The 50696-nt window shown below is 34.5% G+C and carries 47 protein-coding genes; 32 read left to right on the plus strand and 15 right to left on the minus strand.

Translation table 11 applies throughout. From position 1 onward, the window contains the following. The 12 genes from BT156_RS19745 to BT156_RS19800 form a co-directional block, all read left to right on the plus strand. On the plus strand, window positions 1–334 hold a 334-nt coding region (locus tag BT156_RS19745), incomplete at its 5' end, for a transposase (RefSeq protein ID WP_139255531.1). Window positions 335–592: 258 nt separating this feature from the next. Then, window positions 593–1408: a hypothetical protein gene (locus tag BT156_RS19750; protein ID WP_072412653.1), complete on the plus strand. Its 816-nt coding sequence runs from the start codon at window positions 593–595 to the stop codon at window positions 1406–1408. An 18-nt stretch (window positions 1409–1426) separates the two neighbouring features. Next, window positions 1427–2332, plus strand: a complete 906-nt coding sequence (locus tag BT156_RS19755; RefSeq protein ID WP_072412654.1) for a hypothetical protein — start codon at window positions 1427–1429, stop codon at window positions 2330–2332. 19 nt (window positions 2333–2351) lie between these two features. Next, entirely contained in the window at window positions 2352–3152 is an 801-nt protein-coding gene (locus BT156_RS19760) for a hypothetical protein (protein ID WP_139255532.1), read from the plus strand. Window positions 3153–3216: 64 nt separating this feature from the next. Beyond that, window positions 3217–3435 (plus strand): hypothetical protein, encoded by a 219-nt coding sequence (locus tag BT156_RS19765; protein WP_072412656.1) that lies wholly within the window; start codon window positions 3217–3219, stop codon window positions 3433–3435. A gap of 28 nt (window positions 3436–3463) precedes the next feature. After that, on the plus strand, window positions 3464–3910 hold the full coding sequence (locus BT156_RS19770; protein WP_072412657.1) for a transposase: 447 nt from the start codon (window positions 3464–3466) through the stop codon (window positions 3908–3910). Between the two features lie 2 nt (window positions 3911–3912). After that, window positions 3913–4242 carry a transposase gene (locus tag BT156_RS19775; RefSeq protein WP_072412658.1) on the plus strand — a complete coding sequence of 110 codons (330 nt, stop codon included), beginning with the start codon at window positions 3913–3915 and terminating at the stop codon, window positions 4240–4242. A 71-nt stretch (window positions 4243–4313) separates the two neighbouring features. Then, window positions 4314–4493: a hypothetical protein gene (locus BT156_RS19780; RefSeq protein ID WP_139255533.1), complete on the plus strand. Its 180-nt coding sequence runs from the start codon at window positions 4314–4316 to the stop codon at window positions 4491–4493. Window positions 4494–4503: 10 nt separating this feature from the next. After that, window positions 4504–5406, plus strand: coding sequence for a hypothetical protein (locus BT156_RS19785; protein WP_228430208.1), 903 nt, complete (start codon window positions 4504–4506; stop codon window positions 5404–5406). Window positions 5407–5415: 9 nt separating this feature from the next. Continuing rightward, window positions 5416–6249 carry a hypothetical protein gene (locus BT156_RS19790; protein ID WP_072412660.1) on the plus strand — a complete coding sequence of 278 codons (834 nt, stop codon included), beginning with the start codon at window positions 5416–5418 and terminating at the stop codon, window positions 6247–6249. Window positions 6250–6260: 11 nt separating this feature from the next. Then, window positions 6261–7172 (plus strand): hypothetical protein, encoded by a 912-nt coding sequence (locus tag BT156_RS19795; protein ID WP_072412661.1) that lies wholly within the window; start codon window positions 6261–6263, stop codon window positions 7170–7172. Window positions 7173–7319: 147 nt separating this feature from the next. Beyond that, entirely contained in the window at window positions 7320–8450 is a 1131-nt protein-coding gene (locus BT156_RS19800) for an alpha/beta hydrolase-fold protein (RefSeq protein WP_083582413.1), read from the plus strand. Window positions 8451–8529: 79 nt separating this feature from the next. Here BT156_RS19800 and mug read toward each other — a convergent pair whose 3' ends face one another. Beyond that, window positions 8530–9036, minus strand: a complete 507-nt coding sequence (gene mug / locus BT156_RS19805; protein WP_072412663.1) for a G/U mismatch-specific DNA glycosylase — start codon at window positions 9034–9036, stop codon at window positions 8530–8532. Between the two features lie 428 nt (window positions 9037–9464). Here mug and gndA point away from each other — a divergent pair, with 428 nt between their 5' ends. From gndA to pgl, 3 genes are read left to right on the plus strand one after another with little or no spacing between them, the layout of a single operon-like run. Then, window positions 9465–10883 (plus strand): NADP-dependent phosphogluconate dehydrogenase, encoded by a 1419-nt coding sequence (gndA, locus tag BT156_RS19810; protein WP_072412664.1) that lies wholly within the window; start codon window positions 9465–9467, stop codon window positions 10881–10883. A 12-nt stretch (window positions 10884–10895) separates the two neighbouring features. Further along, on the plus strand, window positions 10896–12374 hold the full coding sequence (gene zwf / locus BT156_RS19815; RefSeq protein ID WP_072412665.1) for a glucose-6-phosphate dehydrogenase: 1479 nt from the start codon (window positions 10896–10898) through the stop codon (window positions 12372–12374). A 25-nt stretch (window positions 12375–12399) separates the two neighbouring features. Beyond that, on the plus strand, window positions 12400–13110 hold the full coding sequence (gene pgl, locus BT156_RS19820; protein ID WP_072412666.1) for a 6-phosphogluconolactonase: 711 nt from the start codon (window positions 12400–12402) through the stop codon (window positions 13108–13110). 87 nt (window positions 13111–13197) lie between these two features. Here the strand turns inward: pgl and BT156_RS19825 are convergent, their stop codons facing one another. The 3 genes from BT156_RS19825 to BT156_RS19835 form a co-directional block, all read right to left on the minus strand. Next, window positions 13198–13605 carry a VOC family protein gene (locus tag BT156_RS19825; protein ID WP_072412667.1) on the minus strand — a complete coding sequence of 136 codons (408 nt, stop codon included), beginning with the start codon at window positions 13603–13605 and terminating at the stop codon, window positions 13198–13200. Window positions 13606–13671: 66 nt separating this feature from the next. Beyond that, entirely contained in the window at window positions 13672–14520 is an 849-nt protein-coding gene (locus BT156_RS19830; protein WP_072412668.1) for an adenine nucleotide alpha hydrolase family protein, read from the minus strand. A gap of 22 nt (window positions 14521–14542) precedes the next feature. Next, window positions 14543–14992 carry a MarR family winged helix-turn-helix transcriptional regulator gene (locus tag BT156_RS19835; protein WP_072412669.1) on the minus strand — a complete coding sequence of 150 codons (450 nt, stop codon included), beginning with the start codon at window positions 14990–14992 and terminating at the stop codon, window positions 14543–14545. A 283-nt stretch (window positions 14993–15275) separates the two neighbouring features. Between BT156_RS19835 and BT156_RS19840 the strand changes: the two genes are divergently transcribed. Then, window positions 15276–17120: a chloride channel protein gene (locus BT156_RS19840; RefSeq protein WP_072412670.1), complete on the plus strand. Its 1845-nt coding sequence runs from the start codon at window positions 15276–15278 to the stop codon at window positions 17118–17120. 512 nt (window positions 17121–17632) lie between these two features. Here the strand turns inward: BT156_RS19840 and BT156_RS19845 are convergent. From BT156_RS19845 to BT156_RS19855, 3 genes are all read right to left on the minus strand, one after another. Next, the gene (locus tag BT156_RS19845) at window positions 17633–18838 is read right to left on the minus strand and encodes an MFS transporter (protein WP_072412696.1); all 1206 of its coding nucleotides are present in this window, start codon (window positions 18836–18838) and stop codon (window positions 17633–17635) included. 93 nt (window positions 18839–18931) lie between these two features. Beyond that, window positions 18932–19846: a helix-turn-helix domain-containing protein gene (locus BT156_RS19850; RefSeq protein ID WP_072412671.1), complete on the minus strand. Its 915-nt coding sequence runs from the start codon at window positions 19844–19846 to the stop codon at window positions 18932–18934. 307 nt (window positions 19847–20153) lie between these two features. After that, the gene (locus tag BT156_RS19855; RefSeq protein ID WP_072412672.1) at window positions 20154–23495 is read right to left on the minus strand and encodes a DEAD/DEAH box helicase; all 3342 of its coding nucleotides are present in this window, start codon (window positions 23493–23495) and stop codon (window positions 20154–20156) included. Between the two features lie 266 nt (window positions 23496–23761). Between BT156_RS19855 and BT156_RS19860 the strand changes: the two genes are divergently transcribed. From BT156_RS19860 to BT156_RS19870, 3 genes are all read left to right on the plus strand, one after another. Next, a complete protein-coding gene (locus BT156_RS19860) occupies window positions 23762–23938 on the plus strand; it encodes a histone H1 (RefSeq protein WP_054509314.1) in 177 nt (58 codons plus the stop codon). Between the two features lie 416 nt (window positions 23939–24354). Then, entirely contained in the window at window positions 24355–25926 is a 1572-nt protein-coding gene (locus tag BT156_RS19865; protein WP_072412673.1) for a M20/M25/M40 family metallo-hydrolase, read from the plus strand. Between the two features lie 25 nt (window positions 25927–25951). Beyond that, on the plus strand, window positions 25952–26659 hold the full coding sequence (locus BT156_RS19870) for a hypothetical protein (RefSeq protein WP_072412674.1): 708 nt from the start codon (window positions 25952–25954) through the stop codon (window positions 26657–26659). Window positions 26660–26698: 39 nt separating this feature from the next. Here the strand turns inward: BT156_RS19870 and BT156_RS19875 are convergent, their stop codons facing one another. Both BT156_RS19875 and BT156_RS19880 read right to left on the minus strand, forming a co-directional pair. Next, window positions 26699–27274: an RDD family protein gene (locus BT156_RS19875; protein WP_072412675.1), complete on the minus strand. Its 576-nt coding sequence runs from the start codon at window positions 27272–27274 to the stop codon at window positions 26699–26701. A gap of 11 nt (window positions 27275–27285) precedes the next feature. Beyond that, entirely contained in the window at window positions 27286–29409 is a 2124-nt protein-coding gene (locus BT156_RS19880) for a Tex family protein (RefSeq protein WP_072412676.1), read from the minus strand. Window positions 29410–29646: 237 nt separating this feature from the next. On the opposite strand from BT156_RS19880, the gene BT156_RS19885 reads away from it, so the two are divergent. The 7 genes from BT156_RS19885 to BT156_RS19915 all read left to right on the plus strand — a co-directional run bounded on the left by BT156_RS19885 (window position 29647) and on the right by BT156_RS19915 (window position 37670). After that, entirely contained in the window at window positions 29647–30324 is a 678-nt protein-coding gene (locus BT156_RS19885; protein ID WP_072412677.1) for a YceI family protein, read from the plus strand. 67 nt (window positions 30325–30391) lie between these two features. Then, window positions 30392–30658 (plus strand): DUF1294 domain-containing protein, encoded by a 267-nt coding sequence (locus BT156_RS19890; RefSeq protein WP_083582414.1) that lies wholly within the window; start codon window positions 30392–30394, stop codon window positions 30656–30658. 174 nt (window positions 30659–30832) lie between these two features. Beyond that, on the plus strand, window positions 30833–32641 hold the full coding sequence (gene typA, locus BT156_RS19895; protein WP_072412679.1) for a translational GTPase TypA: 1809 nt from the start codon (window positions 30833–30835) through the stop codon (window positions 32639–32641). A 220-nt stretch (window positions 32642–32861) separates the two neighbouring features. Then, window positions 32862–34472 carry a glycoside hydrolase family 10-like protein gene (locus BT156_RS19900; protein ID WP_072412680.1) on the plus strand — a complete coding sequence of 537 codons (1611 nt, stop codon included), beginning with the start codon at window positions 32862–32864 and terminating at the stop codon, window positions 34470–34472. 247 nt (window positions 34473–34719) lie between these two features. Continuing rightward, entirely contained in the window at window positions 34720–35271 is a 552-nt protein-coding gene (locus BT156_RS19905; RefSeq protein WP_072412681.1) for a ferritin, read from the plus strand. Window positions 35272–35417: 146 nt separating this feature from the next. Beyond that, entirely contained in the window at window positions 35418–36509 is a 1092-nt protein-coding gene (ychF, locus tag BT156_RS19910; protein WP_072412682.1) for a redox-regulated ATPase YchF, read from the plus strand. A 90-nt stretch (window positions 36510–36599) separates the two neighbouring features. Further along, window positions 36600–37670 (plus strand): ASCH domain-containing protein, encoded by a 1071-nt coding sequence (locus BT156_RS19915; RefSeq protein WP_072412683.1) that lies wholly within the window; start codon window positions 36600–36602, stop codon window positions 37668–37670. 57 nt (window positions 37671–37727) lie between these two features. On the opposite strand, the gene BT156_RS22225 is transcribed toward BT156_RS19915, so the two are convergent. Then, the gene (locus BT156_RS22225) at window positions 37728–37886 is read right to left on the minus strand and encodes a hypothetical protein (protein WP_170857348.1); all 159 of its coding nucleotides are present in this window, start codon (window positions 37884–37886) and stop codon (window positions 37728–37730) included. A gap of 169 nt (window positions 37887–38055) precedes the next feature. On the opposite strand from BT156_RS22225, the gene BT156_RS19920 reads away from it, so the two are divergent. Beyond that, window positions 38056–38994: a helix-turn-helix domain-containing protein gene (locus BT156_RS19920; protein ID WP_072412684.1), complete on the plus strand. Its 939-nt coding sequence runs from the start codon at window positions 38056–38058 to the stop codon at window positions 38992–38994. Window positions 38995–39081: 87 nt separating this feature from the next. Further along, window positions 39082–39846, plus strand: a complete 765-nt coding sequence (locus BT156_RS19925) for an SDR family NAD(P)-dependent oxidoreductase (protein WP_072412685.1) — start codon at window positions 39082–39084, stop codon at window positions 39844–39846. 116 nt (window positions 39847–39962) lie between these two features. Here BT156_RS19925 and BT156_RS19930 read toward each other — a convergent pair whose 3' ends face one another. Further along, window positions 39963–41111: a methionine aminotransferase gene (locus tag BT156_RS19930; protein WP_072412686.1), complete on the minus strand. Its 1149-nt coding sequence runs from the start codon at window positions 41109–41111 to the stop codon at window positions 39963–39965. A 331-nt stretch (window positions 41112–41442) separates the two neighbouring features. On the opposite strand from BT156_RS19930, the gene BT156_RS19935 reads away from it, so the two are divergent. The 4 genes from BT156_RS19935 (at window position 41443) to BT156_RS19950 (ending at window position 47135) form a co-directional block, all read left to right on the plus strand. Then, window positions 41443–43326 (plus strand): DNA topoisomerase IV subunit B, encoded by a 1884-nt coding sequence (locus BT156_RS19935; protein ID WP_072412687.1) that lies wholly within the window; start codon window positions 41443–41445, stop codon window positions 43324–43326. 92 nt (window positions 43327–43418) lie between these two features. Then, the gene (locus tag BT156_RS19940) at window positions 43419–43928 is read left to right on the plus strand and encodes a hypothetical protein (RefSeq protein ID WP_072412688.1); all 510 of its coding nucleotides are present in this window, start codon (window positions 43419–43421) and stop codon (window positions 43926–43928) included. Then, window positions 43906–46488 carry a DNA gyrase/topoisomerase IV subunit A gene (locus BT156_RS19945; RefSeq protein ID WP_072412689.1) on the plus strand — a complete coding sequence of 861 codons (2583 nt, stop codon included), beginning with the start codon at window positions 43906–43908 and terminating at the stop codon, window positions 46486–46488. Before BT156_RS19940 ends, BT156_RS19945 begins: the two co-directional genes overlap by 23 nt. Window positions 46489–46493: 5 nt before the next feature. Next, entirely contained in the window at window positions 46494–47135 is a 642-nt protein-coding gene (locus BT156_RS19950) for a rhomboid family intramembrane serine protease (protein WP_072412690.1), read from the plus strand. 518 nt (window positions 47136–47653) lie between these two features. Here BT156_RS19950 and prmC read toward each other — a convergent pair. From prmC to BT156_RS19975, 4 genes are read right to left on the minus strand one after another with little or no spacing between them, the layout of a single operon-like run. Further along, window positions 47654–48505, minus strand: a complete 852-nt coding sequence (prmC, locus tag BT156_RS19960) for a peptide chain release factor N(5)-glutamine methyltransferase (protein ID WP_072412691.1) — start codon at window positions 48503–48505, stop codon at window positions 47654–47656. Continuing rightward, window positions 48505–49263, minus strand: a complete 759-nt coding sequence (yaaA, locus tag BT156_RS19965) for a peroxide stress protein YaaA (RefSeq protein ID WP_072412692.1) — start codon at window positions 49261–49263, stop codon at window positions 48505–48507. The genes prmC and yaaA overlap by 1 nt, the downstream gene beginning before the upstream one ends. A 5-nt stretch (window positions 49264–49268) precedes the next feature. Then, window positions 49269–49970: a CPBP family intramembrane glutamic endopeptidase gene (locus BT156_RS19970; RefSeq protein WP_072412693.1), complete on the minus strand. Its 702-nt coding sequence runs from the start codon at window positions 49968–49970 to the stop codon at window positions 49269–49271. A 21-nt stretch (window positions 49971–49991) separates the two neighbouring features. Then, a complete protein-coding gene (locus BT156_RS19975) occupies window positions 49992–50603 on the minus strand; it encodes an L-threonylcarbamoyladenylate synthase (protein ID WP_072412694.1) in 612 nt (203 codons plus the stop codon). Window positions 50604–50696 lie beyond the last annotated feature (93 nt).

Genomic DNA, 50696 nt, shown 5'->3' on the forward strand with positions numbered 1-50696 from the left:
AAAACTTTTCGCCGACAAAGGATATCTCTCAAAAGTTTTGTGGGAGATGCTTTTTTCGGATGGAATTCAGCTTTTTACTAAACTTCGCAAGAATATGAAGAACCATATTATGAAGATGGAAGACAAAATTTTACTTCGCAAAAGAGCGATCATTGAGACGATAAACGATGAATTGAAAAATCATTGTCAAGTGGAGCACACTCGTCATAGAAGTGTAAACAACTTTATGATAAATATTTTGGGAAGCCTTACTGCGTATTGTTTCTTTCCAAAAAAACCATCATTAAATTTAAAAAAAGTAAATGATGGTCAATTATTCTTAAACTTCGCTTAACCCGAACTCAGGTTAAATAAGTTAATTATTGATTTATTTTTTAAGTTAAAATTTCGGAATTTACAACCCCTATCATTTTGAAGCGAACTTTAAAAGTTTCTAACATTGCACTGTAATCTAATTAAACAATTGAATTATTTCTGAGTCTTCGTTATACACATTCTAAAAACACATATTGAAGAATGATTAAAAAATATGTTGCTTTTGAAAATTGCGTTTGATCCAATTTACATTTAGTATCATTTAAAAAAGGTGATGATGAAAAAACACTATTTTATTTCGCTCTTTGTTTTGGGAACTTTGTGCCATGCTCAAATAGCTATTGCTCCCAATCCCGCCGACCACGAACCGCATAAGAATTCTATTCTGGATGTGAAATCTCCGACACCATCAAAAGCGGTGTTGATCCCCGTGGTTTCACAAATTACCAATGCGGCAGACCCCGATAATGACAACAATTTCAGAGGGGCAGTAGCTTACAGTAAAGACAATGGTACAATTTACGAGCATGATGGAACCAATTGGTCTAGTATCTACAATTATGTTGTGGAAGTCAGACCACAGTATTTTGCACATTTTTCGCGTTCAGCTAATCTTAATCTTTCCTGTAACGGAGGTTTTCTTCCACCGTATGGTTGTACGGCTTCAGGAACAGTACAGCTTATCAATAACGGAAGTGTAGATTTTCAGGGAAGTTCTATCAACCTTTCTTTAGCTTCAAATGTTGTAACGGTAAACGAAACAGCTTTGTACAGAATTACTTACAGAGGTTATGCAACTTTTAACGGACTGAATACGGATGAGATTCAGTTAAGGCTCCAAAAAGCAGCAGCTGCAACGCCTACAGCATTCTCAACAATTGATTACAAATCTTTTACAAGTGATAACGACAATTTGGGATATTCACCTGTCTTCAACGGATCGATCGTTTTGCAGGTAAATGCCGGAGAAAAAATTCGCTTGCAGGGTTTTATGCAATCCGGATTTTCACCTTTGGTGAACTCATCGACCAGCTTTCAGAACAACAATACGTATGGAACAGGTGAGCTGATTTTCGAAAAAATTGTTTTATAAATCATTAATTCTAAAATTATGTATCCTAAACTATATTTATCGGCTGCAGCTTTACTTGCCGCAACGTTTTTCAATGCGCAGGTGATGATTTCCAAAACGACTGGTTCTGCTCATCAAAATGCTTTACTGGACGTAAAAGATGCCAATAAAGGTGTGATTTTTAGCCGTGCTGAAAATATTACAACTTTTCCGTTATTTAATAATACCCAGGAAGATTATTTTAACGATGAAGCTCCTCTGGAAGGTGCAATTCTGTACAATAAAGAAGACAAACAATATTATAAATATGACGGAACAACATGGATTCCAGCACTTCAGCTTGGAGGATGGTACAATCCTTTTTTAACGAGAAGGAAGGCAGATAATTCAAAAACATGGAATTGTGTAGGTGTACAGGTTCCCAATCCTTTTCCGCCATTTACACCAATAACCGTAAGTACATGTAGTATTTTAGCGCTTTTTGGAAGCAACAGTAAACAGACTATTTCACTTTCTCCGATCACAAACAGATCTCAATTGTTAGTTAATAATCTGAATACCACGACACCGACAAGCGGAGCCGATAATGTGATCCAAATACCGCAAGCCGGTTTGTATCATATTTCCGGAGTTACAGGATTTGGAGGTTTTTCTCTAGGTTCTTTGGGGAAAGATGCTACGTTTTGGGTAAGCATTGATGTAAGTTACGACGGAGGAACGACTTGGTCTACACTGGCATTTGAAGAAACCAAACTCTACGGCGGAATCTTCATTGATCTTGGACAGGGCGGAAATAAAAGTGCAAGTGTTTCTGCTTCGGTTACACTACCTGCAAACTCTAGAATAAGGCTTCAGGCTGCTGTAAATACGAATTCTGTGATCTCTACTTTTTCAAATTCTTTAGATCATAGAGAAACCTTTGTGAATATTCAGAAATTAAGATAATCCCATAAAAATAAAACACATGAAAAAATATTTAGCATTTATAGGTATGTTGGGATTTATGTTGGCAAATTCCCAGGTTGTGATCGGAGGTTCAACGCTTTCAAGTACTAATACTCAGCTGGAGCTTCAAAATTCAGGACAAAAAGTATTGATTCTTCCTGTTGCAGAAAACGAAACGGTCTTACCAAAATACAACATTGCTCAACCCGATAAATACGATGACGATGCCACAATGGAAGCTATGCTGATGTACAATAAAGGTGAAAGTCTTACCAAAGTTTATGACGGAACAAAGTGGAAACAGGCTTTTAACGCTAAAAACAAGTCAACAACATGGACGCGGGCGAGTATCAACAGTACAAATATGACCTGCCTTTCCACGTCTGATCTTTTCGGACAGCTTTTACAGCTTTGCAGTTCTGATAATCTGAAATTTTCCGTTCCCTCAAACAGTTCACAGTTTTCTGATTATCTGTCTGTTGTAAGAGATTCCGAAACCTTCAGGATAAGACAGAAAGGATTATACAGAATTAATTTTAATGTACTATTCAGTGGCTTTACAGCAGGTTTTGATTTTAACGGAGCCCGAATTACTATTGTGGTAGTGGTGAATGGGGAAGAAAAGGCTTACATGTCAGGAATTGCGTCTCCTTTTATCAATGTCGGAAATTATCTTGTTTCTACGGACAGTGTTCTATTTCTGGATGTTAATAATGATGTTAGATTCCGTCTTGTGCTGGATGGTTCTTCTTGGTCTATAAGTAGTTACGGTTTTGGGGGTTCAGCAGAAAGCAGTGTAAGTATTGAAAGGATGTTATAATTCAGGCTTAATTATTCTGAAAGCACAAATGAGAATTTTCTTTATTAAATACTATTGAAAAATAATGCAACAAGATAACTATGAGGTACTTGTAGGGAAAACAATCTTAGAAGCTCAGATTTTGTTAAAGCTGAAAGGTTATAAAATCGAAAAGGTACAGGCTGTAGGATATGAATGTACGCTGAAAAGATATTTTTTCGGGTTAATCAAAAAAAGGCTGTTTTTATATTGTACAGAGAATTCGGATAACAAAATAAGAGATATTTATGTTACCACCTATTAAAAAACACAAACTTTAAATATTTTCATTCATGATACTTGATCTGAAAAATATCCACATAGGAAACTTAATACGTGAGCGCGTTGCGGAAAAAGGAATGGATTCATTTCGTATCTGCAAATTTTTAAAATGCACAGATTCAGAGTGGGAAAAAATACAATCTCAAAAATCTTTGGATATTGAAATTGTTTTGAGAATGAGCACGTTGCTGGAATATGATTTTTTCAGGCTCTATTCTCAACACCTGATTTTGTATGCTCCTCCGGCCAATGCTCATTATAATAATTCTATCAATAAAAAATCTTCATTTACACAGTACAGAAAAAATATTTACACAAAAGAAATGGTAGATTTTGTGTTGGAGCAGCTTGAAAATGGCAATAAAACGAAATCACAGATCATAGCAGAATATAGAATTCCGAAAACGACTCTGTATAAATGGATAAGCAAGTATAATCACTTAAAAAAAGATAAATAAAGATGAACCTACAAAACACACCTGATTATAAAAGAATATACAGCGATATGATTACTATAAAATATCCTGAAAAAAGAGAAATATGCGATCAATTATTATCTAAAGCTAATTTATCAACTCTGGATGTTATAGAGATCAGCCAAATTCTTTTCAATAAAAGTTCTAAAGAAAATTCTGAATTTAATCAAAAGCATCGGTCTTACAGTAAATCAACTATTGTTAAAATATTAGAATATCAGAAAAAGAATAAGCTCAATAACTCCCAGCTTGCCAAGCATTTTAAGCTAAGCAGAAACACCGTGACAAAATGGAAAAATAAGTTTTTACTGTAAGAAATTTCAATTTTTCTGATACCCATTATACAATCTAAACATAATTAAATACATACAAAATGAAAAAAAAAATGCCATCATTGGCTTCTTTAGCATCTTCATTAGTTTCTGCTCAAGCGGGAATTAGTAGAGTAGATGCTAAAGTAAACTATGATGTAATGAAAAGGGATTCTTCAGTAATCCCAGAAGAGTTCTTATCTCAGACATTGAACAATACTCATCTTCTAAACGACCAATACTACAATATTTAAAATGAAAATGATGAATAAAGAAATACATAGAATATTGCTATTGTCAATGTTCTATGGATATGGAGGGCTGGTTTCTGCTCAAACAGGTATAGGGACTTCAAATCCGCAAGGAGCTTTTCACGTAGATGGTTCTAAGGATAATGCAGCTGTTGGTACACCAACTGCAACACAAGTAGCTAATGATTTTATTATTAACAAAACTACAGGTTTTATTGGAGTAGGAGTTCTTAATCCACAGGTAAAATTAGATATGAGATCGGTTGCAACCGAAAATGCTTTAGGTCTAGGTGTTACCACGATGACAGCTGCAGGCGCAGGCGCAGGCGCTGTACGATATGATGTGATTCATGCACCGGCAGGAGCGAAAATAGAAGTTTCAGATGGTTCTGTATGGAATAAGGCTTATGTTGCCCCTCAAAAAGCGGTGGTAGTTGTGCGTAAAGTTTCAGCTCAATCAATAACACAAGGTTCAGCCACTACCATTACCAATTGGAATGTGATTCGTGATATGAGTAGCAGTTTTAATGTCTCCAATGGTGAATTTACAGCTCCTCGTGATGGTACTTATACATTTTTATTAACCTTTAATTTCAACAGTACCGTTATTAATGACGCTTCAAGAGTTGAGTCACAATTTTATAACCCTGTGTCGAATACTGTTTTGGCGAGTGTTTATAAAACATTTGGACAATCAATGACAGGAACTTCTGACGATGCGGGTTTTACCCGCTCTACACAAGCAGGAGGATCGAGTACAGTTACACTTACCCTGACCGCAGGTACAAGAGTAGTAGCAAGATTACTCCATAACCTTGTAACGACTGGTTCTGTGCCACTTAGAGTAACAACGGATTCTTCAGATCCGGCAAATCCAGATGATGGGTTTAATAATTTAACCATTATAGAACATTAAAGATAGATCATGAAAAAGAAAATTGATTTCATATATAAATTATTGACTTGTATTTTAATTGTTTCGGCAAGTAAAATGACTGCGCAGGTGGGACTTTTTACTCCAAATCCGTCGCATCCCCTCCAAATAGATGCTGCAAAGGATAACGGTGCCACATCAGATGCAACAAAGCTATCCAATGATGTGGTAGTAACTTCGGACGGTAAACTGGGAGTAGGACTTTTAAATCCTGTGACTAAAGTAGATTTCCGTTCACCAGATAATGAAGGGATTATTGGTGTTGGTACCAATACACAAACTCCTGCTGCGGCTGGTGCCGGTGCTATTCGCTATAACTCAGGTGGTTTTCTTGACTATTCTGATGGGGAACAATGGATTTCCCTGCCACTTGCACCACCAACTAAAGCACTTGTCAATGCCAGTAAAAGCTCTGTTGAAAGTATACCTAATAATACTGTTACTTATATCGATGGCTGGACTGAAACCGTTGACTTAGGTGGTGATTTTAACAATGATGATACTTTTACCGCTCCACGTGATGGGTTTTACCTCGTTTCTTTCAGTATTACTTTAGCTAATGGTAATATTCCTAAAAATACCTTTATAGAAACGGCAATTGAAAGTAGTAGACTGACGAATAATATTCCAATATATAAAACGGTGAATTCCTATCCTGCATTTCAGTCCGGTGCAGTAAGTAATTATATAAGCGGGAATTGCAATGCTATTTTTAACCTTAAAAAAGATGATACTATCAAATTTAGTGTTAAACATAATATAGGAAGTGCAAGAAATACTTTGAATGACGGTAAATTAAATAATTTAAGCATTAGCGAATTATAAAAGGTATAAAAATGATACGAAAAAATAAAATAAAAAGTTTAGCAAGTGCTTTTATACCAATGTTATTCTTAACAACAGAGGTTAATGCCCAAATAGGATTGGGGGTACCCAATCCTACAAATCCTGTCGAAATTAAAACCGATGCAGGTAATGTAGTTGTTGACAATGCAGGGAAAATAGGTGTTGGGGTTCCTGCTCCAAAGGTTGCGATAGATTTGCGTAGTGGTACCAATGGTTCGGTTGCTATAGGTAATACAGATAAAACAGCCGTGCAGGCCGGATCGGGCGCTTTACGCTATGTTGCAAGTCCGGCAATTGGTGTTAAAGGTTATCTTGAATTTTCTGATGGTACCAATTGGGTCAGTTTTTATCCTAAAGGAAAACCCAGAATCGTAGTAATGGCCAGTAAAACAACACAGGATACTTATGTATTTGAAAGCGGAACTCCTTCGGAAATAGGAACAAAATCCGGTATTGTTCAGCGAAGATCATCTTATCTGACGAATTGGACGGAAATATTAGACTCAGATTCAGGAGTACCGAATACTAATTTCAATCCTGCGACGGGCGAATTTGTAGCACCACGAGCTGGGGTATATTTTGCCACTTTTACGTTTGCATTGCTAAGCAGCCAGGTAAATACGGGGTCAAATAACCAGACAGAGGCTATTTGGGAGGTCAGAAATCCTGCGGGGACGATCACTCAAAGAGTAAAAACCAATAATGGTTATTCTTCGGATACCGGATCAGCTCCTAATAAAATACCTGTAGGTTCTGCCTGTACGGTGAGTGTTTATCTGAACAAAGGTGATAAATTAAGACCTTTTACATGGATTACAGTAGCATTTTTAGACAGCACGGTCAGTCAGTTTGATACTTCAGGTTCAGGAGTTTATAATGCACTTACGATCGTGGAACAATAGAATTATATATAGTTTTTCATTAAATACTTTGTTACTAATTAAATTTTAGATACATCATAAAAAAGCTGGACTTCATATCGAAGTTCAGCTTTTTTTAAGTTAAAATCCATAAATTACACAACTTTCTATTATTCTAAAACGAAATAAATGCAAAATTTAAAGACAATAACCTCTATTCTGGGTTTGTGTTCAGCTATGATGTTTTCCCAGGATTATACAACTTCCTCAACAGCATTGGAGGGAAAGGTGTTTCCGAAAATTAATACAGAAAGACAAGCTCAGTTTAAAGTTTATTTTCCGGATGCCAAATCTGTTGTTTTAGATGGGGGAGACGGGATGCAGGATTTAAAATCTGTTATTGCTAAAGATAGAAATGGTTTTTGGAATATCTCCACTTCGTCCATGGAAATTGGGTTTCATTATTATTGGTTCAATGTGGATGGTAAACGTACAAATGATCCCGATACAGAACTTTATTTCGGTTATGGTCAGCCAACAAGCGGAATTGAAATTCCTTCCGGTGAAGATTTTTTCTTTGAGAAAAATGTAAAGCACGGAAAAATTGTTGATGACGGTTTAATTTCGAAAATTACCGTGGGAAAACGAAATTTCAAAGTGTATCTTCCTCCTAATTACGGGACTAAAAAATTTCCGGTTTTATACCTTTACCACGGAACCGGTGAAGATATTACGGGCTGGGAAAAGCAAGGTTACATCAGAAATATCCTCGACAATCTTTTTGCTGAAAAAAAGGCGAAAGAAATGATTGTAGTAATGGATTACGGCGTTGCACTGACTCCTGAACAGGAAAAAATACCTGACAATTATCCAAGAACGGTTCTTTCAACTAAAAATCTAGATAAGATCATTGTTCAGGAATTGATTCCGTACATTGAAAAAAAATATAAAACTGACGGTAGAAAAGCCATTGCAGGTCTTTCTCGCGGGAGTTACCAGGCGATGCTGATCGGAGCAAATCATCCCGGGTTATTTTCAGCAATTGGTTCTTTCAGCCCTGTTATTTATGAAGGGACAGAGGATCAACCTTTTAAAGAACTCCCTATCAGTAATTTATTAAAATCAAAACAAAAACCCTTCTTCTTTATCGGAATTGGAGAAAAAGAAAATATAAGGTTTTTTGAATATAATCAAATCATAATTAATTATTTAAATCAAAATAAATATCCCTATTTTCAATACAAATCTCCTCAAACATACCACGAATGGCTGACTTGGAGAAGATGCCTTTATCAGTTTGCGCAGAAAATTTTCAGATAGTTTGAATGTTTTTTTTGATTAATTTGAATTAAAATTCAATACGATAAAATTATATTTAGGAAAATATGAAAAAGCTTAATTATATTTTCTCATTACTTGCGTTATAAAGTTCAGAATAATGAATAATTAAATCTTCAAGCGAAAATCCCCGATTCAAACCGCTTGGATTAGGCAAAATCCAGACTTTCGATCCTAGAAAATCTTCAGATTGCAGCCCCCAATCAATCTGCTTTTTCCCTGAAAAGGTTTTGTAAGCAACTTTCCCTAAAAACGCAATATATTTTGGCTGAAATTTCTTCATTTTAACCTTGAAAAACTCAAGAGATTTATCAAAATCTTCTTTTGAAAGTTCGTCTGCTCTTGAAGTTGCTCTGGCTACCGCAGTTGTCAAACCATATCCAAAATTTAAAATCTCGATATCATTTTCTGCTTCGATTTTATAAGGTGTAAAACCTGATAAATGAAGAACTTTCCAAAAACGGTTGTTTTTTCCTGAGAAATGATGTCCGTCTTCGGCAGATTTTAAACCGGGATTGATCCCAACGAAAATAACTTCAAGATTTTTACTGATAATATCTGTTAACATAGGTAGAAATTAATTTATAATATTAATGAATGTTTTTAAATGCATTCAAACGAATTTTAAATATTCTTTGAGTTTTAAAAGCCGTCATGGCTTTCCTGGTATCGTTTAAACTTACATTCGCTATTTTGACGAATAGACAAGCCATTTTATCTAATTTCTAATGGTTATTTAACTGGAAATTTGTAAATTTTTTTTAATCTAAAAAAAAATAAAACATTATTATTCAACATTATTCTTTGATTATATTTTAATGATTTTAAAGTGTTGATTTTTTGTGTTTTGTGTTTCTTTGAAAGATGCTTTTAATACATTCGGCAGCCTTTGCATTATTGTTCTAAAATATTTTTCCATCCATTTATTTTTTTACTAATTAGCATTTTCGTAATTTTATACTCCGTAAAATAGAATTCATATAAATATCAATAAAAATGGATAAATATAATTACGGGATGATCGGTCTCGGAGTGATGGGGAGGAATCTTCTTTATAATATTGCCGATAATGGCTTTTCGATCGCAGGATTTGATCTTGATACCGAAAAAGTAAAAGAATTACAGGATGGTGCGACTTCGGAAATGAAGGTGAAAGGCACTGCTACTTTAGAAGATTTTGTATCTGCATTAGAATCGCCAAGGAAAATCATTCTGATGGTTCCTGCCGGAAAACCCGTAGATGCAGTTCTGGATAGTATTACGCCACTTTTAAGCAAAGGAGATATTGTTATTGATGCGGGTAATTCTTATTTCAAAGACACAAACAGACGTGTTGCCGATTTAGCTTCAAAAAACCTGCATTTTATGGGAATGGGAGTTTCCGGAGGTGAAAAAGGTGCCAGAACAGGCCCGAGTATCATGCCTGGCGGAGATTTGGAAGCTTTCCATCTTCTTCAGCCCATGTTGGAAGCAATTTCTGCAAAGGTTGATAACGAAGCATGTACAGCTTACATGGGGAAAGGTTCTGCCGGAAACTATGTAAAAATGGTACACAACGGAATTGAATATGCTATCATGCAGCTCATTAGCGAAGCTTACGATTTACTAAAAAAAGGAGCGAAACTAAATAACGATCAGCTTTACAACGTTTTCAAAGAATGGAATAATGGTGAAATGAACTCATTCCTGATCGAGATCACAAGAGATATTTTCCAACAGAAAGATTCATTGACGGATGGTTATCTTGTTGATCAGATCTTAGATAAAGCCGGAGCAAAAGGAACCGGAAAATGGACTTCCGAGCAGGCCATGGAAATCGGGGTTTCTATCCCAACTATTGATATTGCGGTGACTTCAAGAATTTTATCGGCATATAAAGATGAGAGAGTTCAGGCTTCTCAATTATATGTTAAAAATGAAATTTCGACTCCGGAAAATACAGAATTATTCATCAAAGAAGTAGGAGATGCTTTGTATTTGGCCACATTAATCAGCTATGCACAAGGTCTGGCTTTATTGGTAAAAGCTTCTGAAGAATATCAGTTTGAAATTCCCTTAAAAGATGTTGTGAAAATCTGGAGAGGGGGTTGTATCATCCGTTCGGTCTTACTTGAAAAGTTTTATGTAGCATATACTAAAGATTCTAATTTATCTAATATTTTATTGGATCAGGATATTTCTGTTATCGTTAAAGATAAAATCAGTTCATTAAGAAAAACGGCTGCTTTTGCTGCTTCAAACGGAGTTTCAAGCTTAGGAATTCAGACTGCTTTAGGATATTTTGATGCTTATACAACGGAATCTCTTCCTGTTAATTTAATTCAGGCTCAGCGTGATTATTTTGGAGCTCATACGTATCAGCGTACAGACAGAGAAGGTATCTTCCACACTTTATGGCAAACTGCAACTCATTAAAAATTCGGGAAAATGACTGAAAATAAGGCCTTGCACCCAACTACAATTATCATTTTTGGGGCTACAGGAGATTTGGCAAAAAGAAAACTTTTTCCGGCGTTTTATAATTTATATATCGATGGCAGAATGCCTAAAGGTTTTAATATTGTAGCACTCGGACGAGCGGATAATACCAATGAATATTTTAAAAATTACATTAAAGAAAATCTTGAAAATTTCTCAAGAAAAAAGATAACTTCAGAAGATTGGGCAGGTTTTCAGGCTCATATTACCTATTTTCAGCATCAATTGGATGAGGAAAGCTCTTATAAGAATCTTCATCAGAAATTAAAGGAATTGGATACGGTTTACGGAACAAGAGGGAACAGGTTGTTTTATTTATCTATCGGACCCAATTTTGTTTCCACCATTTCCAATCATATCAAAAATACTTCATTAGCTTCTGATCCTAAAAGGGACAGAATTATTATCGAAAAACCTTTTGGTCATGATAAACAATCGGCGATAGAACTGAATGGTTTATTGGCTGAGACGTTTGAAGAAGAACAGATCTACCGTATCGACCATTATTTAGGAAAAGAAACGGTACAGAATATATTGGCGTTCAGATTTGGAAATTCTATTTTTGAGCCTTTATGGGATCATAAATACATAGAATCGGTACAAATTACGGTAGCCGAAGAGGTTGGCGTTGAAACGAGAGGAAGTTTCTACGAGCAGACAGGAGCATTGAGAGATATGATTCAAAATCACCTGTTACAGATATTGTGTATGGTTGCGATGGAACCGCCTGCTTCACTGGAATCGGGCGAGATCAGAGACCGTAAAGTAGATGTCTTGAAATCGATTCGCAGAATTTCAGAAGATCAGGTTGATCATTACGCAGTGAGGGGTCAGTATGGAAAAGGAGTTGTAAATGGAGTACAGGCTAAAGCATATCGTCAGGAAGAAGGAATTGCCGAAGACTCTAATACAGAAACTTTTGCAGCGGTAAAATTCTATCTGGACAACGAAAGATGGCAGGATGTTCCTTTTTACGTTCGTACCGGAAAGAAAATGAAAGAGAAGCATTCTTATATTACGATTCAGTTTAAACCGCTTCCGCATTCAACTTTTTCAGAAAGTTCACAGCAATTATCGGCTAACAGACTGATTATTAATATTCAGCCGTTAATGGATATCAGACTGCAGTTTATGGCAAAAAAACCGGGACTTTCATTGGTTTTAAAACCTGTTGAAATGATCTTTGATAATTTTGCCTGTCAGGAAGATACTCCGGAAGCTTACGAAACGTTGTTGTTGGATGCACTTTTGGGTGATCTTACTTTATTTATGCGTTCGGATCAGGTGGAAGAAGCCTGGGATGTTGTAAAAACAATTCAGGAAGCCTGGCAGGATGGTAAAGCATCTTTTCCAAACTATGAAGCTGGAGGTTGGGGGCCGCAAGAAAGTATTGCATTGGTTGAAAGACAAGGGCATAGTTGGGTTTAAGATATATTAATTTAAAAAGACGAAAATGAATATTATTGTATTTGATGATTTAGATAAATTATATAAAAAGGCAGCGGATACTTTTGTTGATCTTTCAAAAAAATCTATCCTGAAAAATAACCGTTTTGTGGTTGCGTTAAGCGGAGGTTCTTCTCCAAAAGCGATTTTTAATTTGCTGGCGACCCAAGAGTATGCAGAAAAAATAGAATGGAATAAAGTATACTTTTTCTGGGTTGATGAAAGATGGGTTTCTTTAAATGATGAAAAAAGCAACGCAAAAATGACGTTTGAAGCACTTTTCGATAAAGTTCCTGTGAATAAAGAGCAAATTTTCCCAATGTATAAGGATGGAATAGAACCTGAAGATTATGCTAAGGAATATGAGAAGCAGATTAAAAATGTTCTTGGAAATGAAGGCGTTTTTGATTTTATTCTTTTAGGAATGGGGGATGACGGGCACACTGCTTCTTTATTTCCGGGTGAAGCAGTTTTAGATGAAAAAGAAAAATGGGTGGCTGCTTATTATTTGAAGCCTCAGGAAATGTTCAGGATCACTTTGACGGAACCATTGATCAATAAAGCTGAAAATATATTGGTTGTTACATTCGGTGAATCAAAAAAACATGCTTTGAATGAAGTGTTAAACGGAGAATACAATCCTAAGTTATATCCGCTGCAGCTCATTAATAAAAAAGAAGGTTTGCAGTTTTTTACGGATGAGAAGGCGAGAGGTTAAAACCTGCTTATCATTTGAATTTAAATGGAATCAATTTCAATAAAAAAACAGCGTCGTTAATTTTTAATGACGCTGTTTTTATTATGTCTATTTTGGATTGAATTTTTCAACAGCTTCCTTTGAAACTGGCGTAAAAAAATTAACCAGATTTCCATCAGGATCTCGGAATAATAAAGATTTATTTCCCCAAGGCATAACGGTTGGTTCCTGTACAATTTGATAAGATTGGAAATCTCTTAATCGGTCAAATTCTCTGTCTACATCTTCGACTAAAAATTCTATAATGGCAGAACGGTTTTCGGCAGGTTGTGCTATATTTTCGCCACCAAAAAATTGCAGAGTTTTCGTGCTTCCAATAGCAATTGTGGCTGTAGAGGTTTTCAGTTCGGCAAAATCGGGGGTGTATTGTATGGCTGTAATTCCCGTTATTTGCTCATAAAATTTCACTAAACTTTCAACATCAGCGGTAATAATACGTATTGATACTACATTCATTTTTGAAGATTTTAAATTATTCTACAAAAATAGATCAGGCTTGTGACAAGAGTCTGTCAGTAGATGTTACTTTAATATCAAAACAGGTTGATTAACATTCTGATAAATCCCTTCTGAAATACTTGTACTTGTTAAAAAATACAGAAAACTATGTTTGCCGGGCAGGGCAATAATAAGATCTGTCTTATTTGAGGATGCAAAAGTTAAAATTCCGTTGACAATATTTTTATCGTAAGAATAATAGATTGTGCTTGGGATTTCTGTTAAATGCTGATGAATATATTCCTGAATTTCAACCTTTTTTTCTTCTATAATTGTTTGATCTTCTTTTGTAAGAATATTTAAAAACATCAACTTTACATCCTGTTTACGAATGATATATTTATGGTTAAACAGCCTTTCTAGTTTTGTAATACCGTTGATGTCGCAGGGAATGAGAATATTTTTAATCTCGCTGTAGCTGTAACCATTGGGAACAATTAAAGTTTTAACAGGGCTTGTTCTGGCAATGCTTATGATATTTTCCGAAACTACACTGTCGCTGGAAACTGCCTGATCATCACTGCCTAAAACGATCAATTCTATCGACGGCTGCTCTTTTACAATATCATTAATGCTTCTGGTTAAAGTCCAGTTGCTTATTGCTTTTGAAACTTTAAGATCAGGAAATTTTTCAAGAATGATAGTGGATAAATTTTTCAATAATAATTCCGTTTTTTCCAAAAGACTGTTGATACTTTCTTCATTTACAAATGAATGGCCTTCCGCAATATGCAGATAATCGAATTCGGATTCATCAGAAGTTTTCAACAGTATAATATGCTCGTATTCATATTGTTTTGCCCATTGTGAAGCAACTTTCACTGCATTTTCTGTGGTTGAGGTAAAATCAATCGGTACCAGTATTGTTCTCATGTTAGATTAATTTAAGAATTATTTATTCGAGATTTGTTGTCATTTTTTTGACTAAAAGAAGAGCGTTTTTTATTTCATTTTCATTAAAATCGCCGGCAGCTTTTTTGTAAAGCTCCAATGCCCATGGATAAACCGTTTCTACGATTTGTTTTCCTTTATCAGTAAGATAAATCTGCTTGTTTCTTCTGTCATTTTTATTTTCGATCCGTTGAACGAATTCACGTTTCACAAGGCTGTTAATGAGATAAGTGATGCTTGATTTGTCTTTACTCACTTTATTTCCGATTTCCTGTTGATTGATGCCTTCATTACGAGAGAGAAGTCCCATTATTTCTATAAGTTCAAAAGAAAGATCAGGATCATATTCATTAATCTTTGCCTGAATTTTCTGTCGCAGACGGTTTTTCATTTCGCCCATTGCGAGCCCCAGTTCTAAGGCTAATTCTGATATGTTGTTTTCTTCTGCAGGCATATTTTTAATGATTAGGAAGCATTAATTCAATTAAACAAGAAAATTACAGAAAATCTATCTGTCGTTTACTTACTCTAACAAATATAGCTAAAATTAGTTTTAATTAAAACTAATTACTGGAAAAATCTTTCTGATATTTATTAAACCGTTTTCATAAAGCGGATTTTTGTTTTAAAATGAAACTGCAAATTAAAATCAATCTTACTCCATTCAAAAAAACAAAATTTAATTCCCTAAATTTACATCCCGCTTACTTAATGGTGGAATTAAAATATTCAAAGAAGTGAAAATTGATAATAAAAGAAAATACCTAAGTTTTCTAAAATTCAAAAGAGATTTTCAAAAATACGGGCTTGAAAAAGTAAGAAGTTATGAGCTGATTCTTCATTGGTTAAATAACAGGTTAAGCCGTAGTCAGTTTCTTGTTCTTTCGGGTATTATTGTAGGATGCAGTGCCGGTTTGGCGGGGGTTATACTGAAAACTCTTGTTCATCATATTCATAATTTTATCACGACTAAAGTTCATTTTGAATATCAGATTTTATTCTACATCATTTTTCCTTTTTTAGGAATTGTTCTTACGACAAGCATTGTTCTTACGTTGTTTAAAGGTCAGGACAGAAAAGGAATTGGTGCCATTTTATACGAAATTGCTCAGAATTCAAGTATCGTTTCTTCTGTTAAAATGTATTCTCAAATCGTTCAGAGCGCCATTACAGTCGGGCTTGGAGGTTCTGCAGGGTTGGAAAGTCCAATTGCAGTTACCGGAGCTGCAATCGGGTCTAATTTTGCTCAAACCTATCGTTTAAGCTATAAAGAGCGAACTTTATTGTTGGCTGCGGGAGCAACAGCAGGTATTGCATCGGCTTTCAATGCTCCGATTGCGGGAATCATGTTTGCATTTGAAATTTTATTGACGGGAGTTGTCTTCACAGATTTTATTCCTTTGGTCGTTGCAGCGGTTTGCGGAAGTCTTTTATCAAGAATTTTACTTCAGGAAGATATTCTTTTCAGATTTTATACCAGAGAACCTTTTAATTATAAAAACGTTCCTTATTACCTTATTTTAGGGATTGCAACGGGATTGTACGCGCGATATTTTGTAATTGTATCTCAAAAAGTTGAACATTTCATAAAAGGTCTAAACATGTCTCGTTTGCGAAAAGCTATGTTTGGCGGGGCAGTTTTGTCATTGCTCTGCGTACTTTTTCCGCCTTTATTTGGGGAAGGATATGATACGGTAAAGGCTTTTACGAATGGAAGTACAAATTTAATAATAGAAAACAGCTTTTTCAGATATTTTGAAATTAAGGAATGGACGGTCATTATATTTTTAGTGTTGGTATGTCTGTTAAAGGCTTTTGCAACGTCTTTTACCATTTTTAGTGGGGGTAATGGCGGTAATTTTGCCCCTTCACTTTTTGCAGGAGGTACAGTTGGATATTTGTTTGCTTTGATCTGCCAGCATCTCGGATTTTCGGATGTTCCGGTAACCAATCTTGTTCTTGTAGGAATGGCGGGTGCAATGAGCGGCGTATTATATGCACCGCTTACGGCCATATTTCTAATTGCAGAATCGAGTTTTGGGTATGATCTTTTTATTCCTTTAATGATCGTTTCTATCATGTCATACCTCATCGCCAAATGGTTTTCTCCCATTTCTCCTGAATTAAAATCATTAGCAGACCAGGGGAAAATTTTCACAAATAAGCATGATAAAAATTTATTATTTTCATTAAAAACAGAAGATTTTATCGACAGGTTTTCAGAAACAGTGAATGAAAATGCTTCAATAGCAGATTTATTTGAGCTCGTAAAAGACGGGACTAAAAATATTTTCGGAGTTGTTGATGATGCTAAAACATTACGCGGAATCCTTACAATAGATGATGTACGCCCGTTTTTGTTTTCAGATACAGATACTTCGGCAAGTATTATTAAAATCATGAAAGCTCCTCCGGCCATTATTCATCAGGAGAATAAACCTTTAGAGATTCTTCAGATATTTGATGATACCGGTGTCTGGAATCTTCCCGTTGTGGATCAAAATAATAAATTTGTAGGATTTATTTCAAAATCTTCTATATTGATGAGCTACAGACAGCTGTTGAAAGACTATTCAGATTAATAGTATTGATTTTTTATGAGAAAGATTGAATATGCAGAATAGTTTATTTTGCATATTGATTTTAGCTGCGACTAATCATAAAAAAAACAGAGGCTTGGGATCACCTCTGTTTACACAAAAAACACAAACACAAAGTATGAGTGTGTAACACTACTCTTTGATTTTATAAAAACTACAAATAGATATTTGCAGATACTTTTTAACTATTTTAAAATAAAGCAGAGGGAAAGAGAATAAAGAACCAAAAGACATAAAACTACCCCCTGCTTTGTAATGGTAAATGTTGATTTTTATATTTCAAATATATTTTGTTTTCTCTGAAAAAGCAGTACTGCATATTTACTTCGATTTTTAAGTTTTTGATAATTAGATTGTTGTTAAGCTTGGAGTAGTAGAAATGTAGTAGAATATTATATTTTTTTTGAAGAAATAAATATGAAAGTTTAGTTACATATCCTTCATAAAAAGAAAATCCCGAGATTATTGACATCATAACATATAAAAAGCAGAGATCAATTCTCTGCTTTTTCTTTTTTCAACGTATGACTCATCAAAAGGATAATGCCGAAAAGTAAAGCGGCAATAATGAGATATCGCCAACCCAGATCTTTTTGTTCGTTCACGTGTCCGCTTACAGAAATAATAAAGCTTGTAAGGGAGGTGATGATATAAACCAATCCACCCATTAATCCGCCTGCTGTTCCCGCATTTTTAGGAAAATACAACATACTTGTAGTGAAAAATGAGGTAAATAAAATTCCTGAACAAATATGGATGAAAAATGCAAAAGGAATCGTAATGTAAAGACTTTCTGCAAAGTAGCTAACTGCAATTAAACTGGCAATCAAAATTAATTGTATGATAACAGGCTGTAAAATACGGGATTTAAAGCCCAGTCCAATTCTCTTTTTTCCGATAAAACCGCCAATCATCCATGAGAATCCTAAAATCAAGGTACAATATCCAATCACAACGGGCGTGAAATGAAAAGTATTTTCAATGATAAAAGGCCCTGTAATATTAAACAACATCACAATTGAATAACTTAATCCCAAAATAAAGATTCCCAACATAAAAATGCGGTTCTTCAACATCATTTGATAGAGTTTGATGTTTTCTGAAAAACTGACTTTCTTCTTTTCCGGAAGACTTTCACCACTAAAGAATAATTCAAAAAGAAATATGGCTCCTGCATAAAAAGCCAGAAAATAAAAATTAGCATGCCAGTTAAATAATTTCTCAAGATAGCCGCCGAGAAATGGCGCCAAGATAGGTCCGCAAGACCAGACAATAGTAAAATAACTTAAATAATGTTTCACTTTTTCCGCATCATAAATATCCACGAAAATAGCACGGGTCGCAACTACCAGAACAGAAACGGCCGCGCCCTGAAGAATTCGGAGTAAGCATATCAATAAAATACTATCCGTCATCGTAATCAAAATACTGCTGATGATCAAAAATAACAAGGCTACTAATTTAGGTCGGTAACGTCCGATATTATCCAGAATATTTCCTACAAATAACTGGCAGATCCCATAACTAAGCAAATAAGATGTTAATGTGATTTGGATATCTTTTTCCGAAACCTGCATTCCTTTGGCCATTGATGGAAATGAGGGCAAATAAATATCCGTCACGAACCCCGAAAGCGGGATTGATATAAAGGCCATTATCGTAACTAATCTGATGCGTTTTTCAGATGCTTCTTTCAACAACATGTTTATTCATTTTTTAACGATACAAAAATAGAGAAAGTATCATAAATATGAATTTTAAAAGACAAAGTAAAAATTACAAAATTCAAAGAATTAAACCGTGCTCTTAAATTTAAGCGGAGAAGTATTAGCGTGTTTTTTAAAGAAGTTATTGAAATGAGATGGCTCATCAAATCCCAGTGTATATCCAATTTCAGAAATATCCCAGTTGGTGTATTTTAGTAGATTCTTAGATTCCTCAAACATTCTTTCTTTGATGATTTGAGTGGTCGTAAGATTCGCTACCGATTTTACAGAAGAATTTAAATGATTTACATGCACATTAAGTTGTTCTGCAAAGTCTGAAGCCGTTTTTAAAGTAAGCGGATAAGCCGGAGAATCCAACGGAAACTGCTTGTTGAGAAGTTCATCAAACAATCGGTATAATCTAATGTTAGCGGGAAGTTCATTAGGGTCAATATCTTCCACACGGTTTTCTAAAGCGAGATGTAGAACCGATGCTAAATGGTTTTTAATACTGTTGCACCGAAACGGGTAGGAAGAGTTGTTGAGCTTATACATCTGCTCAAAATAAACGGTGACAAGCTGTGTTTGTTCCTCCGTTAGAAAAACAATCGGCATACTCCATTCTTTAAATATTGATGTCTTCCTGAATAATTTAAATTCCGAATTACCATTAAAAAACTCCTGATTAAACAGACAGAAATAGCCTTCCTGAAGGTCTCCGTCACATTCCCAAGAATAAGGAATATTGGGAGAAGGGAAAAATAGGGCAGGGCGGTCAATATATAATTGTTGCTGCCCGTACTGAAAAGTTCCTTTGCCGATAATAAAACTGATTTTGTAATAATCACGACGGTTATAAGGACTTTTGAAACTGCAATACTTTCGCATAGAAATATTGAAATGAGATTTTCCTGTTTCAAAATCATCAGTATCAAACATTTTATGTTTGTTTTCTCTGATCCGTTTGTAGTAATCTGCTATAGTTTCTAATTGATCGCTCATAATACAAAATTATAAAAATCAAATATAAGGAATGAAAGTTGATTTTTAAATTATTTTCAATGAAATCAATTTTTAATTTGATGATATATAAAAGCTAGCTGAATTTTTTAACCACAAAAGGCACAAAAATTTTTATTTAATCACTTTAGAGTACTTAAGTTTTAAAAGCTAAATAGGTAGAAAATAATAAAGCTCACATAAGAACAAAATCAAAGATTTTCAAAAAACTTAAGTGTCCTTTTTAACGATATAACTTTTAACTTTAAATAGCTTAAGTGTTTAAACTTTTGTCTCTTTTGTGGTTAAATTACTCCAAGATTTCCAGAAGATCACTTTTACTCAAACTTTGTAATTTTGATTCACTTGTTTTTATTAATCCTTGGGCAAGTTTGTTTTTTTTCTTTTGGAGATTTAAGATTTTTTCTTCAACAGTATCAGAGCAGATCAGTCGAACGGCAATCACATTTTTTGTTTGTCCGATTCTGTAACTTCTGTCGATGGCCTGATTTTCCGAAGCGGGATTCCACCAAGGATCTACGAGATAAACATAATCTGCTTTGGTAAGGTTAAGACCTACACCACCTGCTTTTAAACTGATTAAAAACACACGGATATTTTCATCGGTCTGAAAATTATTAACCTTAGTTCCACGATCTTTAGTTTGGCCTGTCAGATATTCAAAGGGGATATTTTTCTTTTCTAATTCTGTTTTAATCAAATCAAGCATGCCTACAAACTGAGAAAAGACTAGAATTTTATGTTCTTTGGATTTATTTTCGATCTGCTCGGTCAGAATCTCTATTTTCACGGCATTATCACCGGAATGACCCTCTTTTAGCAAAGCCGGAGAATTGCAAATTTGTCTAAGTTTGGTTAATCCGGTCAAAACGTGCATACTGTTTTTAAGCGTTTCATCATCGGTAGATGCGGAAATAAATTCACGAAGTTCGCGCTCGTAGGTGTCGTAGATTTTGCGCTGTTCTGCATTCATTTCGCAGTAGATGACCATTTCGGTTTTCTCGGGAAGCTCTTTCGCGACTTGCTTTTTTGTTCTTCGGAGAATGAAAGGATTTATCTTTTGCTGAAGTTCTATACCTCTTTTGGTGTATTCAAATTTATCGATCGGGATCGCGTATGTATCTTTAAAATATTGTTTACTTCCCAATAATCCCGGACAGGCAAAGGAAAGTTGCCCGTACAGGTCAAAAGTATTGTTTTCAATGGGTGTTCCGGTTAATACGATCTTATTTCTCGACTGTAAAAGACGGGAGGCTTTGTGTTTTTCAGAATTTGGGTTTTTGATAGCCTGTGATTCATCAAGGAAGATATAGTTGAAATGAAACGTTTTCAGAAAGCGAATGTCAGAAAGAAGCATTCCATAACTTATCAAAACCACTTCATATTGATGCATCAACTCGGTTGTTTTCTTCCGGTCGGCTCCATAATGAAGCAAAACTTTGATGGAGGGCGCAAATTTTTCAATTTCTTCCTGCCAATTGAACAGCAAAGAAGTGGGAACAACAATCAAATTGGTCGTCGGCCCGTATTTTTCTCTTTGATGCAAGATAAAAGCGATAATCTGTATGGTTTTACCCAATCCCATATCGTCGGCAAGACATCCTCCAAAATTAAAGGTGTCAAGAAAGCCCAGCCAGTTCAGTCCATCCCGTTGATAATCTCTCAATTCTGCCTTTAATTCAACAGGAACAGCAATTTCAGGAATGTTTTTGGTTGTTGAAAAACGTTTTGAATAGGTAGTAATTTCTGCGTGTACCTCATCACTAAGAATTTCTTTTTCAAAGAGATTTGATATTTCTGTAAAATTGATTTTCGGAATCTTCAACAATTCTTCATCAATATCTCCCACCTGAAAATATCGGGTGATTTTATTGATCCATTCATCAGGTAAAATACCTTGAGTACCATCATCAAGCTGAATAAACTTCGATTTGTTACGAATCGCTCTGTGAACCTGTTTTAATGAAGCTTCTTTCTTGCCAAATTTTACGGCTAATTTAGCATTAAACCAATCGACACCGCTGGTAATTAGGATGTTTACTTTAGCTTTATTTGGGTTTAATTTATTGTTCTTTAATTCATTGAATCCTAGAATGGTTATTTTTTCATTTCTCCACGCTTCAAAGGCTTCCAGAAACCAATTTTCATCTAAAAATTTATCTTTATGGAGGTAGAAATATTCTGGCCCGTCCATTTGTTCTTCAAATTCAGGATGTTGCTGCATGATGATGGAAGCTAAACGGTCTTCCTCATGATGGTTTCGTTCTATAGTGAACTGGTTTCCGTTCTGATCGGTATCAAATAACTGTTTTCGAGAATAAACGATAACCTCAACCGAGCCATATTTCATAACAGGTGTTATGGATACGAAATTTCCTTTTTGCTGAAGATAAATAATGCGTTCAGTTTTAAAATCTTTCTCGGCTAATTCCACCGGAGTTGCCTGACGAATATAGCTGTAATTGATATGGATATACTGTTCTAACGAAGATAAAACGGTCTGCAGAAATTCGTCATATTTTGATGCATGAAGGATTAATATTTCGTTGTTTGATTTGAAAAACTTAATCACACGAAGCATATCAGGATTATCAACCAAACTCAGCGTATTTTGAAAATAAACAAAATAGTCGTTTCGGATCACTACATTTTTAAAGGGAAGTGAAATGTCATTGAATAAAAGCTCACCCGTAATTTCGTAAAAAGGATCTTTCTTGAAAACGGTAAGCTGTATCTCTGATTTTAATACATTTAAATGAACCGGAACTAACGATTTTGAAGAAATGGTTTCAGAAACATTGTGATCGTGATAATAAACATCCAAGTCCAAAGGATTCTGAACGATCAGCTTCAAAGCCTGTAATTCTGCCGCACTTTTCTCTTCGCTATACTTATTTTGAAAGGTAAGAATGGCGGTATAAAATTTGATCTCTGCCGGCTGTTCTGCTTTCCAGATCAGTTGCATGGGATCAATGGTTGTAATCGGGTTTTTGACTTTTCCTGTTTGGGTAATATCAGCTTCCATCAATGAAAAATTCAGTTGATTATAAAAGCGGTGTTTCCCAATGACTAATATTTGCCTTTTATCGGTATTTTGAACGGCTAATTCATCTAATATTGAGACACGTTGAGGAAGCAGATCTTGTTTAAAAACCTGTTCGTCTATTTGAATCAGCTCTTTTATTTTAGGCTGAATATCCAGTTTTCCATCGGTATATTCAATGTTAAAATAAGCGTCCAAATTTGTTTCATTCTCTAATCCAAAACCTTTGGCGACTAACATCAATGATCTTTGTCTTAAGTTATGATCAAAAAAGATTCGGAAGTTTTTCTGCTCCAGAATTGAGTGGATGATTTCGGCCTGATGCTCGCAAAGTTTACTGGTTTCATTGTCGCATGAACAAGCGGTGATCAACGAAGTTCCAACCTGACTTACGGAAACGTTGGGGAAATCAATGACTGAAGTTGATTTTGTAAACACTCCGGCGTTGCATTCCAAAGCGATAGGGTAGATGTCCCGGAAATCTTTATTTTCTATAAAATTTGCCGTTTGGGTATGCTTCAAAAGTTCATATATAGAAAGTGTACTGATGTTCGTATTCGGTAAAATATATTCCTTTGGCAGCTCCATGGGACTTACGGACAAATAATTTAGTTATTTAGCGAATTTACATAAAACCGATAAAAGGTCTTCCCGAAAATCTGATTTTTATTTTAAATAAATCTGAATCTTACCTTACATTAGCTTTTGATAGGGGAAAAAAGGGACGAATTGACTTAAAATTTTTTATTTTCATTCCAAATTTTAATAATTCTTGATTTTTATTAAGTTTTTTTTGCCTTAACTATTGCGAAATCCACCATAAAACCTATATTTGCACCCTAAATTTTAAAATAATGAAAGAACTAATTGAAAAAATCAACGCGGAATTTGAAGCATTCACTGCTGAAGCAAACCAACAAGCAGAAAAAGGAAACAAGGCTGCTGGAACTAGAGCTCGTAAATCAGCTTTAGAACTAAGCAAATTGTTCAAAGATTTCAGAAAAGTTTCTGTTGAGGAATCAAAAAAATAATCGACCCAAAATCGATATAAACCGGCTTCATTGAAGTCGGTTTTTTTTTGTTTATAAATATGTTCAAACTTTTTATTCTAACCACAAAAGATACAAAAGCTAGTGTTTTATTTGAAAATAAGAGTTCTCAAAAGAATAAAAATCACTGATTTTTAAAACTTATGTGCTCTTAATTTGTAGTTTATTGTTAAACTTAAAATAATGCTTTTGTATCTTTTGTGGTTAGAATAAAAGGTTTACGTAAGTTCATTAATATTTAGTCAAAACCTTAATCTTCTTAACAACTTAATAAATCTTAATGGTTTAAAAAATTAAAGTTTAGATATCAATTATAAGATAAAAATCATTCTGTTTTTCTCTTTTATCCACCTCAGTTTCCCCCGAATTCCTTTATCTTTATCCCAATCAATGAAATTATGAAGATAAATCGCTTTTTTGTAGCACCTGCAGTAGTATTGGCGGTGCAGTTTTCATGGGCTCAGGCACAAATCGGCTCACAGGAAAAACTGAATCCCATTGTTGAAAATTTCGTGAATGAAGTCAATAACCATTCTCAGCTTGAAGATATGGCGTATGAACTTCTTGATGGCATCGGGCCCCGTTTGGTTGGAACGCCTGAAATGCTGGCTGCCAATGAATGGACGGCCGAAAAATTACGTTCTTGGGGAGTTGATGCCAATCTACAGCAATTCGGAACTTGGAAAGGCTGGCAGCGTGGAATCACGCATGTTGACATGATGTATCCTCGCATAAAATCATTATCTGCAACCCAATTAGCTTGGAGCCCCGCAACTAAAAAAGCGATTGAGGCTGAAGTTGTAATTCTACCTAAAGTGTCTTCTAAAGCTGAATTCGATAAATGGTTGCCTTCCGCAAAAGGAAAGATCGTCTTAATGGCGCAATATCAGAAAATTGGTCGTTCTGATGAACAGATCAAAGAGTTTGCTACTCCTGAATTATATGAAAAATTAAAAGCCGAAAAAGAGCAGGCTTCAAAAGATTTCCGTGATTACGTAAAGAACATCGGATATGATAACAATACGCTTCCTGAAGCGTTGGAAAAAGCGGGTGCTGCCGGAATTGCGATTTCCAACTGGACCGGAATTATGGGCGCCAACCGAATTTTTGGAGCTAAGACAAGCAAAATTCCAATGATCGATATTGATGTTGAAGATTACGGAATGCTTTTCAGAATGGCTGAAAAAGGAAGTAAACCTAAAATTAAAATTGAAGCTCAGTCGAAAGTACTTCCTGATGCTAAAACTTTTAACACAGTCGGAATTATCAAAGGGAAAGAAAAACCAAATGAATATGTCATTCTTTCTGCTCACCTTGATTCTTGGGATGGTGCTCAGGGTGCTACAGACAACGGAACGGGCGTTTTAACGATGCTTGAAACGATGAGAATCCTTAAAAAATATTATCCGAACAACAAAAGAACGATCGTTGTCGGACTTTGGGGAAGCGAGGAACAGGGATTGAATGGTTCCCGAGGTTTTGTGGCTGATAATCCTGAAATTATAAAAGGTACTCAGGCCGTATTTAACCAAGATAACGGAACTGGTCGCGTTGTGAACATTGGCGGACAAGGATTTGTAAATTCCTACGATTATATCGGGAAATGGTTAAATGGAGTTCCAAAAAAAGTAAGAGATCAGATCAAAACAGATTTCCCCGGAATGCCTGGTGGAGGAGGATCTGATCATGCTTCTTTTGTTGCCGCTGGTGTGCCCGGATTTTCTTTGAGTTCGTTGAATTGGGGGTATTTTGGATACACTTGGCACACGACTAAAGATACATACGACAAGATTGTTTTTGATGAGGTGAAGAACAATGTGATTTTAACGGCGTCATTGGCTTACATGGCATCAGAAGATCCGGAATTTACGAATAGAGAGAAAAGAGAAATGCCTCTTGATGATAAAGGTCAGGTTACAAAATGGCCGGAAGCAAAGCAGCCGAGGAGAAGTTCTAAGGATTTTAAGTAATTTAGCAAAATAATTAAAACATAAAATGAAAATATTAACTACAATTCTTACAGTTTGCTCTGTAATAACGACGAACAATTTTGTTTTTTCTCAAAACACAAACGAAGCTAAAGGCAAAGAAATTATTGAAAAAGCTATTCAGGCAACAGGAGGTAAGGAGCTTTTAAGTAGTATAAAAACTCTTTATTCTAAATCTTCCACAATCACGGATGGAAGAAATGTAAATTATATTACAAAAGAAATGGCTCCAAATTTGGGAAGCTTTGAGGTGGAATATGAAGGAAGAATTGTTTACAGATCTTGGTTTGATGGTAAAACCGGCTATGAAACAGTTAGAGGTGAGAAAAAAGTTGCGGATCAGGAAGAGTTTAAAGATAAGCTTGATAGAAAATATATTATGAATGAATTGGCTTATTTAGATCCTACAATCTATAACGTTGCGTTTGTAGAAACTGATAATGTGAATAAACTTCATAAAATAAAAGCAACAGCTAAAGATGGAAGCGTAACAAATTTATATTATGATACTGAGAGTTTTCTATTAAAAAAAGAGATCAAAGAAAACCCTTCAAAAGGAGCTTTTTCAACAATTATTTGCAATGAATATAAAAAATTCGGGGATCTTGTTTACTGTTCAAAAACGACACTTCAGGCTGAGGACGGTGATAAGGTAATGACCTTAGTTGATTTATATTATAATAAAAATATTGAAAAATCAGATTTTAAATATTAATCTTAAAAATGTAATAATCTTCAATAAATAATGTGCGACTTAATCTAAAAGTCGCACATTTTGTTTGGTTTGTTCTTGGTTGAGTAAACTTTTAATTTCAGCTATTTTACTTTCTTTTACGATATACGTTGTACAGATTTTATTGTTTAAATGCATACTAAAGTTCATTTGGGTTCCTGTTCGTCTTCCCATAGAAGTTTTGGTACTATACTCTGAAAAAACTGGATATAAATTCGCCAGACATAAGAAATTTCTTTTCAATGATTTAAAAAAGCTTGGATAATTTCCATCATCATCAAGAACTTTAATTCTAAAAATTTTCTTTCCTAATGTTGTTCCTAAATAATGTTCACTTATTGCTCCAAAAATAATTACACACGGAATCGAAAGTAAAATACTTACAATTACAGTTGTATGAAATATATAAAAGAAAATTAAAGAAAAAACCAACATATCAATCCATTTTGCAAAAAGTCTTTGCGTTTCATTTCCTTTAAAACCGGGATTATACGGTAAATGATATTCATAAGTATGATAGATCCTTTTCCCGTACTCGTCAAAACTTAGAGTCGGTCTGTGAATGATTTTTCTTTCTTTAATTTCTGATATTTTCAAGTCAAAATATTTTACAGAATCATACTCAGTTGAATCCTTTTTCTCGCTTCATCTACTTCAGTCACTCTCACCTGAACATGTTGGTGAAGTTTTACCACTTCATTCACATCAGAAACAAAGCCGTCTTTTAACTGAGAGATATGAACCAGTCCGCTTTCTTTGATTCCAAGGTCTACAAAGCATCCGAAAGCTGTAATATTATTGACAATACCGGGAAGGATCATTCCTATTTTTAAATCGGTCATTTTTTTTACGCTAGGATCGAATTCAAAAACTTTTGCTGCTTTTCGGGGATCTAAACCTGGTTTTTCAAGCTCTTTTAAAATATCTTTTATTCCTAAAATTCCAATATCTTCAGTAATATATTTTTCGGGTTGAATGGAGGCTATTTTTTCTTTATTGGCTATTAATTCATCGGTTTTAATACCAAGATCTTTTGCCATTTTTTCAACAGTTTTATAGGCTTCAGGATGCACGGCAGAGTTATCCAACGGATTTTTCCCATGTGTAATTCTAATAAATGCAGCTGCCTGTTGATAAGCTTTTTCGCCCAATCGAGGAACTTTTTTTAGTTGTTTTCTGTCTTCAAATGCACCGTTTTCAGCTCGGTAATTCACGATGTTTTCTGCCATTTTCTCACCGATTCCTGAAACATAGCTTAATAATGATTTACTCGCTGTATTTAAATTGATTCCGACAGAGTTTACACATCTCATGACAGTAGAATCCAATTCGTTTTTTAACTGAGTCTGATCTACATCATGTTGATATTGTCCAACTCCGATTGATTTGGCATCAATTTTAACCAATTCAGCCAAAGGATCTGCCAATCTTCTTCCAATGGAAACTGCTCCACGAACGGTCACATCATAGCTTGGAAATTCATCCCTTGCGATTTTACTCGCAGAATAAACGGATGCACCAGCTTCCGAAACTACAAAAACCTGCAAAGGTTTATCAAATGCTATTTTTTTGATGAAAAATTCAGTTTCCCGGCTTGCGGTACCGTTTCCGATAGAAATGGCTTCAATATTATAAGCATTGACCATAGAGCGGATCTTTTTCATCGCCATTCCCGACTCGTTTTGTGGAGCGTGAGGGTAAATGGTTTCGTTGTGAAGTAGGTCTCCTTTTTCGTCGATACAGACGATTTTACAACCACTTTTATATCCGGGATCGATGGCCAGAATTCTTTTTTCGCCTAAAGGGGGTGCCAGTAATAATTGACTTAAGTTTTCAGAGAAAATTTCAATGGCTTTTTTATCTGCTTTTTCTTTGGCTTCCTGTAATGTTTCGTTAGAAATTGCGGGTTCCAGTAGCCTTTTATAACTGTCTTTTATGGCTAATGCAATTTGATCTGAACTTTCATTGTTTGATTTAATAATGGCATTTTCAATAAGATCAATCGCTTCTTCTTTATCAACACCGACATTTGTTTTCACGAAACCTTCCGCTTCTGCTCTCAACATCGCGAGAAGCCTGTGAGATGGAGTTTTATATAAAGGCTCGTCCCACTCAAAATATTGTGAGAATTTTTGTGCGCCTTCTTCGTCTTTTTTGGCTTTAACAACCTTAGAAGTGATAAGCGCTTTACGCTGAAATAATCTACGGAGATTTTTACGAACGTACATATTTTCGTTGATCCATTCTGCCATAATGTCTCTTGCTCCTTGAAGTGCTTCTTCTTCGGATGAAACGCTTTCATTTAAATATTTTGAAGCTAAAAATGCTAGATCATTACTTTTCTGACTCATAATAATCCTGGCTAAAGGTTCCAACCCTTTTTCTTTGGCAGCATCAGCTTTTGTTTTCTTACGTTTTTTGAAAGGTAAATATAGATCCTCAAGCTCCTGAATGTCGAAACTTTCTTCTATTCTTTGTTTAAATTCCGGTGTTAAGGCATTTTGTTCTTCAACAGATTTTAATATTGTTTCTTTTCGTTTTATAATCTCTTCAAACTGTTTGCTGACCTTTGAAATTTGCTCTATCTGTACTTCATCCAGATTTCCGGTTCTGTCTTTTCTGTAACGGGATATAAAAGGAATCGTGCAGTCTTCAGCTAATAACTGAAGTGTTGCATTAATACTTTTTTCGGAAATGTTTACAACCTTCTGGATGAATTCAATATTTGTCATTCTGTAAAATTAAAGTGCTAAAATAGGGATTTTTGCCCTCGATTTAAATTTTGAGATTTACTATATTTGATTTAATTATGATGGGAAAGGCTCAATTTTTCATTTCTTGATGTATGTTAAGGTAATGGAAAGTTGTTTTATCTATTTTTGACCTGTTAAAATTAAGGAATGAAATATTAATTTGATAATTTCGTTCACCTTATAATTAAGAATAATAAATTTTTTACAATAATTAATATGAAAAAACTTAGTGTCATTGCATTAGTAGCTGTAGGTTTGTTTGCGGTATCATGTAACAAAGAAAAATCTGCAGATAAGGCTGCTACAGCTACAGAAAAATCTGTTGCAGAAGGAAAAGGTGAAGTTTTACCTGTTGATGCTGCAACTTCTGTAGTAAACTGGAAAGCCTTCCATAAAGGTGGTTTTGCTCCTCGTTGGGGAACAATCAATGTAAAATCCGGTGAACTAAATGTTGAAGGAGGACAACTTTCTGCAGGTAATTTCGTGATTGATATGGCTTCTATTAAAGTAGATCCGGCTTCAGTAACGGAAAAAGATAAAAAACCGGCAGACTTGGAAACTCACCTAAAAAGTGCTGATTTCTTTGACGTAACAAAAAATCCTACTTCTGAGTTTAAAATCACAAGTGTAGCAGATTTAAAAGATGCTCCTAAAGATGCAGTTGCCGGAGCTAATAAAACAGTAAGCGGAAACCTTACTTTATCTGGAAAAACTGTGAACGTAACTTTCCCTGCAAAGGTAGATGTTGTTGATAATTCAGCTTCTGTTCAGGCTAAATTTACAGTAAACAGAGCAGATTGGGGTATCAAATTCGGAACTTCTGAGGCAGATCCTGCAGAATGGATGATCAGTAAAGACATCGAAATTGCTGTAGACGTAAAAGCTAAAAAATAATTGTTAGACCATAAAAATGGGAGAAGCTGCTTTTTAATTAAGGCAGCTTTTTCTATATTTGACTATGATGTATTTATTATTAACAATCAATCTCCTCAGTTTTATTGTCTTCGGCTTAGATAAAAGAAAGTCTGTCAAACATCAAAGAAGAATATCAGAAAATACACTTTTATCCCTCACATTTCTTGGCGGAACAATCGGATCTTTGCTTGGAATGTTGATTTTCAGGCATAAAGTTTCAAAGAAATCTTTTTTGTTGAAGTTTGGATTTGTTTTCTTAATTCAGATCATATTAATTTATTTTCTTGAAAAATATAATATGATTAGTATTTAAAACTTAATCTGTTATTATAATTTTTTTGTTTTTAAATGATGTATAAATCTTTCAATTATAGGGCTTTAATAAAAGCTTTTATTTAAATGGCTCATTATTAAATTGTTAAATAATACATAATCTTACTAATTATTTAATTAAAAAACACTATTTTTGCACCCGTAAAAATCATTCATGCAAAACATTAGAAATATTGCGATTATCGCACACGTTGACCACGGGAAGACGACTTTGGTTGACAAGATTATTCATGCTACAAACATTTTCCGAGAAAATCAGGAAAGTGGAGAATTAATTATGGATAATAACGATCTTGAAAGAGAAAGAGGGATTACCATTTTATCTAAAAATATTTCTGTTACTTATAAAGACGTTAAAATTAACGTAATCGATACTCCCGGTCACGCCGATTTTGGTGGGGAAGTAGAGAGAGTTTTAAAAATGGCTGATGGAGTTATTTTGTTGGTGGATGCCTTTGAAGGACCAATGCCACAAACGAGATTCGTACTTCAGAAAGCGTTAGAATTAGGATTAAGACCATTGGTAGTTATCAATAAAGTTGATAAACCAAACTGTCGTCCTGAGGAAGTTCATGATAAAGTTTTTGATCTATTCTTCGCTCTTGATGCTACTGAAGCACAGTTGGATTTCCCAACGTTCTACGGTTCATCTAAGCAAGGTTGGTTCAACACTTCATTGGAGCAAACAGAAGATATTTTCCCATTATTAGATGGTATCTTACAATATGTTCCGGAACCGAAAGTTGAAGAAGGAAACTTACAGATGCAGATCGTTTCTCTAGACTTTTCTTCTTTCTTAGGAAGAATTGCTATCGGAAAAGTAATCAGAGGTGAGATCAAAGAATCTCAGTGGATTGGTTTAGCTCAGGCAGACGGTAAAGTATTGAAAGGAAAAGTAAAAGAACTTTACGTTTTTGAAGGATTAGGTAAGAAAAAAGTTACAGAAGTAAAAGCCGGAGATATCTGTGCTGTTGTAGGTTTTGAAGCTTTCCAGATCGGTGATTCTTTCGTAGATCTTGAAAATCCTGAACCATTGCCAAGAACTTCTATTGACGAGCCAACGTTGAACATGACGTTCTCTATCAACAATTCACCTTTCTTTGGGAAAGATGGTAAATATGTGACTTCTAATCACCTGAAAGAAAGATTATATAAAGAATTAGAGAAAAACTTAGCATTAAGAGTTGAACAAACTGGTGATGCAAACACTTTCTTAGTATTCGGTAGAGGTATTCTTCACTTGTCAGTTTTGATTGAAACAATGAGAAGAGAAGGGTATGAAATGACAATTGGTCAGCCACAGGTTATCTTGAGAGAAATCGACGGAGAAAAATGTGAGCCTTATGAATCATTGGTTGTTGATGTTCCTGAAGAATTTGCTTCAAGAGTTATCGATTTGGCAACTCAGAGAAAAGGAGATCTTCACATTATGGAAACTAAAGGTGAAATGCAGCACATGGAATTCGAAATTCCTTCAAGAGGTTTGATCGGATTGCGTTCTCAGATGTTGACTGCTACTGCTGGTGAAGCTATTATGGCTCACCGTTTCACAGAATATAAACCTTTCAAAGGGGCTATTCCTGGAAGAAGTAATGGTGTTTTAGTAAGTAAAAGTCAAGGTCCGGCAACTGAATATTCTATTGCAAAACTACAAGATAGAGGTAAGTTCTATGTTGATCCGGGCGAGGAGATCTATGCAGGGATGATCATTGGTGAGCAAAACAAACCAGGAGATTTGGTTATCAATATTGTTGAAGCAAAACAATTAAACAATATCCGTGCTGCAGGTAAAGATAAAGATGGTGGAGTTGCTCCAAAAATCTTATTCTCTCTTGAAGAATGTATGGAATATATCCAATCTGATGAAGCAATTGAGGTAACTCCAAACTTCATCCGTATGAGAAAGAAAGTGCTTTCTGAAGAAGAAAGAAGAAGAATCGAAAGATCAGGAAAAGCTTCATAAGTTTTTTCTATATAAATCAAAGCCTCGAATTTTTCGGGGCTTTTTTGTTTTCCGGTTAGTATATTCAATAGGAGCGGACTTTAGTCCGCTTTCAATATTTATATCATTAAATTGGCTTTAGCCAAAACTTATTTTTGTGATTATAAAAATTAGTTAAAGTCATCTGATTATTTATTATCTCGTATAATTAAAAAAATAATTTAATGTAGTTTTGCAAACTATGAAAATGAATAATTTAAAACTCATCATATTTTTGGGCGTTCTAGCCTCGTGTAGCAGTGCAAAAACTGCTAGTAATAGTGTCGTAAAACCGATTCCAACAAAAAGCTCGACAAAACCTAACAATAATACTTCAAAACCCAATATATCTGTTGTAGCCACAAAACCTGCTACAAATCAGCCAACGGAAGAGGTTTTTAGAGTTAATCTTCCTGAGATTAGCAGAGAGTTTCGTGGTGCGTGGATCGCAAGTGTTGCCAATATCAACTGGCCTTCAAGAAATAATCTAACCGTTGATCAGCAAAAACAGGAAGCGATCAGCATGTTGGATATATTGAAAGATAACAACTTTAATGCGGTGATTTTCCAGGTTAGACCTTCTGCAGATGCTTTGTATACGAGTAATATCGAGCCATGGTCGTATTTCTTAACAGGAGAGACAGGAACGGCTCCTTATCCCAATTACGATCCTTTACAGTTCTGGATCGATGAAGCGCACAAAAGAGGTTTGGAGCTTCATGTTTGGCTAAATCCTTACAGAGCGCATCATACAAATGGAGGTTCACCAAACAGTCTATCGATGGCAAATAAATTGTCAGACATTGTTGTAAGATTAAAAAACGGAATGTATTGGTTTGATCCTGCCAATCCGAAAACGCAAGGCCATGTTTCCAATGTGGTGAAAGATATTGTAAAAAGATATGATATTGATGCTGTACATTTTGATGATTATTTCTATCCTTATGCAACTTACAATAAAGGAGCAGATTTCCCTGACAATGCTACTTGGAACGCTTATGTAAGCGCTGGAGGAAATCTCTCCAGAGCAGATTGGAGAAGAGATAATGTGAACAAATTTGTAGAGCGTATCTATAAAGAAATTCATGCTGAAAAAAATTATGTAAGATTTGGGATCAGCCCGTTTGGAATCTGGAAGCCCGGATATCCTGAAGGAATCGTTGGTTCTTCTCAATATGACGAATTGTATGCTGATGCTAAATTATGGTTAAATAAAGGCTGGGTAGACTATTTCTCGCCACAATTATATTGGCCTATAGAATCAAAAGGTCAGCCTTTCGGGGCATTATTAAACTGGTGGAAATCAGAAAACACAATGAATCGCCATTTATGGCCCGGATTGAATACCGTTGAAATAAAATCTTCAGACCGTCCGACAGAGATTAAAGATCAGATAGAATTATCAAGACAGATTTTAGGAAAAGAGGCAGGCGAAGTTCATTGGAGTATTGCAGGATTGACAAAAAATTCAAGCATGCTGCCAACTTTAAAAAATGGACCCTATAAAGAGAAAGCCTTAATTCCAAGAAGTCCTTGGATAAAAGCCGTACCGTTGCAAACTCCGACATTATTCACCAATGACAACGGAAGTTCAATACAGGCAAGCTGGAGCAATAAAAATATAAAAGACGTTTTCCAATGGGTGCTTTTCATTCAGTACAACGGAGTTTGGGAAACGCAGATTTTAACCGTAGAAAACCTCACAAAAGATATTCCTAAAAATAAAGACGGTAAAACATTAAATGCCATTGCTATCAAAGCCATCGACAGGCTAGGAAACGAAAGCGATTACATGGCAAAGAAAGTAAAATAGTTTTCTTTAGTAAAATATTAAAAACCAGTTCAGTAGAGCTGGTTTTGTTTTTTATGGTTTTGAACTAATTAAAATATGAATAATTGTAATAAATTGATCTTTCATATTTTAGAATAACTATAAATTATTAATTTAAATCAATGAAATTCAAATTATTATAAGTCGGTTTAAATATTTTTAATTAAAAATATAATCTTATCGGAATCATTTTTGCATCATTAATGTTAATCACACAAAAATATACATTATGAATACTAAAAGACTTTCCGACAGTATGGAAAAAGCATTAAGCGATCAAATGAATAAAGAAATTCATGCTTCACACATTTTTCTATCTTACGGAATTTGGGCCGATGATAAAGGGTATCAGGGAATTGCAAATTTCCTTTACAGACACGCACAGGAAGAAAGAAATCACTCTATTAAATTCATGGAATATGTTTTGAACAGAGGTGGAAAGCCAAAAGTAGACGCTATTCCCGCTCCACCACAGGATCCTGAATCTTTATCCGCTTGTTTTGATGGAGTTTTCAGACATGAAGTTGATAATACAACCTCAATTTACAGATTGGTAGATATGGCTTTGGAAGAAAAAGACTGGGCAACATGGAATTTTATGCAGTGGTTTGTTCAGGAACAGATCGAAGAGGAAACTCTGGCTTCAAGCCTAATAGATAAATTGAAAATTGCCGGTGGCGACAGGGCTACAGACGAATCTTTATTTACTTTGGATAAAACGTTGCAAAATACTCCAAATGACGTACCATTGGCTCAGGAGGCTACAGGTGCCAACCCATAAAAGCCAATTTGGTGAAATAAAAATTATTGAAAATCTGTCAAAATACCGGCAGATTTTTTTATTATGAAACTCATTGTAAAATCACTATCTTTGCACACCTTTAACGAGCAATAAGTCAAAAGCTGTTTGCTAAAAGCTAAGAATATATGAAATGTGGAATCGTAGGCTTACCGAATGTTGGTAAATCAACTCTTTTTAACTGTTTAAGCAACGCAAAAGCTCAATCAGCAAACTATCCTTTCTGTACAATCGAACCAAATTTGGGAACTGTTTCAGTGCCGGATCACAGATTGTTTGAATTGGAAAAATTAGTAAATCCCGAGAGAGTTTTACCAGCTGTTGTTGAGATCGTAGATATTGCCGGTCTTGTAAAAGGAGCGAGCAAAGGAGAAGGATTAGGAAACCAGTTCTTAGCAAATATCCGCGAATGTGAGGCAATTATTCACGTTTTAAGATGTTTTGATAACGGAAATATCATTCACGTTGAAGGTTCAGTTGATCCAATGAGAGATAAAGAAATTATCGATATTGAGCTTCAATTGAAAGATCTTGAAACTGTTGGAAAAGCAGTAGAAAAAGCTAAAAAATTCATCAAATCTGGAAAGAAAGATGATATTCAGACTTACGAAACACTTCAAAGCCTTGAGAAATTTATCGAAGACGGTAAAAATGCAAGAGAATTTCCTATGGATGATTTTGCAAAATCAATTATTGAAGGTGTTCAGCTTTTAACAAACAAGCCTGTACTGTACGTTTGTAATGTAGACGAAAATTCTATCAAAAACGGAAACGACTGGATCGCTAAGATCGAGGAAATGGCTAAAAATGAAAATGCTGAAGTTGTTGTTTTAGCAGCTCAGATCGAAGCAGATATCAATGAATTGGAGACTTTTGAAGAAAGAGAAATTTTCCTTGAAGAGCTTGGACTTACTGAACCAGGTGTAAACCGTTTGATCAGAAAAGCATATGATTTGTTGAAACTTCAGACGTATTTCACGGCTGGTGTTAAAGAAGTTAGAGCCTGGACAATCGGACAGGGTTGGACTGCCCCTCAAGCTGCAGGAGTAATTCACACAGATTTCGAAAAAGGATTCATCCGTGCTGAGGTTATCAAATTTGATGATTATATGACGTATGGTTCTGAGGTTAAAATTAAGGAAGCAGGAAAGCTTTCTGTGGAAGGTAAAGAATATATCGTGAAAGACGGAGACATTATGCACTTCAGATTCAACGTATAATAAGAGAATATTAAAGTTAGTTATAAATGAAGAACGCTTCCAATGTATTTTGGGAGCGTTTTTTGCATTCAATCGGGAAACCTTTTACCTATGAAGTTTTTATATTTTTTTGTTTTTGCATTATTTTTTTCATGTACTAAAAGTTTAGAAGATAGATGTTTCACTAAAGGTGAAGAAAAGTCTGATTATGTTGAAGAAAAACCCTACACAGTAAAACAAATTCTTGAAGAGAAACCAGATTATCTTGAAATTATTAATTTGGATAAATTTAGAAGCTTTAAAAAAGATAGTTCAGAATATAGAAGTAATTATTATAGCTCTGAAGCTAACGAACAATATTGGAAAGATCAAAAGATAATATTTGTAAATTTTGAGAAACAATTTTTTGGACAGTTTGAATATTCATTTAAACAAAATAATGACAGTGTTCAATATGCTTTAGGAAGAAATGGATTAGGTTATTGGCTTTTAGAAATTAGAAATAATCAACCTTCCGCCTATTTTTTAGGATTAAGTTTTAGTCATTATTATTTTAATAAGATTCAAGAAAATCCAATTGTAAAAGATGGTTTTTTTCAGATTGAAGGAAGCTTAGTAAAACTCATAAAAACTCCTCGGCAAGATAGTTATGCAGCACTTGAAGATGGGAAGTTATTCAAGATAGATTTAAAAGAATTGAAGAAAGATTCTGATAAAGATGGGTACAACGATATTTTTGAAAAAAGCTTTGGTTTAAACCCAAAAAATAAAGATTCTGACGGAGATGGTATAAATGATTTTGATGATACTAATCCTATGTTTAGATCTGAAAAAAATAAGTTTAGTGAACTTTATCAAAGGTTATTGCCTGAATATGCAGGAGTCCCAAATTTCAAACAACTACATTATTATTTTGAAGTTTTTGAAACGGATTGTGATTATTTTCATCAAGTAAATCCTGATTATAGAATATTATTTGTTTCAGAAGAAAAAAATAAGAAATCAGATTATATAAAAGTTACTGATGTTTTTGATTATGGATTCTCAAAAATTAGAAAAGATAAAACATATCCAAATAAATTTTACTTATATGAATGGGGGAGTTCTCATACAAACAGTTATTCTGCTGAATATAAAAACGGAAAATGGGAATTGGAAATGACAGGACAAATTGTTTCTTAAAAACAAAAATACCGCTCAAAACTGAGCGGTATTCCTTTTGAAAATATAATATTTTAACTACGGTAATTCTGGTCTGCATTGCAATTGCGCGCAGCTTAATGATACTTTTTTACATCCTCCTGTCCAAGGATCGATGCAATCCAATAATCCGCCTTTGATGGTTCTTAATTGCTTTTTATTCAGCTTCTTTCCTTTTTGTAGATTTTGGTTTTTCATAGTGTTTGATTTTTAGTGAGTTAGTGAAAACGAAGTTATGAAAAATTATCTTGAGTAAATCACTTTTATTGGAATTTTTTTAAAAAGGATTAATGAATAAATGTAAATTAAATATTCTCATCTCAAGTTTGTAAAACTTCATATATTTGAATTTTACAAATCAAAGGTCATGGAAAAAATTGCACACGCTTCTTTAGAAGATTTTTATAAAGAAATGACAGCCAAACTAGGAAAAGACCTCGAAAGTATTTTTCCTAAAGGTCTTCACAAGGATATTGGGCATTTCAATGTTTTTGATATAGCCCAGACTATTGAAAAAATAAAGATAACTTCTGAAATGCCCTATAACAGGAGGAAGTATTACAAAATCAGCCTGATCAGAGGTAAAAACAGGGCAGAATATGCAGATAAAGTTATCCAGATTAAAAAGAATGCTTTGCTTTTTGCCACACCCAAAGTTCCTTACCATTGGATTCCTGAAGATCCCGATCAGTCGGGTAGTTTCTGTGTTTTTACGGAAGATTTTTTCATTAAAAACAATTCCAGAAGTTCTCTTGAAGATTTACCGATTTTTCAACCGGGAAATATTCCTTTGTTTGAAATTGATGATGAATTGGCCGATGAGATTGAACAGCTTTTCGTGAAAATCAAAAAGGAGATTGCTTCAGATTATATTTTTAAATATGATTTAATCCGCAATTATGTAGTAGAACTGATTCATTACGGGCAAAAATTACAACCTGCTACAAAGCTGTCAACTTCAAATGATGCTTCGTTAAGAGTGGTGACTTTATTTATAGAATTGCTTGAAAGACAGTTCCCAATTGAATCTAATGAACAAAGGTTACAGCTTAAAACTGCAAAAGATTATGCTGATCGGCTGTCAGTTCATGTGAATTATTTAAACAAAAAGTTAAAGGAAAATACAGGAAAAACAACAACTGAATTTATTGCAGACCGCATGATTCAGGAAGCAAAAATTCTATTAAAACAAACAAAATGGAATGTCTCAGAAATATCTTACGCACTGGGATTTGAAGAAATCGCCCACTTTTCAAACTTCTTCAAGAGAAAAACTACGGTTACGCCTTTAGAATTTCGGTCGTGATTTGAATTTTGCAAATATCAGATTGATTCGAGCAAACACATCAATGGTAAATTGTCGGAACTTTGTCTCATTAAAATAAACAACAAAATGAATACACAAACAAAAATCGCATTAGTTACCGGTGGAAGCCGCGGATTAGGGAAAAATTCGGCGTTAAAGATTGCTCAAAAAGGTCTTGACGTAATCATTACTTACAGAAGCAATAAGGAAGAAGCAGATAAAGTTGTTGAAGAAGTTCAGGCTTTGGGAAGAAAGGCAATTGCTTATCAATTAAACACAAAAGATATTAAAAGTTTCGATGCCTTCGTAAAAACAGTCGGAGATCATTTGGAGGAAAATACAGGAAGCAGAAACATCGATTTCCTTGTAAATAATGCCGGAACAGCTTTATATGCGCCGATTTCGGAGGTTACAGAAGAGCAATTGGATGATGTTGTGGATATTCACTTTAAAGGAGTGTTTTTCTTAACTCAAAAATTCTTGCCTTTTATTAATGATGGTGGTGGTATCGTTAATGTTTCTTCAGGATTGGCAAGATTTGCGTTGCCTGGATCTTCTGTTTACGGTTCTATAAAAGCGGGTGTTGAAATGCTGACAAAATATATGGCGAAAGAATTGGGTTCAAGAAAAATCAGAGCGAATGTTGTTGCTCCGGGTGCTATCGAAACTGATTTTGGCGGTGGCAGAACGAGAGATGACAAACAGGTAAATGACACGATTTCAAGCATTACAGCCTTGGGAAGAGCCGGTTTACCGGACGATATCGGTGGAGTAGTTGCATTCTTATGTACTGAAGACTCTGGTTGGGTTAACGGACAAAGAATTGAGGCTTCCGGTGGAATGTTTTTGTAGAATAATAATTGGTAGCTTCGAGAGCCTCAGCCACCAATTGTGAACGTTTTATCCATTCGTACTAAGAAGATGTTTATTATATAGACGGTGGCTGAGGTTCTCGAAGCTACCGTTTTTTATAATTTAGACAAATTCTCAATCGCCCTTTCCAAAGTTTCCTGTTTCTTCGCAAAACAAAGACGAATCACATTTTCATTTAATTTATTTTTATAAAAAGATGAAAACGGAACACTTGCCACTTTATGATTAATAGTTAATTCACTTGCAAATTCAAAATCATTTTTATCTGAAATTTTATCATATTTCAACGCTTGGAAATAAGTTCCTTCACAATCCAATAATTCGAAAGACGTGTTAGCTAAGCCTTGTCTTAAAAAGTCTCTTTTTTCCTGAAAGAATTGATTTAAATGATTGTAATGATCATCATTTTTCATGTATTCAGCTAAAGCCAGCTGGATTGGAGTATTCACGCAGAAAACATTGAACTGATGCACTTTTCTGAACTCATCCGTTAAAGCTTTCGGAGCGGCGCAATAGCCAATTTTCCAGCCTGTAACATGAAAAAGCTTTCCGAAAGAGGCAACCAGAAGGCTTCTTTCTTTTAGTTCGGGATATTTACAGATGCTTAAATGTTTCTTTCCGTCAAAAACGATATTTTCGTAGACTTCATCACTTAAAATTAATATCGGAGTATCTTTTACAATAGAGATCAATTCCTGAATATCATTGTCTTTTAAAATCTTTCCTGAAGGGTTATTCGGATTGTTAAGAATGATCATTTTGGTTTTATCTGAAACTAAATTTTTCACGACGCTCCAATCAATTTCGTAATCGGGAGCTTTCATTTCAAAACGCTTTACAATTCCTCCGAAAAGCTCTACTGTAGGCTCATAACAGTCATAAGCCGGTTCGAAAATAATGACTTCATCATATTTTTTAATGAAAGTTGCGATGGCTGTGAAAATAGCCTGCGTTCCGCCTGCAGTAACAGTTATTTCTGTGTCGGGATGATAAACAGCTTGGTGGCTGTTTTCAATTTTTCTTGCAATTTCTTCCTTTAAACCTATCATTCCGCCCAAAGGAGCATATTGATTAAACCCTTTTTTAATGAAATGGTCTACATGATTTAATAAATCAGAATCGGGCATGAAATCCGGAAATCCTTGTGAAAGATTGATGGCTTCATTTTCATTGGCCAATTGCGTCATCTGACTGAAGATCGTAGTTCCGACATCGGAAAGTTTAGAAAAAGGAAGTTGTATCATTAAAACAAATTTTTTATTTACACCGAATTTAATTTATTTTTTGCAATCCGTACAGATTATTTAAAGGAAAAGATCACCGTTAGTCTGAATTTTATCAATTTTTAAATTTAAGGTAGGAATATATCAGATTACAATATTTTTAAGCTGAAAAATAATCTTGATAAAATTGAAATGAACAGAATATTTCTTGCATAATTTTTAATAATACTTTAAATATCCATTTTGATAATCAATAATCCAATAAATTGTCAGTAAATTTTGAAAAACGGATTGAAAAAATTCGGATAATTTTGTCCAATTTCGTACTTTTGTATGTTTGCTGAAATAATATATGTCACAAGAAATAAATCCAATCTATTCCGAAGATAATATCAGAACCCTCGATTGGCAGGAGCACATTCGTTTACGTCCCGGAATGTATATCGGGAAGTTAGGAGACGGCTCGTCTGCTGATGATGGTATTTATATTTTGCTTAAAGAAATTCTGGACAACTCTATCGATGAGTTCAGAATGAAGTCGGGTAAGAGAATTGAAATAAAAGTGGACGACGGTAAAGTTATGATCCGTGACTTTGGCCGTGGAATTCCATTAGGAAAAGTGGTAGATGCTGTTTCCAAAATGAATACCGGAGGTAAGTACGATAGCAAAGCCTTCAAAAAATCTGTAGGTCTGAATGGGGTAGGTACAAAAGCTGTAAATGCACTTTCAGAATATTTCCGTGTGAGATCTTTCCGTGAAGGAAAAATGAAGATGGCAGAATTTTCCCGTGGAATGATCACGGAAGATTTTGAAGAAAAAGATACCTCAGACAGGAACGGTACCGAAATTTCTTTTGTTCCGGATGGAGAAATTTTCCTTCATTTCAAATACAGAAAAGAATATATCGAAAGGATGCTGCGTAATTACGCGTATCTGAATCCGGGACTTAAAATTCTTTTTAACGGAGAAACTTTTTATTCTGAAAATGGTCTTAAAGACTTATTGGAAGAGGAAATGGAAAACGAAATTCTCTATCCTATTGTTCATTTGAAGGATAATGATATTGAATTGGCGATCACACATTCTGACAAATCTCAGACGGAAACGTATTTCTCATTCGTTAACGGACAAAATACAACGCAGGGTGGAACGCACTTAAATGCCTTCCGTGAAGCGTATGTAAAAACGATCCGTGAATTTTTTAATAAGAATTTTGATGCTTCTGATATCAGAAAATCAATCATTGCAGCGATTTCTATTAACGTTGAAGAGCCTGTTTTTGAATCTCAGACGAAAACTAAGTTAGGTTCGAATGATATTGGACCAAACGGGCCAACGGTAAGAACTTTCATTATCGATTTCCTGAAAAGTAAATTAGATAACTTCTTACATAAAAATCCTGAGATTTCTGAAGCGATCCAGAGAAAAATATTAATCTCGGAAAGAGAAAGAAAAGAGCTTTCAGGAATTCAGAAATTAGCAAGAGAAAGAGCGAAGAAAGTTTCTCTTCACAACAAAAAACTTCGTGACTGCAGACAGCATTACAATGATCAAAAAGCCGAAAGAAAAGGAGATACACAGATTTTTATTACCGAGGGAGATTCTGCATCAGGATCAATTACAAAATCTAGGCAGGTAGAAACCCAAGCTGTATTCTCATTGAAAGGGAAGCCTTTGAACTGCTACGGTCTTACGAAAAAAGTAGTGTATGAAAATGAAGAATTCAACTTGCTCCAGGCTGCTTTAAATATTGAAGAAAGTCTTGAAGATTTAAGATATAACCATGTAATTATTGCAACAGATGCCGATGTCGACGGGATGCACATTCGTTTGCTGATGATCACATTCTTTTTACAGTTTTTCCCTGATCTGATAAAGAATGGACACCTTTATATCCTTCAAACACCTTTGTTTAGAGTAAGGAATAAAAAGGAAACGAGATATTGCTATTCAGAAGTTGAAAGAGTGAAAGCATTAAACGAGTTGGGAAAGAACCCTGAAATTACACGATTCAAGGGATTGGGAGAGATCTCACCTGATGAATTCAAACATTTCATAGGAAAAGATATTCGCTTAGAGCCTGTCGTAATAGGAAAAGATCAGACTATTGAGCAGTTATTGGAATTTTACATGGGTAAAAATACTCCGGACAGACAATTGTTTATCCTGGATAACCTTGTTGTAGAAGACCCGGATATTGATAAAAAAGAAATATTGAGTGAAGCTATAGAATAATAATTTATAAAACAAAATGATGAAAAGACACACTAAACACCCACAAAAGACAAAAAACACCAACACACACCAACACACACACAATAATTAATATGAGACTGAGTAACCGTAACAAAGCTTCGGTATATAACTTTGTGAATACGCTATTGATAATGACCGTTTTAATCGGGATTGCACTTTTCCTTCTGGAAGAATACAGATTTAATATTTTAGGATTAGAAAGCTATTTTTTACTGATTATTCCTGTTGTTTTATTAATAGCTTTTTACTTGAGAGGAAGACAGATTTTTGAATACGACAGTGATGGAGAAGCACTTAATTTTAAAAACCGAAACATTGTCCCGTTTCTGGATAAACCATTAAGCGATGAATTCCCGAAATACAAACTGATACGCTATGAAATAATAGATGTTTTTTATATTAAAAGACTTTACATTACAATTTCAAGCAAAAACAGTGGATCTACAATGTTGAAGTACGAAATTTCTTATCTTACAAGAAAAGAAATAGTAGATTTAAGGTTCTCTTTAAGTAAAGTAATAAAAGCTAATAACGAGAAAAAAGAGTTAAAAATAAAAGATGACAGAAGAACACTCTCATGAAGGTGAAAGCTTAAAAAAAGTTTCCGGTCTTTACAAAGACTGGTTTCTTGATTATGCATCATATGTAATTTTAGATAGGGCAATTCCGTCTGTTTATGATGGTTTGAAGCCTGTTCAGAGAAGAATTATGCACTCCATGCGTGAGCTGGAAGACGGGCGTTACAACAAAGTTGCCAATATCGTAGGAAATACCATGAAATATCACCCTCATGGTGATGCTTCTATTACCGATGCAATGGTGGCAATTGGGCAAAAAGAACTCTTAATTGATACTCAGGGAAACTGGGGAAATATTTATACAGGAGATTCCGCAGCGGCAGCGAGATATATTGAAGCGAGATTAACCCCTTTTGCATTAGAAGTTGTCTTCAACCCTAAAACAACGGAGTGGGCAAAATCTTATGACGGTAGAAATAACGAACCGATTGATCTTCCCGTGAAATTCCCATTGCTTCTTGCACAGGGAGTTGAGGGGATTGGAGTAGGACTTTCAACCAAGATTCTTCCCCATAACTTCAATGAATTAATTAATGCTTCTGTTGCTTATTTAAAAGGTAAAAAGTTTGAAATATTTCCTGATTTCTTAACCGCAGGGTATTTGGATGTGTCTGAATACAACGACGGTCATAGAGGCGGGAAAGTAAGAGCCAGAGCAAGAATTACGCAGACAGACAAGCATACTTTAGTTATTTCTGAACTTCCTTTTTCTAAAAATACAAGTGATTTAATTGATTCGATCCTAAAAGCGAATGAAAAAGGGAAGATCAAGATTAAAAAAATTGAGGACAATACTTCTGACAAAGTGGAGATCCTTATTCACCTTCCTAATGACTCTTCGCCTGATAAAACAATTGATGCTTTATACGCATTTACAGACTGTCAGGTAACGATTTCTCCGAATGCATGCGTAATTGTTGGGGATAAACCAATGTTCCTGAACGTTTCTGAGATTTTAAGAATGAATACCGATCACACAGTTTCATTGCTTAAAAAAGAATTAGAGATTGAACTTCACGAGTTACAGGAAAACTGGCATTTTTCTTCATTGGAAAGGATTTTTATTGAAAACAGAATTTACCACGATATTGAAGAGGTTGAAACCTGGGATGATGTTCTATTAACAATCGACAAAGGCTTAAAACCTCACACGAAACATCTTTTAAGAGCAGTAACGCAGGAAGATATTCTTCGTTTGACAGAGATCAGAATTAAGAGAATTTCAAGATTCGATTTAGATAAATTTAAAGAAAACATTGCCGCTCTTGAAGGTAAAATAGAGCTGGTAAAACATAACCTGGCTAATCTGATTGCTTATGCAATTGATTATTATTTAAATATTCAGAAGAAGTTTGGTAAGGATAAAGAAAGAAAGACGGAGCTTAGAATTTTTGACACAATTGATGCAACGAAAGTTGCCGTAGCCAACGAAAAATTCTATGCTAATTTTGAAGAAGGTTTCATCGGAACTTCTCTGAAAAAAGATCAATATTTATTCGACTGTTCAGATATTGATGATATCATTACTTTCAGAAAAGACGGAAGTATGAAAGTGGTGAAAGTGGAAGCTAAAACTTTTATAGGAAAAGACATTTTACATGTCGCAATTTTCAAGAAAAACGATAAAAGAACGGTCTACAACATGATCTATCGTGAAGGGAGAGACGGACCATATTATATGAAACGTTTTTCTGTAACGGGTGTTACCAGAAATACGGATTACCCATTGGCTTCAGATAAAAAATTCTCTGAAATGCTTTATTTCTCAGCTAATCCGAATGGTGAAGCCGAAACGGTATCTGTACTTTTAAAGCCAAATCCAAGGATCAGAAAAAATAAAATGGATATTGATTTCTCCGAATTAGCCATCAAAGGACGTGATTCTAAAGGGAATTTGGTAACCAAGTATTCAATTAAAAAGATTGATCTTAAAGAAGAAGGCGTTTCTACATTGGCACCAAGAAGAATTTGGTTTGATGATACGGTGAGAAGGCTCAATGCAGACGGAAGAGGAACGTTATTGGGAAGCTTTAAAGGAGACGATAAAATATTAGTTGTTACCGGCAATGGAGAAGCCAAACTTATTTCTTTTGATCTTGGAAACCGTTTCGATGATGAATATCTGATCTTAGAAAAATGGAGACCAAACCAGCCGATAACATGTATTTATTACGATGGTGAGAAGGAAATTTATTTTATCAAAAGATTCCTTTTGGAGAATAATACCAATCCGCAGAGCTTTATGCCTTCGGAACATCCAAAGTCGTTTATTGAAAATATAATTGTGGCAAATGGCTGTACTGCAGAAATCGCTTTTGCAAAAGATAAAGGGAAAGAACGCGATCCTGAAACGGTAAATATTGATGAATTTATTGCTGTGAAAGGAATTAAAGCTATTGGAAATCAGTTTACTAAATTTAAAGTTAAAACAATTAACGTAACCATTCCGGAGCCTGAAGAGGAAGAGCCGGAAGTATATGAGGAACCTGAAAATACAGAAGGAACTGATGATGATGGAGGCGTAATTGGTGATTTGTTTGATGCAGGAGAACCTGAAAATTAAAAAATATGGATATAGTAGTTTTAATAATCATTGCCGTGACCTGTATCATCAGTTACATGGGACTTAATAATATTCAGTTATTTGAAAAATACAAATTTAATGTTAGCGCAATAAATTCTAGAAAGGAATATATCAGACTGATAAGCTCTGCATTTCTTCATGCCGATTTTATGCACCTGTTTTTCAATATGCTGTCTTTATATTTTTTTCAGGGAGTTGTCATTCATTTTTTCGGAACTATAGGTTTTCTGATTATCTACTTTGGATCGATGATTCTTGGAAATTTATTTAGCTTACTTATTTACAAGAATCAACCTTGGTATTCTGCAATAGGTGCTTCTGGTGCTGTTTCCGGAATTATCTTTGCATCAATTGCGATGGCTCCGAATGAAATTAGCGTCAACTTTTTACCGGGCTGGCTTTTCGGAACATTATATTTTGGGTATTCAGTGTATATGATGCTAAATCCAAAACAATGGGATAATCTGGGGCATTCAGCGCATTTGGGCGGAGCATTTTTCGGATTGGTTTATTCGATAACATTGCATCCTGATTTAGCATTAAGTAATTGGTATTTCTTGGGAGCAATGTCGCTTCCTTTGATATATTTATCTTATCAAATTTTTGTGAAGAAAAAGATAGGGTAAAAAAATTAACCTTAAATAATATTAAAACCAATGAACTTAAATACTGTTTCATTGGTTTTCTTTTTTATAAGCTTATTTCCTGCTCTCTTCTTTCGCAAAATTATATGGCAGGCGCAGCCTATTTCAAAAGATAATGCCAGTAATCATTGTGATAGAAATACTCTCTATAAAGTATAACCAATCTTCTGATGAACTGATAATCTGACTCTTTGTAAGATATATTATGATTTGTATTGTCTATACGAAATTTAGCATGATAAGAAGAAATTACTTCTTTGACAATCTTTTTGATTTATTTTTTGGAGCGAGGGCGAAGCTTCTGAAATTGTGAAAAAAGGGTGGAATTATATGGCGGATATTATGGAAACCAATCCTGATAATTCTCCAATAAGCATGACTTTAAAAGAAGTTTTTTATTTAGAGTAAGTAGTTGATTATCTTTATTTTTGAGAGTTTTTATAAATCTTCTGTTAATTTTTCAGTAAAATTGATGTGTTGGGTTTTGATTTCTATAGACATTACTTTACTCCAACAATAAAACGATCATTTTCAGACAAATCCTTTATTAAGTCAACTTTAGAAAATTTTTTTACATATAATTCCAATGTTTCCGGACCTAGTTTTTGATTGATTTCTAAAAATAATAATCCATTTTTATTTAAGTATTTTTTCGAATCTTCTGCGATTTTTCTGTAAAAGATCAACGCATCGGAAGTAGGAGAGAAAAGTGCTATTTTGGGCTCAAATTCTTTTACAGAATCGGCAATTTCGATCTCTTCTTCAATCCCAATATAAGGTGGATTTGAAATAATAACATCATAATTTTCAATCAGCTCAAAATTGAGATAATCTGCATGAATCAAATTGATTTCCAATTGATGAAAGGCGGAATTCTTTTTCGCAACTTCTAAAGCTTTTTCAGAAAAATCAATCGACGAAACTTCAGCTTCAGGAAAATGTTTTTTTAAAACTAAAGGAATTACACCGCTTCCGGTTCCGATGTCGAGGATTCTCAATTTGTGAATTGTGAACTGTGAATCTTGAATTTTTTTAATTGCGATTTCCAATAATTCCTCCGTTTCAGGACGGGGAATTAAGACATTTTCATTGACGAAAAACGTCATTCCGTAAAATTCTGTTTCGCCTAAAATATGCTGATAAGGTTTGTTGATTTTTAACTCTGAAATAACTTCTTGAAGTTTGTTTTCATCATCAATCAATAATTCCTGATCAGATAATTTTCTTTGATTAAATGCATCAACTCCTAAAAAATTTTCTATAAAAATGGAGTACAAAAAAGCACTTTCCGATTCTGTATACAGCTCGGAAAGTGCTTTTTGAAAATATTGTTTAAATTCCAGGATCGTCATTATCTTGTGAAAACCAGTTTTGTATCTGTAGATTTTTCTTCGTTGATCCTATAACCTTCGTAATTGAAAGCTTTTACATCATTCAAGGTTTTTGCATTGGTTTCTGCGCAGAATCTTACGACCAAACCTCTTGCATGTTTTGTGTAAACGACGATTGTTTTGAGTTTTCCGTCTTTTAATTCATAAAAATCAAAATCAATTACGGGATGATTCAGCTTTTTTCGGTCGATTACTTTTCCGTATTCGTTGCTGCATAAATGAAGAAGAATTTCGTTCTTTTTCATCTCAGAATTCAATTGTTCCGTTACTTTTTCTTTCCAGAATTCATACAGATTTTTATAATTTTCAAATTCAAAATTACGACCCATTTCCAATCTGTAAAGCATTACTTTATCAGACGGTTTCAACAGACCATACAATCCGGAAAGTATTCTGTAGTTTTTCTGTAAATAATCTACTGCATTTTTATCTAAAGTTTTGGCATCCAAACCTCTGTAGACTTCACCTGTAAAGGCAAACATAGCGGGCGCAGATTCTTTTGCGGTGGGTTTTTCTTTCCATTTTTGGTTTCTTTCCCAGTTTTCATCAGCCAGTTTTGGCGAGATTTCCATCAGTTCAGAAAGATATTTTGGAGATCTATGCTTTAAATGCGATTGTAAAAGTGCTGCTTCTTCAATGAATTTAGGCGTAGTAGATCTCAAAAGGTCTGTTGAGTTTTCTACGTTCATTAATTTGGCAGGAGATGTTATTATTTTCATGTTGTTTAAAAAGCAGATAAATGTTTAATATCAATAAAATTCATGATCATCAAAGACACAAAATCGAATAGAAAATGACAGATGATGATGATTTTAATATTCGAATATAATTTATAAAATACAGCAAAAACGACCCCGATAAAGAGAGGTCCTACAACCTGGCCAATCGTTCCGTATGTGCTGTGAAGAATTCCAAATAAAATGGCGGAAATTATTATTCCTACAACCGGACTGTTGTATATTTTTTCAATTCTGGGCTGGATATAACCTCTCATTAAAATTTCTTCTACAACGCCCGCAGTTAGACAAGTAAAAATAATCAAAAAATAATTATTTTTAAAAATTGATTGCAGCTGAATGAGTTTATCACTCATTTTTTCATGCGTAATAAGAAAGATTAACCCATTTAAAAGTGCGCCTCCAATAGCGCAAATAAAATAAAGGCAAACTACTGCGCCAATATAAAACGACATTGGATATTTTTTGTCTTTCCAAATCGTAATGGGGCTTTTCTCGATTAATTTACTGTAAAGAAAGATCAATAACAAAACGACCCAAATAACAATTCTGCTATTCAAAAACAGACTGGCTGTCATAGTTTTTATCCCAGTAATTAAGCTGAGAAAAGGAAAAACATAAAGCATCACTAAAGCAAGAAGCACAAAAGTGAGCAGAATTCCTAAAGAATATTTTCCGTTAAAACTCATAAAATGATAGAGAAATTATAATTAAATAATTCCTTTTCCTTGTCTGATCATTTCAGGTTCTCCGGAAGTAAGGTCTACAATTGTTGACGCTACATTATCACCATATCCTGAATCTATAACAATATCAACCAAATGATCATATTTTTCGGCAATTAATTCGGGATCTGTAGAATATTCAATGATCTCGTCATCATCTTTTATGGAAGTTGAAGCAATCGGATGTCCTAATTTTTCAACAATAAGCTGAGGAATTGGGTGATCCGGCACACGAATACCGATCGTTTTGTGACCTTTATAAGCTAAAGGTACACTTTTATTGGCATCTAAAATAAACGTAAATGGCCCGGGAAGGTGGCTTTTTAAAAACCTGAAAACAGAAGTGTCAATAGGTCTTGTAAAATCTGAAAGATGGCTGAGATCATTACAGATAATAGAGAATTGTGCCTTCTCAAGTTTCATTTTTTTTATCTGAGCCAGTTTTTCCATGGCTTTAATATCAAAAATGTTACAACCTAATGCATAAATAGTATCGGAAGGATAAATGATCAATCCGCCGTTATTTAAACATTTAATTACCTCATTGATAAGATTTTCCTGAGGGTTTTCCGGGTAAATTCTTAGTATTTTTGCCATAGTACAAAGATACAAATATTAAAATAGTTTTCATAAAACTCCTTTATTTAAAAGAAAAATTAGGATTTTAAAAAAAATGTCGTACATTTGCAA

Origin of the sequence: Chryseobacterium limigenitum, from assembly GCF_900114875.1 — a bacterium.
In the GTDB taxonomy this organism is placed as follows: domain Bacteria; phylum Bacteroidota; class Bacteroidia; order Flavobacteriales; family Weeksellaceae; genus Chryseobacterium; species Chryseobacterium limigenitum.

Bases quoted from the DNA above. Each gene is read 5' to 3' on its own strand.
- BT156_RS19860 (WP_054509314.1), top strand. From the start codon at position 23,762: ATGAAAGAACTAATTGAAAAAATCAACGCGGAATTTGAAGCATTCACT.
- BT156_RS19970 (WP_072412693.1), bottom strand. From the start codon at position 49,970: ATGAGTTTTAACGGAAAATATTCTTTAGGAATTCTGCTCACTTTTGTG.
- BT156_RS19790 (WP_072412660.1), top strand. From the start codon at position 5,416: ATGAAAAAGAAAATTGATTTCATATATAAATTATTGACTTGTATTTTA.
- BT156_RS19900 (WP_072412680.1), top strand. From the start codon at position 32,862: ATGAAAATGAATAATTTAAAACTCATCATATTTTTGGGCGTTCTAGCC.
- BT156_RS19795 (WP_072412661.1), top strand. From the start codon at position 6,261: ATGATACGAAAAAATAAAATAAAAAGTTTAGCAAGTGCTTTTATACCA.
- prmC (WP_072412691.1), bottom strand. From the start codon at position 48,505: ATGACGATCCTGGAATTTAAACAATATTTTCAAAAAGCACTTTCCGAG.
- mug (WP_072412663.1), bottom strand. From the start codon at position 9,036: ATGTTAACAGATATTATCAGTAAAAATCTTGAAGTTATTTTCGTTGGG.
- BT156_RS19935 (WP_072412687.1), top strand. From the start codon at position 41,443: ATGTCACAAGAAATAAATCCAATCTATTCCGAAGATAATATCAGAACC.
- BT156_RS19870 (WP_072412674.1), top strand. From the start codon at position 25,952: ATGAAAATATTAACTACAATTCTTACAGTTTGCTCTGTAATAACGACG.
- BT156_RS19885 (WP_072412677.1), top strand. From the start codon at position 29,647: ATGAAAAAACTTAGTGTCATTGCATTAGTAGCTGTAGGTTTGTTTGCG.
- BT156_RS19765 (WP_072412656.1), top strand. From the start codon at position 3,217: ATGCAACAAGATAACTATGAGGTACTTGTAGGGAAAACAATCTTAGAA.
- BT156_RS19865 (WP_072412673.1), top strand. From the start codon at position 24,355: ATGAAGATAAATCGCTTTTTTGTAGCACCTGCAGTAGTATTGGCGGTG.
- gndA (WP_072412664.1), top strand. From the start codon at position 9,465: ATGGATAAATATAATTACGGGATGATCGGTCTCGGAGTGATGGGGAGG.
- BT156_RS19925 (WP_072412685.1), top strand. From the start codon at position 39,082: ATGAATACACAAACAAAAATCGCATTAGTTACCGGTGGAAGCCGCGGA.
- BT156_RS19830 (WP_072412668.1), bottom strand. From the start codon at position 14,520: ATGAGAACAATACTGGTACCGATTGATTTTACCTCAACCACAGAAAAT.
- BT156_RS19950 (WP_072412690.1), top strand. From the start codon at position 46,494: ATGGATATAGTAGTTTTAATAATCATTGCCGTGACCTGTATCATCAGT.
- BT156_RS19855 (WP_072412672.1), bottom strand. From the start codon at position 23,495: ATGGAGCTGCCAAAGGAATATATTTTACCGAATACGAACATCAGTACA.
- BT156_RS19850 (WP_072412671.1), bottom strand. From the start codon at position 19,846: ATGAGCGATCAATTAGAAACTATAGCAGATTACTACAAACGGATCAGA.
- BT156_RS19780 (WP_139255533.1), top strand. From the start codon at position 4,314: ATGCCATCATTGGCTTCTTTAGCATCTTCATTAGTTTCTGCTCAAGCG.
- BT156_RS19890 (WP_083582414.1), top strand. From the start codon at position 30,392: ATGTATTTATTATTAACAATCAATCTCCTCAGTTTTATTGTCTTCGGC.
- BT156_RS19800 (WP_083582413.1), top strand. From the start codon at position 7,320: ATGCAAAATTTAAAGACAATAACCTCTATTCTGGGTTTGTGTTCAGCT.
- yaaA (WP_072412692.1), bottom strand. From the start codon at position 49,263: ATGAAAATAATAACATCTCCTGCCAAATTAATGAACGTAGAAAACTCA.
- BT156_RS19755 (WP_072412654.1), top strand. From the start codon at position 1,427: ATGTATCCTAAACTATATTTATCGGCTGCAGCTTTACTTGCCGCAACG.
- BT156_RS19915 (WP_072412683.1), top strand. From the start codon at position 36,600: ATGAAGTTTTTATATTTTTTTGTTTTTGCATTATTTTTTTCATGTACT.
- BT156_RS19880 (WP_072412676.1), bottom strand. From the start codon at position 29,409: ATGACAAATATTGAATTCATCCAGAAGGTTGTAAACATTTCCGAAAAA.
- BT156_RS19945 (WP_072412689.1), top strand. From the start codon at position 43,906: ATGACAGAAGAACACTCTCATGAAGGTGAAAGCTTAAAAAAAGTTTCC.
- BT156_RS19770 (WP_072412657.1), top strand. From the start codon at position 3,464: ATGATACTTGATCTGAAAAATATCCACATAGGAAACTTAATACGTGAG.
- zwf (WP_072412665.1), top strand. From the start codon at position 10,896: ATGACTGAAAATAAGGCCTTGCACCCAACTACAATTATCATTTTTGGG.
- BT156_RS19905 (WP_072412681.1), top strand. From the start codon at position 34,720: ATGAATACTAAAAGACTTTCCGACAGTATGGAAAAAGCATTAAGCGAT.
- BT156_RS19775 (WP_072412658.1), top strand. From the start codon at position 3,913: ATGAACCTACAAAACACACCTGATTATAAAAGAATATACAGCGATATG.
- BT156_RS19940 (WP_072412688.1), top strand. From the start codon at position 43,419: ATGAGACTGAGTAACCGTAACAAAGCTTCGGTATATAACTTTGTGAAT.
- pgl (WP_072412666.1), top strand. From the start codon at position 12,400: ATGAATATTATTGTATTTGATGATTTAGATAAATTATATAAAAAGGCA.
- BT156_RS22225 (WP_170857348.1), bottom strand. From the start codon at position 37,886: ATGAAAAACCAAAATCTACAAAAAGGAAAGAAGCTGAATAAAAAGCAA.
- BT156_RS19760 (WP_139255532.1), top strand. From the start codon at position 2,352: ATGAAAAAATATTTAGCATTTATAGGTATGTTGGGATTTATGTTGGCA.
- BT156_RS19975 (WP_072412694.1), bottom strand. From the start codon at position 50,603: ATGGCAAAAATACTAAGAATTTACCCGGAAAACCCTCAGGAAAATCTT.
- BT156_RS19825 (WP_072412667.1), bottom strand. From the start codon at position 13,605: ATGAATGTAGTATCAATACGTATTATTACCGCTGATGTTGAAAGTTTA.
- typA (WP_072412679.1), top strand. From the start codon at position 30,833: ATGCAAAACATTAGAAATATTGCGATTATCGCACACGTTGACCACGGG.
- BT156_RS19920 (WP_072412684.1), top strand. From the start codon at position 38,056: ATGGAAAAAATTGCACACGCTTCTTTAGAAGATTTTTATAAAGAAATG.
- BT156_RS19835 (WP_072412669.1), bottom strand. From the start codon at position 14,992: ATGCCTGCAGAAGAAAACAACATATCAGAATTAGCCTTAGAACTGGGG.
- BT156_RS19930 (WP_072412686.1), bottom strand. From the start codon at position 41,111: ATGATACAACTTCCTTTTTCTAAACTTTCCGATGTCGGAACTACGATC.
- BT156_RS19785 (WP_228430208.1), top strand. From the start codon at position 4,504: ATGAATAAAGAAATACATAGAATATTGCTATTGTCAATGTTCTATGGA.
- BT156_RS19750 (WP_072412653.1), top strand. From the start codon at position 593: ATGAAAAAACACTATTTTATTTCGCTCTTTGTTTTGGGAACTTTGTGC.
- ychF (WP_072412682.1), top strand. From the start codon at position 35,418: ATGAAATGTGGAATCGTAGGCTTACCGAATGTTGGTAAATCAACTCTT.